Annotated in this window: 56 protein-coding genes (2 of these 56 cut by a window edge); 46 read left to right on the forward strand and 10 right to left on the reverse strand. The window is 48.9% G+C overall.

What is annotated here, in order from left to right; all coding sequences use genetic code 11:
* From DX130_RS06225 to DX130_RS06285, 13 genes are all read left to right on the forward strand, one after another.
* Nucleotides 1-1551, forward strand: partial view of a HelD family protein gene (locus DX130_RS06225; RefSeq protein ID WP_116043671.1) — the 3' portion only. Its footprint begins 567 nt before the window's first position; the window shows 1551 of its 2118 coding nt (coding positions 568-2118); the start codon falls outside the window, past its left edge; the stop codon is at nucleotides 1549-1551.
* Between the two features lie 356 nt (nucleotides 1552-1907).
* Nucleotides 1908-4310 carry a histidine kinase gene (locus DX130_RS06230; RefSeq protein ID WP_116043672.1) on the forward strand — a complete coding sequence of 801 codons (2403 nt, stop codon included), beginning with the start codon at nucleotides 1908-1910 and terminating at the stop codon, nucleotides 4308-4310.
* A 135-nt stretch (nucleotides 4311-4445) separates the two neighbouring features.
* Entirely contained in the window at nucleotides 4446-4892 is a 447-nt protein-coding gene (locus DX130_RS06235) for a hypothetical protein (protein ID WP_116043674.1), read from the forward strand.
* Between the two features lie 144 nt (nucleotides 4893-5036).
* The gene (locus tag DX130_RS06240) at nucleotides 5037-6164 is read left to right on the forward strand and encodes a response regulator (protein ID WP_116043675.1); all 1128 of its coding nucleotides are present in this window, start codon (nucleotides 5037-5039) and stop codon (nucleotides 6162-6164) included.
* Nucleotides 6165-6350: 186 nt separating this feature from the next.
* Entirely contained in the window at nucleotides 6351-7949 is a 1599-nt protein-coding gene (locus DX130_RS06245; protein WP_116043677.1) for a spore germination protein, read from the forward strand.
* A gap of 22 nt (nucleotides 7950-7971) precedes the next feature.
* Nucleotides 7972-9072: a GerAB/ArcD/ProY family transporter gene (locus tag DX130_RS06250; RefSeq protein ID WP_116043678.1), complete on the forward strand. Its 1101-nt coding sequence runs from the start codon at nucleotides 7972-7974 to the stop codon at nucleotides 9070-9072.
* Nucleotides 9073-9080: 8 nt separating this feature from the next.
* A complete protein-coding gene (locus DX130_RS06255) occupies nucleotides 9081-10229 on the forward strand; it encodes a Ger(x)C family spore germination protein (RefSeq protein ID WP_165861176.1) in 1149 nt (382 codons plus the stop codon).
* A 339-nt stretch (nucleotides 10230-10568) separates the two neighbouring features.
* Nucleotides 10569-10754: a sporulation histidine kinase inhibitor Sda gene (gene sda / locus DX130_RS06260; protein WP_116043681.1), complete on the forward strand. Its 186-nt coding sequence runs from the start codon at nucleotides 10569-10571 to the stop codon at nucleotides 10752-10754.
* Nucleotides 10741-11166: a chemotaxis protein CheW gene (locus DX130_RS06265; protein ID WP_116043683.1), complete on the forward strand. Its 426-nt coding sequence runs from the start codon at nucleotides 10741-10743 to the stop codon at nucleotides 11164-11166. The genes sda and DX130_RS06265 overlap by 14 nt, the downstream gene beginning before the upstream one ends.
* 78 nt (nucleotides 11167-11244) lie before the next feature.
* Nucleotides 11245-12846: a methyl-accepting chemotaxis protein gene (locus tag DX130_RS06270; RefSeq protein WP_116043684.1), complete on the forward strand. Its 1602-nt coding sequence runs from the start codon at nucleotides 11245-11247 to the stop codon at nucleotides 12844-12846.
* A 73-nt stretch (nucleotides 12847-12919) separates the two neighbouring features.
* The gene (locus tag DX130_RS06275; RefSeq protein WP_240644324.1) at nucleotides 12920-14071 is read left to right on the forward strand and encodes a DUF3900 domain-containing protein; all 1152 of its coding nucleotides are present in this window, start codon (nucleotides 12920-12922) and stop codon (nucleotides 14069-14071) included.
* A gap of 124 nt (nucleotides 14072-14195) precedes the next feature.
* Nucleotides 14196-15512 (forward strand): hemolysin family protein, encoded by a 1317-nt coding sequence (locus DX130_RS06280; protein WP_116043686.1) that lies wholly within the window; start codon nucleotides 14196-14198, stop codon nucleotides 15510-15512.
* Nucleotides 15513-15564: 52 nt separating this feature from the next.
* Entirely contained in the window at nucleotides 15565-16353 is a 789-nt protein-coding gene (locus DX130_RS06285; RefSeq protein WP_116043687.1) for an undecaprenyl-diphosphate phosphatase, read from the forward strand.
* A gap of 120 nt (nucleotides 16354-16473) precedes the next feature.
* Here DX130_RS06285 and DX130_RS06290 read toward each other — a convergent pair whose 3' ends face one another.
* The 4 genes from DX130_RS06290 to DX130_RS06305 form a co-directional block, all read right to left on the reverse strand.
* The gene (locus DX130_RS06290; protein ID WP_116043689.1) at nucleotides 16474-16983 is read right to left on the reverse strand and encodes a methylated-DNA--[protein]-cysteine S-methyltransferase; all 510 of its coding nucleotides are present in this window, start codon (nucleotides 16981-16983) and stop codon (nucleotides 16474-16476) included.
* Nucleotides 16980-17555, reverse strand: coding sequence for a bifunctional transcriptional activator/DNA repair enzyme AdaA (locus DX130_RS06295; RefSeq protein ID WP_116043690.1), 576 nt, complete (start codon nucleotides 17553-17555; stop codon nucleotides 16980-16982). The genes DX130_RS06290 and DX130_RS06295 overlap by 4 nt, the downstream gene beginning before the upstream one ends.
* Before the next feature lie 205 nt (nucleotides 17556-17760).
* Nucleotides 17761-18048 carry a DUF3817 domain-containing protein gene (locus DX130_RS06300; protein ID WP_116043692.1) on the reverse strand — a complete coding sequence of 96 codons (288 nt, stop codon included), beginning with the start codon at nucleotides 18046-18048 and terminating at the stop codon, nucleotides 17761-17763.
* 22 nt (nucleotides 18049-18070) lie between these two features.
* Nucleotides 18071-18700, reverse strand: coding sequence for a TetR/AcrR family transcriptional regulator (locus DX130_RS06305; RefSeq protein ID WP_165861177.1), 630 nt, complete (start codon nucleotides 18698-18700; stop codon nucleotides 18071-18073).
* Between the two features lie 131 nt (nucleotides 18701-18831).
* On the opposite strand from DX130_RS06305, the gene DX130_RS06310 reads away from it, so the two are divergent.
* On the forward strand, nucleotides 18832-21051 hold the full coding sequence (locus DX130_RS06310; RefSeq protein WP_116043695.1) for an MMPL family transporter: 2220 nt from the start codon (nucleotides 18832-18834) through the stop codon (nucleotides 21049-21051).
* Between the two features lie 196 nt (nucleotides 21052-21247).
* Nucleotides 21248-21829: a hypothetical protein gene (locus DX130_RS06315; RefSeq protein ID WP_116043697.1), complete on the forward strand. Its 582-nt coding sequence runs from the start codon at nucleotides 21248-21250 to the stop codon at nucleotides 21827-21829.
* 47 nt (nucleotides 21830-21876) lie between these two features.
* Here the strand turns inward: DX130_RS06315 and DX130_RS06320 are convergent, their stop codons facing one another.
* On the reverse strand, nucleotides 21877-23289 hold the full coding sequence (locus tag DX130_RS06320; RefSeq protein ID WP_116043698.1) for a hypothetical protein: 1413 nt from the start codon (nucleotides 23287-23289) through the stop codon (nucleotides 21877-21879).
* A gap of 199 nt (nucleotides 23290-23488) precedes the next feature.
* Between DX130_RS06320 and DX130_RS06325 the strand changes: the two genes are divergently transcribed.
* Nucleotides 23489-23761, forward strand: a complete 273-nt coding sequence (locus tag DX130_RS06325) for a hypothetical protein (RefSeq protein ID WP_206098766.1) — start codon at nucleotides 23489-23491, stop codon at nucleotides 23759-23761.
* Nucleotides 23762-23823: 62 nt separating this feature from the next.
* Here the strand turns inward: DX130_RS06325 and DX130_RS06330 are convergent, their stop codons facing one another.
* Nucleotides 23824-24444, reverse strand: a complete 621-nt coding sequence (locus DX130_RS06330) for a DedA family protein (RefSeq protein WP_116043700.1) — start codon at nucleotides 24442-24444, stop codon at nucleotides 23824-23826.
* Between the two features lie 204 nt (nucleotides 24445-24648).
* Here DX130_RS06330 and DX130_RS06335 point away from each other — a divergent pair, with 204 nt between their 5' ends.
* From DX130_RS06335 to DX130_RS06395, 13 genes are all read left to right on the forward strand, one after another.
* On the forward strand, nucleotides 24649-24909 hold the full coding sequence (locus DX130_RS06335; RefSeq protein WP_116043701.1) for a hypothetical protein: 261 nt from the start codon (nucleotides 24649-24651) through the stop codon (nucleotides 24907-24909).
* Nucleotides 24876-26348, forward strand: coding sequence for an MDR family MFS transporter (locus tag DX130_RS06340; RefSeq protein WP_240644325.1), 1473 nt, complete (start codon nucleotides 24876-24878; stop codon nucleotides 26346-26348). The genes DX130_RS06335 and DX130_RS06340 overlap by 34 nt, the downstream gene beginning before the upstream one ends.
* 6 nt (nucleotides 26349-26354) lie before the next feature.
* Nucleotides 26355-27308 (forward strand): serine hydrolase domain-containing protein, encoded by a 954-nt coding sequence (locus DX130_RS06345; protein WP_133297896.1) that lies wholly within the window; start codon nucleotides 26355-26357, stop codon nucleotides 27306-27308.
* 262 nt (nucleotides 27309-27570) lie between these two features.
* Nucleotides 27571-27882: a YobA family protein gene (locus DX130_RS06350; protein ID WP_116043704.1), complete on the forward strand. Its 312-nt coding sequence runs from the start codon at nucleotides 27571-27573 to the stop codon at nucleotides 27880-27882.
* Nucleotides 27883-28665: a hypothetical protein gene (locus tag DX130_RS06355; RefSeq protein ID WP_116043706.1), complete on the forward strand. Its 783-nt coding sequence runs from the start codon at nucleotides 27883-27885 to the stop codon at nucleotides 28663-28665.
* Nucleotides 28666-28743: 78 nt separating this feature from the next.
* Nucleotides 28744-29502, forward strand: a complete 759-nt coding sequence (gene hisA / locus DX130_RS06360; protein ID WP_116043707.1) for a phosphoribosylformimino-5-aminoimidazole carboxamide ribotide isomerase — start codon at nucleotides 28744-28746, stop codon at nucleotides 29500-29502.
* 80 nt (nucleotides 29503-29582) lie between these two features.
* Nucleotides 29583-30728, forward strand: coding sequence for a sensor histidine kinase (locus DX130_RS06365; RefSeq protein ID WP_116043708.1), 1146 nt, complete (start codon nucleotides 29583-29585; stop codon nucleotides 30726-30728).
* Nucleotides 30725-31360 (forward strand): response regulator, encoded by a 636-nt coding sequence (locus DX130_RS06370; protein WP_116043710.1) that lies wholly within the window; start codon nucleotides 30725-30727, stop codon nucleotides 31358-31360. Before DX130_RS06365 ends, DX130_RS06370 begins: the two co-directional genes overlap by 4 nt.
* 178 nt (nucleotides 31361-31538) lie before the next feature.
* Nucleotides 31539-32471 (forward strand): ABC transporter ATP-binding protein, encoded by a 933-nt coding sequence (locus DX130_RS06375; protein ID WP_116043711.1) that lies wholly within the window; start codon nucleotides 31539-31541, stop codon nucleotides 32469-32471.
* Nucleotides 32472-32481: 10 nt separating this feature from the next.
* A complete protein-coding gene (locus DX130_RS06380; protein WP_165861178.1) occupies nucleotides 32482-33765 on the forward strand; it encodes an ABC transporter permease in 1284 nt (427 codons plus the stop codon).
* Nucleotides 33762-34868 carry an ABC transporter permease gene (locus tag DX130_RS06385; RefSeq protein WP_165861179.1) on the forward strand — a complete coding sequence of 369 codons (1107 nt, stop codon included), beginning with the start codon at nucleotides 33762-33764 and terminating at the stop codon, nucleotides 34866-34868. Before DX130_RS06380 ends, DX130_RS06385 begins: the two co-directional genes overlap by 4 nt.
* Nucleotides 34869-35030: 162 nt before the next feature.
* On the forward strand, nucleotides 35031-35393 hold the full coding sequence (locus DX130_RS06390) for a glyoxalase superfamily protein (protein WP_116043716.1): 363 nt from the start codon (nucleotides 35031-35033) through the stop codon (nucleotides 35391-35393).
* Nucleotides 35394-35451: 58 nt separating this feature from the next.
* Nucleotides 35452-35970: an NUDIX hydrolase gene (locus DX130_RS06395; RefSeq protein WP_165861180.1), complete on the forward strand. Its 519-nt coding sequence runs from the start codon at nucleotides 35452-35454 to the stop codon at nucleotides 35968-35970.
* 157 nt (nucleotides 35971-36127) lie between these two features.
* Here the strand turns inward: DX130_RS06395 and DX130_RS26370 are convergent, their stop codons facing one another.
* The 3 genes from DX130_RS26370 to DX130_RS06405 all read right to left on the reverse strand — a co-directional run bounded on the left by DX130_RS26370 (nucleotide 36128) and on the right by DX130_RS06405 (nucleotide 37103).
* Nucleotides 36128-36268, reverse strand: a complete 141-nt coding sequence (locus tag DX130_RS26370) for a hypothetical protein (RefSeq protein WP_165861181.1) — start codon at nucleotides 36266-36268, stop codon at nucleotides 36128-36130.
* A 90-nt stretch (nucleotides 36269-36358) separates the two neighbouring features.
* Complete coding sequence (locus tag DX130_RS06400; protein ID WP_116043719.1) at nucleotides 36359-36868, reverse strand: GNAT family N-acetyltransferase; 510 nt, start codon at nucleotides 36866-36868, stop codon at nucleotides 36359-36361.
* Between the two features lie 46 nt (nucleotides 36869-36914).
* A complete protein-coding gene (locus tag DX130_RS06405) occupies nucleotides 36915-37103 on the reverse strand; it encodes a hypothetical protein (RefSeq protein ID WP_116043720.1) in 189 nt (62 codons plus the stop codon).
* 122 nt (nucleotides 37104-37225) lie between these two features.
* On the opposite strand from DX130_RS06405, the gene DX130_RS06410 reads away from it, so the two are divergent.
* The 10 genes from DX130_RS06410 (at nucleotide 37226) to DX130_RS06460 (ending at nucleotide 49114) form a co-directional block, all read left to right on the forward strand.
* Entirely contained in the window at nucleotides 37226-39016 is a 1791-nt protein-coding gene (locus DX130_RS06410) for an SgrR family transcriptional regulator (RefSeq protein WP_116043722.1), read from the forward strand.
* 367 nt (nucleotides 39017-39383) lie between these two features.
* On the forward strand, nucleotides 39384-40139 hold the full coding sequence (locus DX130_RS06420; RefSeq protein WP_116043725.1) for a DeoR/GlpR family DNA-binding transcription regulator: 756 nt from the start codon (nucleotides 39384-39386) through the stop codon (nucleotides 40137-40139).
* A 47-nt stretch (nucleotides 40140-40186) separates the two neighbouring features.
* Nucleotides 40187-41719 carry an FGGY-family carbohydrate kinase gene (locus tag DX130_RS06425; RefSeq protein WP_116043727.1) on the forward strand — a complete coding sequence of 511 codons (1533 nt, stop codon included), beginning with the start codon at nucleotides 40187-40189 and terminating at the stop codon, nucleotides 41717-41719.
* A gap of 62 nt (nucleotides 41720-41781) precedes the next feature.
* Nucleotides 41782-42882 carry a M42 family metallopeptidase gene (locus DX130_RS06430; RefSeq protein ID WP_116043728.1) on the forward strand — a complete coding sequence of 367 codons (1101 nt, stop codon included), beginning with the start codon at nucleotides 41782-41784 and terminating at the stop codon, nucleotides 42880-42882.
* A gap of 80 nt (nucleotides 42883-42962) precedes the next feature.
* Complete coding sequence (locus DX130_RS06435; protein ID WP_116043730.1) at nucleotides 42963-43772, forward strand: BtpA family protein; 810 nt, start codon at nucleotides 42963-42965, stop codon at nucleotides 43770-43772.
* Between the two features lie 57 nt (nucleotides 43773-43829).
* Complete coding sequence (locus tag DX130_RS06440) at nucleotides 43830-44885, forward strand: autoinducer 2 ABC transporter substrate-binding protein (protein WP_116043731.1); 1056 nt, start codon at nucleotides 43830-43832, stop codon at nucleotides 44883-44885.
* Between the two features lie 18 nt (nucleotides 44886-44903).
* Nucleotides 44904-46436 carry a sugar ABC transporter ATP-binding protein gene (locus tag DX130_RS06445; RefSeq protein ID WP_116043733.1) on the forward strand — a complete coding sequence of 511 codons (1533 nt, stop codon included), beginning with the start codon at nucleotides 44904-44906 and terminating at the stop codon, nucleotides 46434-46436.
* Entirely contained in the window at nucleotides 46433-47431 is a 999-nt protein-coding gene (locus tag DX130_RS06450) for an ABC transporter permease (protein ID WP_116043734.1), read from the forward strand. Before DX130_RS06445 ends, DX130_RS06450 begins: the two co-directional genes overlap by 4 nt.
* A gap of 23 nt (nucleotides 47432-47454) precedes the next feature.
* Entirely contained in the window at nucleotides 47455-48513 is a 1059-nt protein-coding gene (locus DX130_RS06455) for an ABC transporter permease (protein WP_116043736.1), read from the forward strand.
* 343 nt (nucleotides 48514-48856) lie between these two features.
* On the forward strand, nucleotides 48857-49114 hold the full coding sequence (locus tag DX130_RS06460; protein ID WP_165861182.1) for a hypothetical protein: 258 nt from the start codon (nucleotides 48857-48859) through the stop codon (nucleotides 49112-49114).
* A gap of 60 nt (nucleotides 49115-49174) precedes the next feature.
* On the opposite strand, the gene DX130_RS06465 is transcribed toward DX130_RS06460, so the two are convergent.
* Complete coding sequence (locus tag DX130_RS06465) at nucleotides 49175-49810, reverse strand: DedA family protein (RefSeq protein WP_116043739.1); 636 nt, start codon at nucleotides 49808-49810, stop codon at nucleotides 49175-49177.
* A gap of 299 nt (nucleotides 49811-50109) precedes the next feature.
* Between DX130_RS06465 and DX130_RS06470 the strand changes: the two genes are divergently transcribed.
* The 7 genes from DX130_RS06470 to DX130_RS06500 form a co-directional block, all read left to right on the forward strand.
* Nucleotides 50110-50751: a YqaA family protein gene (locus tag DX130_RS06470; RefSeq protein WP_116043741.1), complete on the forward strand. Its 642-nt coding sequence runs from the start codon at nucleotides 50110-50112 to the stop codon at nucleotides 50749-50751.
* Nucleotides 50752-50981: 230 nt separating this feature from the next.
* Complete coding sequence (locus DX130_RS06475) at nucleotides 50982-52121, forward strand: MGDG synthase family glycosyltransferase (protein WP_116043742.1); 1140 nt, start codon at nucleotides 50982-50984, stop codon at nucleotides 52119-52121.
* A gap of 182 nt (nucleotides 52122-52303) precedes the next feature.
* The gene (gene fabI, locus DX130_RS06480; RefSeq protein WP_116043744.1) at nucleotides 52304-53080 is read left to right on the forward strand and encodes an enoyl-ACP reductase FabI; all 777 of its coding nucleotides are present in this window, start codon (nucleotides 52304-52306) and stop codon (nucleotides 53078-53080) included.
* 341 nt (nucleotides 53081-53421) lie between these two features.
* Nucleotides 53422-53859, forward strand: coding sequence for an RrF2 family transcriptional regulator (locus DX130_RS06485; RefSeq protein ID WP_116043745.1), 438 nt, complete (start codon nucleotides 53422-53424; stop codon nucleotides 53857-53859).
* Nucleotides 53860-54101: 242 nt separating this feature from the next.
* Nucleotides 54102-54725 carry an FMN-dependent NADH-azoreductase gene (locus tag DX130_RS06490; RefSeq protein ID WP_116043747.1) on the forward strand — a complete coding sequence of 208 codons (624 nt, stop codon included), beginning with the start codon at nucleotides 54102-54104 and terminating at the stop codon, nucleotides 54723-54725.
* 542 nt (nucleotides 54726-55267) lie between these two features.
* A complete protein-coding gene (gene rsgA, locus DX130_RS06495; protein WP_116043748.1) occupies nucleotides 55268-56398 on the forward strand; it encodes a ribosome small subunit-dependent GTPase A in 1131 nt (376 codons plus the stop codon).
* 100 nt (nucleotides 56399-56498) lie between these two features.
* A protein-coding gene (locus DX130_RS06500; RefSeq protein ID WP_116043750.1) for a sigma-70 family RNA polymerase sigma factor crosses the window boundary here: on the forward strand, nucleotides 56499-57671 show its 5' portion. The gene runs 537 nt beyond the window's last position; the window shows 1173 of its 1710 coding nt (coding positions 1-1173); the start codon lies at nucleotides 56499-56501; its stop codon lies beyond the right edge, outside the window.

A 57671-nucleotide genomic window follows, 5' to 3' on the forward strand; every position in this document is an offset into this window, starting at 1 on the left:
ACCATACAAGGAGAGCAGGATCGCATCATTCGGGCAGAACGTGGCAAAGCCTTGTTTATTCAAGGGGTTGCAGGTAGTGGCAAGACGACCGTTGCGCTCCATCGGCTGGCGTTTCTGCTTTATCAATATGAAGGAAGAATTCGGGCGGAGCGGATGATGATCTTCGCGCCGAACCGAATGTTCCTCGATTATATTTCCGGTGTCCTGCCGGAGCTAGGCGTTGGGGACATCGGACAAACCACATTCAGCGATTGGGCTGTTGAGCTGCTTGATCATGGCATTAAGCTGGCCGATCCGTCGGAGACGATGGCCTATTGGTTCGAGGAGCCGCGCACCATGGAAGAGCTGGAGCATGCTTCAGGCCGCTGGAAGGGAAGCTTGCTCTTCAAGGAAGCCATTGACGAGCGGCTAGCTTCGCTGCAGGCAAGCATTGTACCGACTACGGAGTTCAGTCCGCTGGACGGCTTTCTGCTGACGCCGGAGATGATGCGGGAGTGGTACGATACGGATTATGGCGAAGAGACGATAATGGTCAAGCGGGACCGCCTTGCGAGCCGAATCAAGCGATGGCTGGAGTCGGAGCTCAAGCATCGCGGCGTGGCCGACAAGAAGAAACGGTCGACAGCGCTTGCCAAGGTGAACGCTTATGTGAAGCGTATTCCGTCCTTCACTGCCGTGCAGCTCTATGCTTCGTTGTTCAAAGGTAAAAACGCTTTGCCCAATGTGCCGAAATCGATCGCAAAATCGACAGCAGAGCGGCTTGGAGCCGGCGTTGCTGCGGCCGAGGATCTGGCGCCGCTGGCTTACATTCAGCTCAGACTGTATGGACTCAAGACCCCGTTTTTCGATCACATCGTCATTGACGAAGCGCAGGATTATTCACCTTTTCAATTGGAAGCGCTAAGGCTATGCCAGCAATCAACCTCCATGACGATACTTGGCGACCTTCAGCAGGGTATCCACGGCTATGCGGGCATTCCAAGCTGGAACGAGCTGATGAGCTTATTCTCCGAGGAGCATACCGGGTTCTTCGAGCTGAATCGAAGCTACCGCTCCACGATGGAAATTATCGATTTCGCCAACATCATTCTAAGCGGCATGACCGGCGGAGTGAAGCCGGCTGTACCCGTTTTTCGGAGCGGTGATCCCGTCGAGACAAAGGCTGTTGCAGATCAGCAATGGCTGCCGGAGCTGTATGCGACTGTGTTGGAGTGGAGAGACAAGGGGGAATACGATACGATATCCATTATTGGCAGGACGGCGCGAGAGTGTGAGGACATTCACCGATATTTCGCAGCTCAGGGCTTGGAGGCTTCTCTTGTGCAGAGCAAGCAGCCTACGTATGGAGGAGGCTTGACCGTCGTGCCGGTCTATCTGTCGAAAGGTCTGGAGTTCGACGCCGTACTAATTGCCGATGCTGGCAGCGCCAATTACAGTAAGATGGACGCGAAGCTGCTTTATGTGGGTTGTACAAGAGCGCTTCATAAGCTGAAGCTGCTGTACCGCGGGCAGAAATCATCGTTAATTGCTGATAGGCTGTCGCACAGTTAGCGGAGGATAAAGGATCTGTATGCCGATGTTAGGATAGGCCTATGCTTGGGGGCGATGTCCGTTGCGATTGGTTCCGCGTACGGATATGCCTCCAGAGCTAAGGGCCCAATGCTCATTATTCATGAACAAGTGAAGTGATAACTGCAGCGAAATCATATACACCATGACCCAGTTACGTCACGACTCTGTTTCTACTGACCCGTTATCTCTAGCCGAAAACCATCATTTTCGGCGTTTTTGCGATAATACCTTTTTAGAAGGACACTGTTTTTGCTCATTCGCGCGTCCCTTTCCGTTTCAGTATAATAAAGGAAATATGTCGAGATTGTCAGCCGAGAGTGAGAGATTCCTAGAGAATGGTAGTTCAACAGAAACGATCGATTGCTTGCAGCACTTATTGTTTGGTGATCTTGTTCGCCGTTGTGTTATTGGTCGCAGCTTCTGCTATGAAGGGCAGATTGAAGGAGTCTTCGCCTGTTCCGGTCGAAGGCGTATTGCAGTTGGGGGATTGGAACTTGCAGGAGGATGGCAGAGTATCGCTATCGGGAGAATGGACGTTCTACTGGAATAGGCTCTTGACCAGTGATGATTTCCTTACTGATGAATCGAAACCAGGTGCTGGATCGATCGTGCGTGTGCCGCAAGCATGGAGCCAATCCAAACTTGACGGGCTGAAACCCGGACGTAAAGGGTATGCAACGTACAGGCTGCAGATCCAACTGCAGACTGCCTCCGATGTGCTGGCTTTGAAAATACCGGTACTGCCAACTGCCTATGAGGTGATGGCTAACGGCAAGACTATTGCTGAGGCTGGCAATGTATCTGTTCGAGAAGAAAATGCGGTTGCCGCCTATCATCCCCAAACCGTCTTCTTCAAGCCACAATCGACTATGCTGGATCTGATCGTTCATATATCCAACTATACGGAGCGGGATGGAGGCATGGTGGAGGGGTTCGAGCTGGGCAGCTCGGACAATATGCGGATGCTTCGAGAGCAGGAATTAGCTGGAACGATGTTTTTTTTGGGTTCCGCGATAATGATATCCCTTTACTACTTTTATACATGGATCGTGTATGGATTCGTACCGGCAGCGTTGTATTACAGTCTCCTCTGTATGCTGGCTGCGGTCAGAATGCTGGTTATCGATCATATGTTTATTTTGCAGCTTGTTCCTGGTTTGTCTGTAGGCTGGCTCACGTTTTTGGATTCTCTATCTCTCTATGGCGGAATTGCCATTGCGATTCTCTTTATTCATCAGCTTTTTCCTAACGAATTTAATCGGTCCATAATGAAGGCTCTGACGTGGGTGGGGATGCTGTTTAATCTAACCTTAGTTGCGGGAGCGCTTCATCTCAATCCGGCGATTCGAATGGCGTTTTACGTGTATATTGGTGCGGCAGGCAGTTATATGCTGTTTATGCTCATGCATGCCATCCGAAGCGGCAGAGAGGGTGCAATGGCCAGGCTGACAGGATTGTTGATTTGTGTAATGGCGCTCACGCATGATTATTTGCTTAACTATCAGATGAACATTTTGTTCAACAAACCGATCATGTATTATGTTATTTTTTTATTAATTTTTATGGAAATGATCGATTTTTCAAAACGTTTTTTGAAACCGCGCTTGCCGCGGCGCATCCGGTCGCCAGACGAGCCCTCTAGTGCGAGAGAAACAGTCACCGAAGAAACGGCTGCCAAACCGAACAAAGAAGCGATGGAGCTTGCGGCAACGAAGAGCGAACAAGGGAGCAGCTCGGCGCTGCACATTCTCGCAGTGGACGAAGATAGTTGCTGGCTGAGGCTGATCCACGATACGCTGACGGATGAACGGTACAAGGTTGCATCAGTCATGAACGGAGCGGAAGCTCTTGCACACATTGACCATTCTCGCCGTTTGGATATCGTGCTTCTGAATGGCTCAGTATCGGGCATGTCCGGCATCGAGCTTGTGCGGCGTATTCGATCCCGCTATAGCCACGTTGAACTTCCGATTGTGATGATGAGCTTTAAAGAGGGTATGATGGACATTCGCGAAGGTTTTCAGGCCGGTGTCAACGATTTTTTGTTGAAACCGTTCCATGCTCAAGAGCTGCAGGCCCGCATCGATATGTATCTGGAAATGAAGCAGCTTGCGGAGTCGGCAGCTACTTCGGAGATCGCTATGCTGCAGGCGGAAATAAAACCCCATTTCCTGTACAATACGCTGAACACGGCACTATCGTTGACACTGGAGGAGCCCCAGAAGGCGCATGATTTGCTTCTGAAGCTTAGCTATTACTTAAGGAACAGCATCCAGATGAAGCATACGAGCAAGTTCATCGGGTTGAGTGAAGAGATCGAGCTGGTGAAATCGTATCTGTTCATCGAAAAGGCCAGGTTCGGTCATCGTCTGCACATCGAATACGATATCGATGATTCATTGGATATTACCGTACCTCCATTAATCATACAGCCCATTATGGAGAATGCGGTCAAACACGGTGTGACTCAAAAAATGGAAGGGGGAAAAGTTAAGCTGACGGCAAGAGCCGATAACGGATATCTGATCATTATCGTAGAGGATAACGGAGCGGGCATGGCTATCGAACGGGTGGAGACGTTGCTGCATTCGGACAATAAGAGTGGCGGGATGGCTCTGATAAATATACATCAAAGACTGCTGCTTATTTATGGGCAAGGCTTGTCCATATGGAGCGAGCTGGGGCAAGGGACGAAGGTAGAAATTCGCATTCCGGAGCCGGGTATGGATTGGACTTGAGGGGGGTATTGCAAGCTCTGTTTTCAGTTTTCTTTCAGTCAATGACCTTATAATGAAAATAGTGCTGTCGAACTATGGCGAACATCGTCAAAATGGGCAGTAGAGCGCATGCAATACGTTTAAAGGGGTAATCAGATGCAGCAACGTAGAGCAAGATTATCGGATCATGTCCCGAAAATAGCGGTTGGCACAGAAGATGAAGGAAGCTTCAAAATTGCACGATTCATGCTTTTGCTGGCTGGCCTTGTCGTAGACCAACTTAGATTCAATCGCCCAATCGATAATGGCAGTCAGATTGTCATGCCTCCTTTCGGCAAGACGTTGACGGATGAGCTGGGAGAGTGTATTCTCCATTTAATTCGCGAAGCAAGAACGCAAGGCGTGGAGCTTCCGCTGGTCGTTACGATGCTGAAGTCCGGCAAAAGACAGCCGATAACCGTCAGAGATGCATATGAGCCTGGATACTATTGGGTAGATATAAGCGACATGTCATCCTTAAAGCCGCTTATGTACTCTATATTTGTGAAAACGTATGTCCATTCGGGCGAAGCAAGCAGCCTTAGGACGGACCTGTGGCGATAATGACGAGGAGCTCGCTGCTTAGGCAAGGGCCAGAGAGGAGTGCTAAGCGCTGAATCGCATCGTGAGAGCATTCCGGGATGCTCGGCACGTCTACTAGATCGTTTATTCGGATTGGATGCGGCAGGGGGTTGTTGAGGTGAGAATATGAAGATCAGGGTAGGAATTGTAGATGACGAAGCTCCAGCCTTAAAGCGCATTTGCAAAGTGCTCTCCGGTTATGAGAACGTTTCGATTGAAGGGATGCATACTGATCCGGGGAAGCTGCTTGCGGAAGCGGAAGCCGGAAAGTTCGATCTGGTGCTGCTTGATATGGAGATGGCCGTCATGCACGGATTGGAGCTTGGCCGGCGAATTTACGCCATTCGACCAAAGGTGCAGATCGTATACATAACCGCCTTTCAGCAATACGCCCATCAAGCCTTCGATGTCGAAGCGCTGGATTATATTATGAAGCCGGTCACCACAGAAAGCATGGGGAGGGCCTTGAACCGGTTTGTAGCAAGGCAATCGCTTGCTATGCCGACCAGAACGATGAAAGCGGTTATTAAATGTTTTGGCTGGTTCAGAGTCGAGACGGAAAATGGAACCCTTGTCAAATTTCGAAACTCGAAATCCAGGGAGCTGCTGGCGCTTCTCTTTATTAATCGCGGCTCTCCAGTCAGCAAAAGCAAAATTATAGAAGCCCTATGGTCTGGAAAAGATGTTGAACGAGCGCAGGTTAATCTGCACTCGACCGTTTATCAGCTTCGCAAGGATTTGGAGACGCATGGATTATTTGACATCGTAGAGCAAGACAAAGGCGAAGGCGGCAGCTATCGACTCAAGCATCCGCCTCTTCTTGATGAATGGACCCAATTTGCCGATCTATGCTCATCATACAGAGCTGAACAACATATTCGATACGCGCGTGATGCCGTACAACTGTACCACGAGGGATTCCTGAAGGAGCATGACTGGGAATGGGCAGTTGCCGCGAAGCTGAAGGCGGAAGCTGAATGTCACGCCATGCTGGAAGCCGTCATCCGCTACGAGCTTGGCTGCGGGCATTACGCTGATGCGCTGCCGTATCTGTATCAGATGGTTGCTTCTAATCCGTATCACGAAGACTATCAGGCCCGAATTATTGCAGCTCATCTGCTGGAGCACGATCCTCTGGCGGCTGAAGCGCATTATGATAAAATATCCCGCTTATTCCAGGAAGATTTAGGCGATCCGCCTTCTTTTACACTTCGGCAAGTAGCTGTTAACCCGGAAAAATATATGTATACATAACGTGAGAGAGCTGTCCTGAAAGTATAGGGCAGTTCTTTTTTATTTAGGCTATGGTATCCATGCAACATAATGAACTCTCCCCATTGGGTGAAGAATGGAAATTCGCAAGCGGGTTATGCTAACACAGTGAATTATCGTTTATTTGTCAATAAGTCCATAACCTGCTGAACTAAGGGGGGCAGTCTCATGACTACTAGGTTTAAGCGGCTGCTAAAAAAGGCTGGCCATACCAAGGATGAAATCTTTCTTCAGGATGAAGGGTTGCCGGACCAAAAGTTGAATACGTCACTGCAACAAAACGTCTCGCTTTTAAAGGGGGTTTTTCAAAACTGTTCCGACGTCATCTTTCGTTCTCTCCCTGTTGATGGGGAGATTAAGCTGATGATCATCTATGTTAACGGCTTGATTGACGCAAATGGACTTGAAGAGATGCTCCTAAAACCCCTTATTATGGCAGGATATAATGCCCAGGTGGACAAATCTAGCTACTTTAAAGAGATTATTTCTAAGCAGGCCATCGCGATTCGAGATACGAAGTTGGTAGACCATACATCTAGAGTTGTAGAGGGTATTTTACACGGACAAATTGCGCTGCTCGCTGAAGGCGAATCAGAGGCTCTGCTCGGCAATATGTGCCAGTTTGAGAAACGGCCGATCGGGGAACCCGGGACGGAATCCGTCGTTCGAGGACCAAGAGAGGGATTCACGGAATCAATCACCACTAATATTGCTCTGATACGGCGCAGAATGCGCAGTCCGAAGTTGAAATTTGAACCGACCACCATAGGCAAGATGTCTCAAACCCAGCTATCCGTCGCGTACATAGAGGGTATTGTCAAACCTGAAATCTTAGAGGAAGTGCGCAAGAGACTGAAAAGCATTAATACCGATGCCATTCTGGATTCCGGGTATATTGAGGAATTTATCGAAGATTCTCCGCATTCACCCTTTCCATCGATCCAGAATACGGAACGGCCAGATGTTGTTCTATCGAGCTTGTTGGAAGGCAGAATCGCCATTATGGTCGACGGCACACCATTTGTACTCATCGTTCCTATGACACTCTGGTCGGCCATTCATGCAGCGGAGGATTACTATGAGCATTTTATCTATACCAGTGCGATTCGACTATTGCGTTTTTTACTTCTAAGCGTATCGTTTTTGCTTCCATCGATTTATGTAGCGACCACAACGTTTCACCCTCAACTCATTCCGGAATCGCTATTGTTGACCATTGCAGCCGCTCGAGAAAATGTTCCGTTTCCGACGGTTGTCGAGACGCTTTTAATGGAGGTTATTTTTGAAGCGCTCCGGGAAGCGGGCATTCGACTGCCCAAGCCAGTAGGTTCTGCAGTAAGCATGGTGGGCGGGCTAGTTCTTGGAGAATCTGCTGTACGTGCAGGTGTTGTGTCTGCTCCAACTGTCATAGTGGTAGCTTTTACTGGAATTGCTTCATTTTCTTTGCCTCGATACAATTTAGGGCTTGCTTTTCGGCTGCTGCGTTTCCCGCTCTTGCTTCTTGCTGGTAGCTTGGGTATTTACGGTGTTGGTTTTGGAGTAATCGCGCTCCTTATCCATTTAGTGAATCTTCGTTCGTTTGGGATTCCTTTCCTGGCACCTGTTGCACCCAACCTCTCAGGGACGATGAAGGATATCTTCATTCGAATGCCGCGTTGGAAGATGAATGAACGCCCTGCTTTTTTAGTTAGCGAAAATCAGACGCGTACTCCAAAGGGACAAGAGCCATATAAAAGCCAAGGGGCAGATAATGAAGATGTGAGGTAAGTTGCACTAAGGGGGATTGGAGATGCGGATTTCAGGCAGACAGTTGTTTTGGCTTGTATTCAGTATTGAAATTGTGTTGACGATGCTGTATTCGGTACCTGCTGCGGTAAAAGAGGCAAGTCAAGACGCTTGGATTTCCATGATAGTTGCCGGAATCATTGGACTTGGCTTTGTGCTGCTGGCTGTAAAGTTGAGCATGCGGTATCCACAGCAAACATTTGTGCAGTACAGCCAGACCATCCTGGGGAAATGGGCGGGCAGAATCATTATTGTCCCTTACTTTATCATGTGGATGTATTTGAACAGCATGGCCCTTCGCAATTCGGCTGATTTTGTCTATTTGACTTTGTTTACGAAAACACCGCTGTACGTCATTATGATTACGTTGATGATCCTGGTCGTCTATGTTGTTTTTACAGGAGGTCTGGTTGGCATCGCTCGATGCGGGGAGCTGATGGGACCGATTATTTTGGTTGTCATCATAGGTACCTGTTTGCTAAGTCTGAACCATCTGGATTGGCATCGCTTGACGCCAGTTTTTGCAGATAGCGGCTGGACGGGCATTATGAGAGGGACCATTCCTGCATTAGCCTTTTATGGCGATATCATTATATTTACGATGATTTATGCCTTTATGTCTAAGCCCAAACAGGCGCTCTCCAGAACGATGTGGGGAATGACGCTATCCGCCGTGTTTGTATTCATTGCAACCTTGATGGTCATTATGACATTCGGGCCCATTTTGCCAGGACGGATGTGGGCACCTTTTTTTGGGATGACGCGATTTATTTCCGTACTTGGCTTTATTCAGAATGTCGATATTCTGGTCGTGGTCATTTGGCTTTTTTCAGCTTTTATCAAATTGTCTCTCTTTCTGTTTGTAACCGTATATGGCACGGCTCAATGGCTTAACATTAAAAACTGGCGGAGATTAATTTGGGTGCTCGTACCGTTAATTCTCGTACTGGCTCTCCTGCCGCAAAACGCAACAGCACCCGTAAAAGAATATGTGGAGCAATTTTGGATACCGTATGTCATTCCGATCAATGTCATAGGCATTCCGCTGTTGCTAATGTTAATCTCCATCATTCGCAGCAAGATCATGCCCGCAAAGAGGAGTTGATTGGAAAGGTGAAGAGGCTGTGGTTGATCCTTATACTCCTTTTATTTCTTACTACTGGATGCTGGGATCGCAGGGAGCTGAACGATCAGGCACTTATTTTTGCGTGGGGGATGGACTTGAATGAGGATGGCAGCTATCATGCTACAGCGCAATTCGCTAATCCGCATAGTTTGGGGAGTAGTGAAGAGAGCACTGGAAAAGCTTCATTTTCGGTTTCAGGGGACGGGAATAGCGTGTATGAGGCGGCTAAGGATCTGCAGGCGAAAGTGTCTCGGGCTTGGTTCGCCGGCCACCGCCGAGTGATCCTGATCGGAGAAAAACTGGCAAAGGATGGACTTGCAAATATATTGGATGAGTACAGCCGCAATCCCATCGTTCGCCTTCGCACAGATATTCTTATTGTAAAGGGAAGTTCTGTTGAAGATATTCTTGAGGTGTCCTATCCTTTGGAACAATTGCCTGCCAATGCTTTCTTCAGAATTCATGAGGCTGCAGATATGAACCCTGATCTGACTTTGCTTCATTTTATTATGGCTAATGCAAGCGATGAGAACTGCCCGATCTTGCCGGTTGTCACCGTACACGCCAATCCGGATGTGGGATTGCAACTATGGGGGACAGCGATTTTCAATAAAGATACCAAGTTGGTTGACTATTTGCCGCTGAAAAAAGGCAATCTTGCGCAATGGATTAAAGGACAGCTTGGTTCTACGATTGGAACCGTCAAAATCCCATCGGAAGAGGGGGACATTGTGGTAGAAATCAATCATTTATCGGCCAACATTCAAACATTAATTGTGGAGAAGAACATCCAAGTACATGTCACTCTTGGAGGTAAAGGGATTCTAAGGGAGAGCAATACGCATCTTGATTTATCTCATTCCAGGAACGTAGTAATGGTTCAGGAGTATCTCAATGAGCAGACAGCAACAGAGGTGAAACGTGTCGTTAAGGAGATACAAAAGCTTGGCACCGATATACTAGGAGTTGGTCAATCCATACACCGTCAGCATCCCTACCAATGGAAAGGGCTGAAAGAGGAGTGGTCCCAGCATTTTCAACAGGCCAAAATTGAAATAGAAGTTAAAATTGATTTGGAAGAAACCGGGATGACAGGTCCGTCCCTGATACAAAAGAAGAGCGAGGTTAATTCCTGAAAACTGGAAAATATGAACGCAATAGACAGGAAGAAAGTGACGGTGCCAGGAATCATACCCTGAGCATCGTTTTTTTGTTTTAGTAATTTTTTTTTTGGATCAAAAGAACTATCTGTCATAGGTTTAAATGTGCTGTAGGACAGCTCCGATTGCCAAGTCGTATGAGCGTCACTGCTACAAGAAAAGGATGCTTTTGTGCGTAAAAGCGTTGTCTCTGGGAAGTGTTCCAGCATGTATAACGTCATTGCCGATTTCAGCGATCTTTCAGTCACTATCCCTATAATGAAAACAGAAATGTCGAATTATGGCGAAGATTTCTAAAAAACTAGGAAGAGAGACATGGTTATGGATTCGCGATACACCATTCACCAGACGAAGCTGCCGGATGACGAATTGATTCAATGTTATTGCGAGGCGGTAAGGTACGGCTGCGACCCTTACTTTATCCGCATATTGGCGGATTCTATTACGGATCGCGGGCTGGCCATGCCTTTGGAAGGAGAATGTGATCATGGCGGGATATGAGGAAGCGAAGCATATCCAGATTGGCATCGCCGATCGGAGATTTGCTATCCCGATAGCGGAAGTCGTTGAGGTTATCCGGATGCAGCCATTGACCGATATCCCTTCGGCCGATTCAGCCGTCATGGGCGTCTTGCAGGTACGAGACGACATTATAGCTGTCCTTAGTCTCAGGCATTTGATGTTCTTGCCGGAGTGTGAGCCTTCCAAGGCAACTAGAATCGTCTTGCTTAAAGGCAGGACGGAGACGATAGGACTTTGCGTGGATTGTGTATACAACGTGGTCGTTTTTACAGATATTCAGAAGGGATCGAAGCTGGAGGGAGAATGGTGTGAAACTCTGTTCAGAGGAATCGGTATCCATGATTCTGAGCTGGTGCCTATTCTGAAGACTGCCGAAAGACTGTATTCCTGACAAATGACAACCTGAGGTGGGAGCAATTAATCGAACGAGAGTGTGTGCCCTTACAAACATAACGGTGGAGGAATCAATATGAAATGGTATAAGAACCGCAAGATTGGTACAAAAATTACTTCAGTATTCATTCTATTAGCGCTTTTGCTTACAGGAGTAGGCGCATATGGATTAATTAATTTGAACGAATTAAATGTCAGTCAAAAAAACATGTACGCGAATAATTTGATTCCGATTAATGAGGCCCAGGAAGCGATGAGTGCGTTCACTCATTTGAGGGTATACATACGGGATTTGTACATGTCGGACAGTAAAGCCGAAGCGGACGCAGTGACGACGACGATTCATGAGACCAAAACCACTCTGATACAGCATATGGAACGATACCGCTCAACCGACTTAAGTGCTGAAGCACGCGAGACAATTGCACCATTCGACGCGACTTGGGAGAGTTATGTATCCCTGTACAACCGGGCTTTGGACTATTATGCGGATGGCAAGCTGGAGCAGGTGCGAGGGCTGATCGACGGCGATCTTAAGACACAGGGAGAGGCGCTTCGCATGCTATTGAACAACAATGTAGACGTGAACGTAGCGGCAGCCGAACAGGCGAACGAGCGAGGCCATGCCTTGTACAAATCCGCTCTTGGCATTACAGTGCCAGTCATTGCAGGAGCCTTTATCTTCTGCATGCTGATCGGATGGCTGCTCGCCAATCTGATCTCTAAGCCGCTCAAAAGTCTGGTGGAGCTGGCCAATAAAGTCGCAAGCGGTGACTTGACGGACAAGTCTAATCTAGCAACCAAAGATGAGACTGGCGTGCTTGCAGGTGCGTTTAATACGATGATCGACAAGTTGAAGGCTACGGTTGGCGGCATCGTGGAGTCATCGCATAGCGTTGCTTCCGCTGCGGAGCAGATCTCGGCAAGTACAGAAGAAATCGCCGGTAGCAGCTCGGAACAAGCAGGTGCAGCACAGACGATACATGCGCTCTTCGAGGAGTTGTCCACTGCCATACAAGCTGTAGCGAGCAGCTCGGAGCAAGCCGCAGAGCTGTCTGACAACGCTATTGTTATTGCGAGGGAAGGTGAGCAGATCATCAAATCCTCTATGGCGAGCATGGAGAGCATGCGTGAGCAAGTGTCGAAGCTGGAGCAGGACTCTACCCAAGTAGGAAGCATTATTGAAGTGATTGAAGATATTGCGGATCAGACGAATTTGCTGGCATTGAATGCGGCGATTGAAGCGGCTAGAGCAGGCGAACAAGGCAGAGGATTTGCGGTTGTTGCAGACGAAGTGAGGAAGCTTGCGGAACGGAGCGGCGAGGCGACGAAGGAAATTACAAAAATTATTACGGGCATGCAGCAAAATACGAATCGAAGCGCAAGTGCGGTTGAGACATGCGCGGAGCTGTCGGCTCAATCGAGCAGCGCCTTTGAACGGATAGCTGGAATTGTCAACCAAACAGGCCATCTGATTTCGGAGATTGCGGCAGCGAGCGAGGAACAGGCTGCACAATCGGAGGGCGTGCTGCGCTCGGTAGAAAATATTACGTCGAGCACCGAAGAGAGCGCTGCGGGCAGCCAGGAGACGGCGGCAATCGCACAGTCGCTCATGCAGCTGTCCTCCGAGCTGCAGCAGTCGGTAGCCGCATTCAAGACCGAATCCACTTTGGGATAAACGTGTATCCTCTACGCATTCAGATGTGCTAATCTATAACAATGACACTGGCAATCGTGGAGGATGAATAGACGTGGATTTTCGAATGCATTATTTATCGTTTTTCGTTATTCATACAGATGGAGAGCAATCGGCGGCTTCGTCGAGCAAGAGGTTCAAGCATTATCAGACGATGGATGGCGATGATTACGAACATAGTGAGCTTAAGAAGTTTCTGGATGATGAGTTCGTCAGAATTGTGAAACGGAAAGTGGAGCGTAATCCCAATACGGCAAATGCACCAACAAAAATCGGTCGATTCATGGTCGAGCCTGGATATGAGCTGGGAAGCAATCAGAACTATAATCTGTTCCAAAGATTAAGAGACGCCGATACGAAGGACCGCTTCCTCGGCATAGCCGATGAGCTGGTTCGCATCTATATGGATACGAGCGCTGTGCGAGGCGGGGCATTCATTATTGCGCTGTCAACGCTCAATACGTATTTCAATGAACCGTTTCTTTTCCTGCTGAAATGCGACTTTGAGCCAAAGATCGCCCGCATATCGGATGAGCGGAGCCTGATCTCCCAGGTCGATATGGCGATTAGCGCCCGCAGCATCAAGTCGATCCAGTACCCTCATATGCATGAAGAAGGCGCGCTAGAGCATTGGGAGCTCAAAATCCATCAGGCTTCCCATGCCCGTTACTTTGAGGACTTCTTGAAATATGTTACCTATGAGAAGCCGCTTCCGGAGGTTATCGGAGAGCAGGTTGTGGAGATGGTGCATCAATACATTGCCGACAAGTGGCAGGAAGAGACTAGTACGGAGCGCAGTGAAGAAGTAAACGCGGTAGAGGTATGGGCAGCCAGTGAAAAACGCGACCTGCAGGAGTGGTGGACGCAGGAGCAGGTGGAGCATGCTTCCGCTGCACTGGTTGAACAGAAGCCGGAATTGCCCTTTACCTTCAAGCTGGGCGGGGTTACGGTAAAAGGACTGCTGTCGGACTTCGGCGATAGCATTCACTTCGCTAAGCATAATGGGAAGTATGTCGTCGTCATCGAAGGCGATGGATTCCAGTTTGAGAAGGGAATGTCACCGGTGGAGCTGCTGCAGCCGCGTGACCTGTCGGACGTGCTCCCGATTATCGGGACGAGCCGGCCGTCACATGAGGATACCGCCGATACGGATAGCGGCGGCATCCGGGGCAACGGCGGGCAAGCAGACGATTCTCCGCCTTGGTAAAAGGAGTCCATAAGGGTTGACTCAGCCATGGAGTATGAGCGTTTCCAATACGGGCAAGGCTGTATAAGTGGAGTAGCCGGAAGGCTGCCCCAAGTATGAATGCCACCTTGAAGGGAGACGCTCCATGGCTATTAATCTTATTCTTTTTGCGCTGCTGCTTCTGTTCACCGCTTTTTTTGTTGCCACAGAATTTGCGATTATACGCATGAGAACAAGTCGAGTACAGCAAATGGTAGACGAGGGCATCAAAAATGCCAAGGCGATTCAGCAAGTAACCTCCCATCTGGATGGATACTTGTCTGCTTGCCAACTCGGCATTACCATTACGGCGCTCGGTCTTGGCTGGCTTGGAGAACCGACGATTGAGAAGCTGGTCCACCCTTTGTTCGAATGGGCGGGCATTCAGGGGCAGCTTGCGTCGGTTCTTTCCTTTGTCATCGCTTTTATGCTTGTGACCTATTTGCATGTAGTGCTGGGGGAGCTTGCACCGAAGACGGTCGCTATAATAAGATCAGAGAAGGTGAGCCAGTTCACGGCCCCCGCTATCATTCTGTTCTATAAAGCGATGTACCCATTCATCTGGCTGTTGAACGGCTCTGCGAATAAGCTCGTAAGACTGCTGGGCTTCCAACCCGCAAGCGAACACGATGCTCATTCCGAGGAAGAGATTCGGATGATTTTGTCGGATAGCTATGAAAGCGGGAAGATCAACAAAAACGAATACGGTTATGTGAATCGTATATTCGATTTTGATGAGAGGCTTGCACGAGAAATCATGGTGCCGCGCACCGACATGGTATGTCTGTACATCGAGAACAGCAAAGATGAAAATATCGATATTATCAAAAAGGAGCAATATACGAGATTCCCCGTCGCCAAAGGGGACAAGGACAATATTATCGGCATTCTCAATACTAAAAACTTATTTCTGCATGACTTCAAAGACAGTGAGGCATCGGTGTTGAAAAAGCTGCTTCAACCGCCGCTCTCCGTGCCGGATGCGATTCCAATCAATCAATTGCTGCGCATGATGCAGCTGGAGCGGGTTCATCTGGCTATCCTTCTCGACGAATATGGCGGAACGTCCGGATTAATAACGATTGAGGATATGATCGAGGAGATCGTGGGAGAAATTCGCGACGAATTCGACGAGGACGAGGAGCAGGAGATCGTAAGGTTGGAGCAAGAGCATTATTTGGTAGACGGAAAAGCGCTCCTCAGTGAAGTGAATGAAGCGGCGGGACTGCAATTGCCCAGCAACGAGGCGGATACGATAGGCGGCTGGCTATACATGCAGCAGCCTGATCTGCCGGAAGGCGGGCGCTGGAGCTACGGCAACGCGATCTTCGTCATTAAGGAACGGGACGAGCATCGCATTCGAAAGATTGAAATTTTTACCGATTCGGCCGAAAGTGAAATGAGTCAGTATGGACATGCATAGGCTTTAGGAGAGGCCGAACTGCCGTGGTTAATGATTGGGGAGAGTGAGCAAGATGGAAGAAATTATTAAAGCGATTATTTTGGGCATAGTGGAAGGATTAACGGAATTCCTGCCCGTATCATCGACCGGACACTTGATTTTGGCGGGAGAGCTGCTCAATTTCACAGGCGATCGAGCGAAAACATTCGAGGTTGTCATCCAGTTCGGGGCGGTACTCGCAGTGTTGGTCTTGTACAGGCAGCGATTCGCAAAGCTGCTTAATTTCAATCTGAAAAAAGGCAGCGGCTTGAACGCGATGCATGTTGCGCTGGCTATGCTGCCGGCTTGTGTGCTTGCTGTTGTGCTGCATGGTGTAATCAAGCAATATTTGTTCGGACCGCAGACCGTATTGATTGGCCTTGTTGCAGGAGGCATTCTTATGATTGTCGCGGATCGATCAAAGCGTCAGATCGTCTCGGAAGAGCTTGATCAGATTACGTACAAACAAGCATTCATCATTGGCTGCTTCCAGATCCTGTCGCTATGGCCAGGCTTCTCAAGATCCGGATCGACCATTTCGGGAGGGATACTGGCGGGTACCAGCCAGAAAGCGGCAGCCGAATTTACGTTTATCGTCTCCGTTCCGATTATGGCGGGCGCCAGCACAGTTGATCTGATCGGAAGCCGGGAGTTTCTGACGATGGCGGATTTGCCCTTGTTCCTGATCGGTTTAATCGCTGCTTTTGTCGTGGGCATGATAGCGGTCGTCACCTTCATCAACATGATGAAGAAGCTGCGTCTAAGCTACTTTGCGTATTACCGGTTTGCGCTGGCGGCATTATTTTATTTTATCATTCTGTAGATAACCCTCGATTTATTAGCGAAAGGACCTCCTTCTCCACCTGAAAGTGGAGAAGGAGGTCCTTTTTTTGTAGATCAAATTTCTGTTAATTGCAGAGCTGAAATCGTAGACAGACACGCGTCATCCGGATTCTCCATGGTTTCTAATCGAATGGGCTTGAGCTACGGATTGCTCATGTTGCAGAAGCCATTCCTTGCGCCATAAGCCGCCTGCATAGCCTGTCAACGTGCCGTTAGAGCCAATGATTCGATGACATGGAATGACGATGCTCAGCTTGTTCCTGCCGTTCGCGCTTCCAACCGCACGAACGGCTTTTTCATTCCCAATCGCTTGAGCGAGGTTCAGATAGGTACCGGTCCCAGCGAACGGAATGTCCTTCAGCGCATGCCATACTTGCGATTGAAAGGCAGTGCCTTCGTAGCTGTAAGGAAAGGAGAAGACGGTCCTCGTACCGTCGAAGTATTCGGTTAATTGCTGGGCGCATTGCTGCAGCGCGTCAGGTGTATCAGGCTGACAGGGATAGGCGGGCGTTTCCCGATCAGCAAATAAGATGGACACCACGGCATTTTCGGTTCCGATCATTTCGAGTACTCCGATAGGCGTGTCCATATCGAGCTTGTATATGGTCATTGCGTTTGATTCTCCTCTTTCGGTTGTATCGTCTTGCGGTAGTCGGAAGGCGTAAGCCCTTTGGCTTGCCGGAACACCTTATAGAAGTTGGAAGGGCTGTGAAATCCGGCTTCGTAACAAATGTCCAGATTAGATAAGCCGGTATGAAGCAGCAGATGCGCTGCGCGGTCGATCCGAACCTTCTCCAGAAATGCGCGAGGTGTGACGGTTGTATCTTGCTTGAATAGTCTCTCCAAATGGAAGGCGCTAAGTCCGACATGGACAGCTATATCTTTTAGTTCTACTTTTTGCTTATGATGCTGAACGAGAAATTCTTTCACTTGGCGTACGACAGCAACATTGGGAGAATGCTCGCTCTCCGGCCGACATCTCTTGCAGGCGCGGTAGCCGGCCTCCTCTGCATCGACCATGCGAGAATAGAAAGTTACATTTTCTTTTTTCGGTTTTCTGGATCGGCAGGAGGGACGGCAATAGATGCTGGTCGTTTTTACGGCGGTATAAAACAAACCGTCATACTTGCTGTCGCATTCGATAATGCGTTCCCACATTTCTTCAAAGGATAACTGTATCATGCCTTGACCTCCCTCCCTATTGCTTATGTCCGGGTTTTTGATACCTTTCGTCTCGCTAGATTACGATACCATCTTATCAGGGAAGAGGAGAGAGGTTCGTCCTCATTCTTGCTCTTATGGTCTCTAAAACGAGGGATATTAGACGAAAGGCATCCGCATCCCCTCGAATTAGAGGAGGTGCGAATGCCTTCGTGTTGGCGTAGCTCTAATCGCGCAGCAATTTGCGGTCCACAACGAATGGCCCGAAAGGCAATACCGATGCGACGCAGGCAGCGGCAAACTTCCAGAAGGACCAGCGATGCTTCAGTGTAACGTGAATAACAGCCAAAATGTAGAGAACAAATAAAAGTCCGTGCAAGCTGCCAACAATTTGAACCATTAGAGGTGAATCGGCCCAATATTTGAGCGGCATGGCAATGAAGAGCAGAATGAGAAAGGATAATCCTTCCAAAATACCAATTACACGTAGTCTGCCTTTTGCGGTTTTTAACATGTTGTACCTCCGGTTTGTCATATCATGAATGGAGATCCCGGCGAAGCGCGAGACCGTCCCATAGCAATTGTACGATTTCGGAGGCGGTTTGTTCCACAGTTTGCAAATCGTTCACAATCTCCTTGCGATTGCGTACGGTCATCATGGCGGTGAAGACATGGGATAGCAGTATTGGATTGGCATGCTCGATCTCACCTTTGTCCATCGCCTGCTGAAATACGGCTGACAGAAGTCTGTGAAGCGCTCCTTCTCCGTCGCGTATAGCTGTAACTTGCTCTTCCGTAAGTCCAGGAGCAGCTTCTCTCATCATCGTCTCGAAATCAATGTGCGCATTGCGCATATGCCTGCTTGCGACCACAAGCAGCCGTTCCTTGAGCGTACCGGAGCCATTGACGATCAGAGCGGTCTGATCATGGGCAATTTTAAGTACGAAGAGAAGCGATTCGGTGAAAAGGACAGCTTTATTGCTGAAATAATAATAGACGCTAGCTTTTGTAACGCCGCAAGCTTGCGCTACGCTCTCAAGCGATACTTTTTCGAAGCCTTGCTCCATGAACAATTGTGAAGCTGTACGCAAGATTTGTCCCATCGTTGGTGGGGTGCCGGTCGATTTCGGCCGGCCTGGTCTACGTTTGGGCGGGGTGGGTTGCAAATGCGTATCCTCCATTCAAAAAAAATACATATCTATAGGTTGATTAATTAACCTTCGGGTATATATAATTAATTCATCATATTACTTTATTATAACGTTTAGTTGGAAAGAACGAAACGGAGGAGTCGGGAATGATCAACAAGCTGGCATCATTTTTTGCGGGGAAATACACGAGATGGGTCACCCTATTCGTTTGGGTTGCAGTTGCGGTCCTATTGACAGTGGCATTGCCATCTGTGGGAGGAATGGAGAAGAACAATGCGCCCAATCTGCAGGCGAACAGTCCGTCTGTTCTGGCAGATGAGACTATCAAGCAGTACTTCCCCAGCGGAGCTGGCGTGCCTGCGCTTATTGTTTGGCATCGAGAGAGCGGCCTTACCGATGCAGATTACGCCTCGATTCAGGCGGTTACGAAGGAGTTGGCCGAGAATCCGTTGGAAGCGCAGAGGGAGCTTATACCGCTTCATCTGATGCCGTTGCCTGCTTTGCAGCAGTTCACGTCGGAGGACGGCACTACGCTTGCTCAGCCCGTTTCTTTCGAAGAGGCCACTGAGACGGAAGTGCTGAAGGAAAATATGGAGAAGGTTAAAGAGCTGGCAACGGCTGCCGTGGGGAACGATCCCTTCCTTGTACCCATTAAAGGGGCATCCGAGCTTAGCGCGCGCATTAGCGGTCCAGTCGGTATCTCAATCGACGCTACGGGGCTGTTCCAAAATGCCGACTTTGTCTTAATGTCGGCGACAGTGCTGCTTGTGCTGATATTGCTGCTGCTGATCTACCGCTCGCCTATTCTGGCCGTTATTCCGCTTGTTGGAGTCGGATTTGCTTATGCGGTCACAAGCCCGCTGCTTGGCTGGATGGCAGGCGAAGGCTGGATTACAGTAGATTCGCAGGCAATTGCGATTATGACGGTGCTATTGTTCGGAGCGGGTACGGATTATTGTCTGTTCTTTATCACTCGGTTCCGGCAAGAGCTAACCAAAGAGAGCAGCCGTTCAGCCGCACTCATTCATGCGTTTAAGGGAGCTTCCGGCGCTATCGCCATGAGCGGCTTTACAGTGGTACTTTCTCTTCTGGCGCTGCTGCTTGCGAAGTATGGCGCATATGACCGGTTCGCGGTTCCGTTCAGCTTGGCCATTCTGATTATGATGATTGCCAGTCTGACTCTTATTCCGGCGCTGATGTCCATCATTGGCCGGAAGTCCTTCTATCCGTTCATCCCGCGTACAGAGGAGATGGAGAAGGAACGTGCTGCCAAGAGGGGCAAAACCTATCGCGCCGAAGGAAAGCGTAGAACGATTAGCGACAAGGTCGGCAAGCTAGTTGTTGCTAAGCCATGGACCGTAACGATAGCCTGCATTGCGGTGCTTGGCGTGCTGGCAGCAGCCTCGACTGGCATCAAATATACGTACGATCTGATGTCTTCCTTCCCCGAAAATATGCCGTCGCGAGAAGGCTTTACCGTTATTCAGAATCATTATGCACCTGGTGAACTGGCTCCTGTTACGGTTGTCGTGCGGAATGGAGAAGGGGCCAATCTTGCAGGGGGGTTGACCGCGCTTAGAGAGGTTGATCATGTATCGGAGCCAAAGGCGAGCGAGATTGATGCCGTCTATTCGTCCCTCAGTGTCATCTTGAATGTTAATCCGTATTCCCAGAATGCCATGGACGCCATTCCGCAAATTAGAGATGCTGCAATTGAGGCTTTAAAGAACGCGGGCATTGTGGATGCCGAAAGACAAGTATGGGTCGGCGGGCAGACGGCCGCGCAATATGATACCAAGATGCTGACCGATCGGGACAACCGCGTCATTATGCCAGTTGTCATTGGGCTAATTGCGGTATTGCTGCTGTTGTACTTGAGATCCGTTACTGCGACGATCTATCTGATCGGAACTGTGCTGCTCTCCTATGTAGCAGCTTTGGGTCTCGGCTGGCTCATTCTTCATCATGTGATGGGCGTTGATGCGATTCAAGGGGCGATTCCGCTTTATGCTTTCGTATTCCTCATTGCTCTTGGCGAGGATTACAATATATTTATGATCTCAAGCATCTGGCAGAAGCGTAAAACGATGCCGCTGCTGCAAGCGATCCGTGAAGGCGTGAGCGAGACAGGCAGCGTAATTACTTCGGCTGGCTTGATTCTGGCGGCAACATTCGCCGTACTGGCAACCTTGCCAATCCAGGTACTTGTTCAGTTCGGTCTCATTACAGCTATCGGCGTATTAATGGATACGTTCATCGTACGACCTTTCCTTGTACCGGCAATTACGGCTATTCTGGGGAAATATGCTTTCTGGCCTAGCAAAGCTACATCTGTTGATGAATCGAAGCAAGTTCATTACGAATAAGGAAATACTTATTCTGCTCGGAATGACGTGGTTTGTATAGTCACAACATAACGGCTCGATGCGGCAAATCTGTCGTATCGAGCCGTTTTTTGTCATGGTGCAATTAGGTGCCGTTCATATTTTTTGAAACTTTTCCCTATCTTCGAACGTCTCTCTATTGAACCGTGAAGGAGAGAGAAAAGAGGAGGGTACAGAGATGAAAGCAGGCAAGTTTATTTGGGCAAGCTTGATTTTTGCAGTGTTGCTAGGCAGTTTTGCGATCGCACCCGAAGGGGCAAGCGCATGCAGCTGCGCTTTTCCGGGAAGTGTCAACGAAGCCAAGCTGAATAACGATGTCGTATTTGACGGTACGGTTACGGGCAAGAAGGAGCCCGTGCGATTATTCTCGAGATCATCGGCAACTCCGATAACTTGGACATTCGAGGTTCATGAGATATGGAAGGGGAAAGTATCGCCGGCGATTTCCGTTGTCTCTGTTCAAGCTAGTGAAAGCTGCGGCTATGAATTTAAGGAGGGGTCCAGGTATATTGTCTATGCCAGAAATTCAGGGAATTCGCTGGAAGTCAGCTTATGCAGCCGAACCGCCCTGCACAGCGCAGCTGGACAGGACTTGGCCGAGCTTGGCGTAGGCAGTGTGCCTCCACAGCCGCAAGCAGGACAACCCTCGGGATCATCGACCCTGTTAGGGTGGGTGCTGCCGATTGTTGGTTTAGGAGTCTTAATAGCCGTTTTCTTCATCCTGCGCCAGCGAACAAAAAGAAGGCCGACTAGCATGTAAAGCACACGCTGTCAGCCTACTCCTATAGCAGGGCAATTCTATTGAGATTAAATAAGGAACATAGCTACAATCGTCGTCACGACGAGTCCGATGACAACGGGTTTCAAATTGCGCCTTGCCAGCTCGAAAGGACTTACTCCACAGATAGCTGCCGCCGGAATAAGCGCCCAAGGCACCAATGTGCCGCCGCCAACCCAGATGGCTGCGACTTGACCAAGTGCGGTAAGAGTGGCGATGCCGGAGCCAATCGCATGACCGAATAGCTGTGCGATGGAGCCGGCAAGCGAAATGCCGGAGAAGCCCGAGCCGTCGAGTCCGGTCACCGCGCCAACCAGAGTTAGCGTGATGGAGCCGACAACGCTATTAACCGGCACTTCATGCGCAAGCGCAACGCCTAGATCGTTCACGATGCCGTTCGAAGCTTCAGGCAGTTTTTCGCCAAACATGGCGAAGAAGCCGGAATCGCCCAGGTAGAAGAAAGCGGCGATCGGAATAACAGGCCCAAATACGCGGAAGCCGAATAGAAACCCGTCAATCAAATACCCTGTCGCTTTTTCAAGTCCTTTGCCGCGATGCGTCATCATCGTAATGACTAGCATGATAATAATAGAGGTGCCGCCGATTAGTGCGGTGGCATCTCCGCCTTGCAGATTGAAGGCGAACATCGCTGCGACATTGAGCGCGTAAAGAATCGGAATGGCAACCGCCAGTATCCGTTTGGAGGCAAGGGACAATACCTCATTCCCCGTATCATTTTCTCCGGCAGATCCGACGCTTGTGTCATGAATGGGTTCAATTAATCCGTCATTCCATCGCCCGGTGCGCATATCGCGTTTCATTAACCAAAAGGCAGCAACAGTCGTCACCGCACCCATGACGATAACGAGAGGGATGCTGGCTTGCATCACCTCACTGACGGGTATTCCCGCAGCAGCGGCAGTCAGATTCGGCGCGCCTTGAATAATGTAATCGCCGGAGAGCGCGATACCATGGCCAAATAGGTTCATGGCAACGGCAGCCCCCAGTGCCGGCAGTCCAACACGCAGCGCAACGGGAAGCAGGACAGCTCCGATCAGCGCGACTGCGGGCGAAGGCCAGAAAAAAAGCGACGTGACCATCATAATTAGACCAATTCCCCAAAAAGCCAATGAAGGCGTTCTCATGAACGATGTGAACGGAGCGATCATGACTTCGTTAATGCCCGTTCGAATTAGAATTCGGCTCATGGCGACAATTATGGATATAATGAGAATAGTCCCAAGCAGTTCTTTTATGGCATAGATAAAGCTGTTGAAAATTCCGCTAACAGAACCTTCGATAGAAGTAGTAGCCAACAAGCCGATGCCCAGAATGCCTGCGACGCAGACAAGCGTGGTGTCTCTGCGCATAATCATAAAGCCTATGATCGCCACCACAAAAATGAGATAAACCCAGTGAACCGCAGCTAACTGAATAGCCATATGCGATCATCCTCCCAGCATGCAACGTAGCCGGAGCGCCGGCTATCGTACTGTAATGTATGCAGGGATGGACATAGGCGTTCAGCTCCATGGAGCTTGTCATGAAATCGGTTGCGCATGGGGGTAGGCTGTGCTATCCTACTAACAACATGGACAAGTTGTGTCTGGAACAGCGAGAACGGAAAGGATGACCATAGTAATGATAACGGTAAGCATCTTGGATGCGGCCATGACGTATTCGAAGGAAACCGGCTACGTTGGCAATGTGAAGTTCAACGTGGAAGGACATGCGCATGCGTATGAGATTGCGCTCCATAGCAAGCGCGGGACAGAGTGGGGCTACGGACTGTTTTTCTTGAATGAATCAGGCAAAGAAGAGCAGCTGGAAGAGCTGGAAGACGAGCTGGAGGAGAATGACGAGGTGTTCGATCAGCTGGTGCAGGCCGCAAAGGACAAGCTGGCTCCAAAATAAAGGAAAGCCCATGCCCGAGTGTTTATCTCGTGACATGGGCTTCTTCGTCGCGGGTGATGCCGCTAAGCGGAATGATCGATAAAGTCTTTCTTGTTCTTGCTCTTCATATAACGATAAGTAATATATCCTGCTGCGAGTACACATAGTACAACTAGAATCCATGTGCCATATGAGGAGATATCATTGGAGAGGTCTTGTACCTTATCTCCGACTAAAGTGCCTAAAATGAAATAAATTATCGTCCATACGAAAGCCGAAGGATACGCGAAGAGCATGAAGCGAATAAATCGCATTCGATTAAGTCCCATTACATAAGGGGTTACATGACGCAGGAACGGAAAGCATAGACTAATGCTGATCGCATATCCGCCATACTTTTCGCTAAGCTCTTCCGAGCGGTCGAAAAACTTGGCAATGTTTTTCTTCCGCCTGAACCAGTTCGACAGCTTGGCGCCTGAGAATCGACCGATGCTGTATCCGAAAGTCATGGCTGAGCATATGCCAAGAAAGGTCATCATATAAGTGGGAATCGTTGATAGAGCGCCTGCTGCAGACAACGCTCCGCCCGTCATGACGACAGCTTCGTTCGGAATCGGCAAGCCGATCAGACCCAGACACAATACAAGGAACAGGGCTGCATAACCAACTTGTTCGATGATGGACAATAATAAGTCATAAGCCATTTTGCCAGCACGCTTCCTATTCTCCAATAGTTTCGTGAGTGTGGGAATCTAATGTACAAGGTAACATAACTTGAACTCATTTCATAGTTCATACGCTCCCCGGATCTAAACGTTTCGAATTTAACCTTTTCGTAACTTTTTCCAGTCGAAGCAACGCTATAATTAGGGTTAGCTTACGTGTAAGATGAAGGAGCGAAGGGGAAAATGTTGAAATTTGGACAGAAAGTAGCTGTTCTTCGAAGCTGCGAATCCATTACATATACGATATGCTTATCGATGCTTGGCGATGAGGTTGCTGCATGTGAAGCAGCCAAGCGGGTTCTCACCGAATTATTCCAGGATCCGGAGTTTTGGAAAAGGGAGGAGCCGCAGCGTCAGGGCTACATCATGCGTCAATGTTTCGGCTTCTGTATGATAGTCGAGGGAGGCATGTGCTCGGAAGCGGCATCGACTTGCGTGTCGTAATCGAAAGGACCTACAAACGAATGAAAGAAGAAATATCCGATTCATCACGAACAAAAATTACGGTTGCCTTATTCGTAGCGACTTTTCTAGCAGCGATTGAAGGTACAATCGTCGGCACAGCTATGCCAAGCATAACCGGCGAGCTGGAAGGCGTACAGCTCTATAGCTGGATTATCTCTATCTATTTATTAGCAACGGTCATTACGACGCCTATCTATGGCAAACTGTCGGATTTGTACGGTCGTAAGAGAATGTTTATTATCGGCGCACTTATCTTTCTGGCGGGCTCTATGTTGTCGGGCATCGCTCAATCGATGACCGAGCTGATCTGGTACCGAGCGCTGCAAGGGCTTGGCGCAGGTGCGCTGACGACGATTCCGTATACGGTTATTGGCGATCTGTACTCATTCGAGAAGCGGGCGAAGGTACAAGGATGGATGTCCAGTATTTGGGGAATCGCAGGCATATCAGGACCGCTGCTTGGCGGGCTTCTTGTTGATTATGTATCTTGGAGAGCCATCTTCTATATGAATTTGCCTTTCGGCATTGTGGCTCTTATTATGCTGTCTCTCTCCATGAAGGAGAAGCTGGAGAAGCAAAAGAGGCATATCGATTTTCCAGGCATCATCGTGTTCAGCGTGGGCATGTTCTTTTTCCTCTATGCGATGTCGCTTCTGCGGGGCGAAGGCGGGAATGCTCCAAGCGGCTGGGGGACGGCGGTGCTATTTGGCTTGTCTGCTGCACTGCTCGCATTCTTCATCTGGATTGAGAAGCGCTCGCCGGAGCCAATCATACCCCTTCAGTTATTCCGCAGCCGGCTCATCTCGATGGCGAATATAATCAGCTTCCTCCTATGTGTCATTAACGTAGCTGTTATTTTTTATTTGCCGCTATGGTTTCAAGGAGTGTACGGCCAGTCGGCTACGTATTCCGGCATTTTAATGATTCCTTTATCCATCGCTTGGCCGCTCGGCTCCATTCTGGCAGGCAATCTGATCTCGAAGACGGGGCTGCGTACGATATGTATCATCTCGGCCTGCTTCCTGCTTGTCAGTAATGCGGGTTTTGCGTTGGTAGGTAGTTCTTCCTCAATCTGGCTGTTGGTGTTCTACACTTTCTTGTCCGGCATTAGCTTCGGATTGACGCTTACAGCACTGACGGTTGCAGTCACTTCGGCAGTTGGCAGAGAGCTTCGCGGCGCAGCCGTTGCGAGCAATAACTTCATCCGTACGCTGGGGCAGACGATTGGCATCACAGTGTTCGGTCTGATGCTTCATACCGGCACGGCAAATGACATTGATCCCGCTGCTCTGGAAGCGAGTTTGCACCACATTTTCGTTTGGGTTGCATGGCTTTCGGTCGCTGTCCTGCTTCTATCCTTTATTACGCCAAAACAGGCGCAGGAAGAACCGTTGCAAGCGGGCAATCAAGCATCATGACGCTTCGTGCAGAAAGGTAAGGACGATATGGCTTCTCTGATGAACGACGAAATTGAAGGGCTTGCAAAGGCATGGCGGATCCAATCGGCTATCGTCTACCGGAACGGGGAGCTGCTGGAAGACTGGCATGACACAGGCGGCGATTCACTGGGTCCGTTGTACTCCATTACCAAAAGCGTTCTCTCCGCTCTAATCGGAATTGCGTTGGATCGCGGTGAAATTCGCAGCATAGATCAGTCTATCGGCGATTATGTAGATGTATCGCTGCTGGATGATCAGTCTCGCGAGAAGATTACGATCAAGCATTTGCTCACGATGACGCCGGGTTTCGATTGGCCGGACTTCGACAAGCCTTACAAGGAGATGCGGGCATCGACCGATCCTGTCGCATATACGTTGGCGAAGCCAGTCATCCATGAGCCTGGTCATGCGTATACCTATAATTCCGGTGGGTCACACTTGTTGTCCGCTATTCTGACGGCAGCTACAGGAAAGTCGGCGCTCCTGTATGCGAAGGAACGATTGTTCCAGCCGTTAGGCTTCGAGGCGGCACGCTGGTCAGAGAAAAATGGAATCAGTGAAGGCGGCACAGGACTATCCCTGTACGGACATGATTTGGCCAAGATTGGCATGCTGTATCTACAACACGGAAGCTGGAACGGAACGGAGATTGTATCTCCATCATGGATCGAGCAATCCGTTGTACTTCATCACCGTGGTCTGCTGCATTATGAGCCGCCGATCTATGGGGGATACGGCTATCATTGGTGGGTTTCTCCGGAATCCTTCAACGGCTGTGCCGATTGCTACTTTGCGTTCGGCCACGGCGGCCAGCACTTAATGAATATCCCTTCATTAAATCTCACCTTCGTCATACGGAAAAAAATTACGAAACGCAATGACGCCAAATGGGCCAGAGAGCTGATCTTCCAGCATCTTGTTCCCATGGCAATGAAATAACTCTACATGCTGTACATAACATTGCTGTAGCGCCTGATTTTCACTCGATGCATACCCTCACATTACCAACTAACAGCTGCGCGCTTCTACCACTTTAGTCGTTCAAGGATGCTGTCCCATTGCAAGCGGACAGCTTCCTCCTTTCCTGCATAAGCTGACAAAATTCCATGAATGTCGAGTTGCTCTTAGTTGTTCTGTCCGCATGTTAATGCGGAACCACTGCGGGCGAAGTCTGTATCAACAGAAAGGCGGATGATGATTTATGAAAAAAATGCTCTGGTTCAGTTTATTTTTCTTATTCGTTCTGACAGGCTGTGCATTATCTTCACCTGATGGCGAGGGTGTCGTCTTCGAGGTAGATGACAAAAGGATTCTCATACTTGATTTTTCAGCGGAGCCTTATCTCGGCTCGTCCTGGAAAGATATTTTTCCTGATTATGAAGGTTCAGCGATCTGGTTAAATGCTCACTCCTCTCGATATAAAGTCGGAGATCGTGTTAAGTACTGGATCAATGGAGGGGTTAACGATTCTTATCCTAATCAGGGGGGAGCCCGAAAGGTGAAGAAAATCTGAATGGCTCCGTCACCTTCTCCGATTGCCCCTACGCCTGTGGCATCTTTTGAGGATTCATATGTGCCATTTCCAGAGACGTTTACTCTTGCTTACCGGACGCTTGATAGTCTGGAGTTGGAGGTGGGGGAGGCTGGCGCGGATTGGCATCAGGTTCACACTGCAACTTTCAATACATCGGATACGGAGAGAGCAGAGATTCATATCTACAATGCCCCGGCCCGTGCGGACGGAACTGCTGTCGTGCATGGTCTGCTCCAATGGAATGACAAGCAGTATCCGTTGCTTGATCTGCTGCCAGGTATGGACCTGGAGTCGCCCGATCGTTGTGTCGATATTTGTATCTTGGAACAGCCTATAGCGGGTAACGAGGAAGCAAAGATACTGGCCAGAATTCCGCTAATGGCGACAGGCCCTGGATTGTTTAAGTATCTCTTCTACGACGGGAGTGAGGAGAAACGAATGTACTCCTTCGATGTTTGGGGCAAGGTGCAAGGGATGGATCTTACTCGCGACAGTGTGGACGAGATGGTCGTTGTATTTGAAGGTATAGGTAATCACTCTCCTGATCTCTTTCTAATGCGCTGGTATGAAGGAAGTCTGGAAATCAGCGAGTCCTTCTTGGAGAGTCTGTCTGCTTTTCAAGGTTATCTGGCGGAACTGGTTCGATTGGAAGATGGGAGAGATGTTGTGCGCGTCTCAGATAGGAACGACGAAACGATTTATGCGGATTACCGAATGAAGGATGCAATTATGTGGGAGCGTGTAGAAAACACATTGCGGTGATGCGGTACTCTATGTCAGAATAGAGGGTACTAAGACAAGCTGTTGCTTACATCATACTAGTAGAATAGAGGAACGACGTTGAAATTCCGACCATGTATCGACCTTCACGCAGGGAAAGTGAAGCAGATCGTAGGCGAGACGCTTAACGACGCTATTATTGAAAATTTTGTATCCGCCCATGATTCCGGTTATTATGCTGACTTGTTCAAGAAGGATGCGCTGACGGGAGGACATGTCATTATGCTGGGTCCTGGTAATGAAGCGGCGGCAGAACAAGCGTTGGCCCGCTATCCCGGCGGCCTGCAGATCGGCGGCGGCATTACAGCCGACAATGCGGCGTCTTATCTGGAGAGAGGCGGATCGCATGTCATTGTGACCTCTTACATTTTCCGCGACGGACAATTGAATGAGGAGCATCTGCGCCGCATCGTTTCCGAAGTGGGCAAGGAGCGTTTGGTCATCGATTTAAGCTGCAAGGAAAAGGACGGCAAATGGTTTGTTGTTACGAATCAATGGAAGCAATTCAGCGATTTTGAAGTAAATGAAGCGAATATTCGGGAGCTGGAGAGCTATTGTGACGAATATTTGATTCACGCTGTGGATGTCGAGGGCAAGCAGAGCGGTATTCAGGAGTCGCTTGTTCGCGATCTGGCGGAATGGGTTAATATCCCGACGACGTATGCAGGCGGCGCCCGTTCCATTGCGGATATGAACCGTTTCCTGGAGCTTTCCGGTGGAAAGCTGGATTTGACGATCGGAAGTGCGCTTGATATATTTGGAGGAAAGTTGCCGTATGAGGAAGTTGTTGCATACAGCAGAGGTCTTCAGCAAACCTGATGCTTATAATGAAACAATACGACCGGCAGCCAGTATGTCGGTCGTTTCTTATTCTTATGTACACAGGGAGGTGAGTGCAGATGAGATCCTATTGGATATGGCTAGCCATGCTGCTTGCGGCATGGGGACTTGCTATGTTCGAACATGGTGAGCCGCAGCAGGGTATGTCATGGCGGTTGTTGGTCTGCGCGCTTGGCATGAGCGCTTACTTCCTCGTCCCCATTGCCCGCCGGATGCCTGCCGCCCAATTGCTGCTGCTCGCCTTGCTGGCGGTTGCGGCCACCGCGAGTCTATGGCCGGAGCCGGGAGGTGAGCCCAATCCGTATACACTGCTTCTCCTTGCCATTATTGCGGGAAAAGGTGCTTATCGGCTGCCGCTTGCGGGTGCCTCCGTCATCGGTATGATGACTTGGATAGGTGCGTTAATGCCGTCTTTCTATGGACTCCCAGGTTTTTCGGTCTATTATATCTCTCTATTTGGCCTAGCGGCTGGAGTTGCCTTCTGCGCCTTCCGTCTTACATACATGAATGAACAGCATGAGATTGCACGAGGCGAGGCGCTGCTTACGGAATACCGGAAGCTTAGGCGGCTGCTCGCAACGAACGAAAAAGCCGCAAGGGAGGAAGAGCGCGCACAAGTGGGACGTGATATTCATGATTCGGTAGGCCATAAGCTCACGGCGCTGCTTATGCAGCTGGAGGTGTTCCGTATGGGTGCGCGGGACTCTGAAACGGCAGAGAAGCTAAGTCATTTGAAGGAACTGGCGAAGGAGAGCCTGGACGATACGCGCAGCGCCGTAAAAGCGCTCAAAGATAGTGAAACAGGCGGTCTATCCGCTGTCATCAATCTCATCAGAAGGCTGGAAGTGGAGAGCTACCTTCGCGTCAACTTCAATCTGCGTCATGGCGCGCTTACGGTGCCGCTTACTCCGGCCCAATCCGTGGCGCTCTACAGGGCGGTACAGGAATCCCTGACGAATATGATGCGACATAGCGGTGCGAAGGAAGCGGACATTGTATTCGAGGCGCCGGGCGGAGGCGTGTTCCGGTTTGAAGTGCTGCATCCAATCCAGGAAGCCCGACCTTATCGGGAGGGGTTCGGCTTGCGCTCCATGAGAGAAAGAATGGAGGAAGCCGGTGGTAAGCTGGATATCATTCAGAACGAAAAAACGTTTATCGTAAGTGGAACACTGCCGCTTATGACGAAGGAAAGGGGGATGGCATGATTCGGATTTTATTGGCCGAGGACCAGGCGATGGTGCTGCAAGGGCTGAAGATGATGATGGAGACGGATGTCGAACTAAAGGTGACGGGCGAAGCCGGCAACGGCAAGGAAGCGGTCCAGCTTTGCGAAAGCGGTATCTTCGATATTGCGGTTCTAGACATCCGCATGCCTGTTATGGATGGTCTCGAAGCGGCCAGAATCATCCGGTCGAGATGGCCATCCATGAAGATTCTGATGCTGACGACCTTTAATGACGATGACTATGCAATGGAGGCGTTGAAGAGCGGAGCGAACGGATACATGCTGAAGGAGGCTGAGCCTGAAGCGCTTCTTCGCGCCATTAAGAGCTGTCTGGCAGGTGGATTGTCGTTGCAGGAGGATGTAGCAGCCAAAGTTATTCCACGGCTGCTGATGAAAGAGCGTCAGCTTCCCGATATTGATCCGGCGATCACGTCAAGGGAAAAGGATATTCTAAGGCTGGTAGGCGAAGGCCGCAGCAACGCGGAAATCGCAAGCGAGCTGTCCCTATCTCTCGGTACGGTCAAAAACCATATCAGCGTCGTGCTGGACAAGCTTGATCTGCGAGATCGTACCCAACTTGCGATTTATGCGATCCGTCATCATGTGGTCTGAGTGATTCCGAATGGCCATCCGCTGGATGGTCAGACTTTTTCCGAAACATGACGGAAGTCATACATAAGAGACTGCTTTATGACGGAAGACAGTGGGAACACTGTCTTTCTTGCTATACACTGATTGACAGAAGCTGCAGCATAATAGCTTACTCTATACCGGATGGGAGAATGGGAACATGCTGGAAGCAATGGAGTTGCGCAAAACATTCAAAGGCAAGACTGTTGTGGACAACATCAACCTGTACATTGAGCAGGGAGAGGCTGTTGGGCTGCTAGGGCCCAATGGAGCCGGCAAGTCGACTACGATATCGATGATATCTTCGCTGTTGTACCCGTCAAGCGGAGATGTTCGGCTGGATGGGCGCAGCGTGCTGAAGACGCCTGGTGATATTCGCCGCATCATTGGCGTTGTGCCGCAAGAGATTGCTTTGTATGAGAAGCTGTCCGCTTATGAAAATCTGCGATTTTTCGGAAGCATTTATAAGTTGAAGGGAAAACACCTCACGGATAGAATTGCAAACACCTTGGAGCTTGTAGGATTGACCGAACGGCAGCATGAACTGATCCGGACTTACTCGGGCGGGATGAAGAGACGCATCAATATTGCGGCTGCGCTGCTGCATGAACCGAAGCTGGTCATTATGGATGAGCCTACTGTCGGCATCGACCCTCAATCTCGCAATCATATTCTCGATACAGTACGCAAGCTGAACCGAGAGAAGGGCATGTCGGTGCTGTACACAAGCCATTATATGGAGGAAGTAGAGCAGCTCTGCAGCCGCGTATACATTATGGATCACGGCCGGTTGATTGCATCGGGAACGAAAGAAGAGTTGCTTCGCATTCTGTCCGGCGAAGAGACGATGATTGTCCAGCTTTCCAAGCCAAGTCCCGAGCTGCTCATGGAACTGAGAGGGCTGCCGTTCGTCCGATCCGCGGAGGAGACCGAGGATGGCGTCAAGCTGATCGTCACCAAACAAAGCGGCATTTTGACAGAGGTCGTGCAGGCAGCGGAACGCCATCACGTTCAAATTGTCCAAATTCAGGTTCATACGCCAAGTCTGGAAGATGTGTTCCTCCATCTTACTGGCCGCAAGCTGCGGGATTAGGAGGGGCGGCATGTTACCTTATTTGAAAAAAGATATGCTCGTTTTCTGGCGAGATCGAAACGAGCTTCTTGTGGTTCTGCTCGTACCGATTGTTCTTAGCGTCATATTGGGTTATGCGCTGTCCAGTTGGATTGAAGCAGGCCCAAGCGACAGATCGGCAAGCATCGCGCTTGTGATCGAAGATAATGAGGAAGAGGCTTTCGCCGAATTCAGAAACGTCATCATGGGATTTGATCGTGAGGATTCATGGAGAGCGAATGTGCTGGAGGACGCTGAAGTCTATCGAGTGATTGAAGGGCTTCGGATGACCTTCGCTAGCGATGAAGTAAAGGAATGGGTTGAAGTCGCCGAGACGACCGGGAATCAAGCGGTCACTATGCTGCAGGAGAAAGAAGTTACAGCCATTCTGACGATCCCCCGTGGGTTTACGCTTCAAGCATTGGAGCGAGCATGGCTGCAGGAAGGGAATGGCGGAACCATCATGATCTCTGCGCTAGAGCATTCTCTCAAGCTTGATTTGGTGACGGGTGTTGTGGATCGATATATGAGAGAAGCCAATGTCGGAATGGGACTTCGTTATGTGTTGCAAGACATGCCAGGTCAGCATCAGCTTGAAGAAGGAATGAAGTTACAGCCAAAGGGAGGTATGGAGCTTCTGGATAGCGTGAAGCCGATTACGAGCTTCCAATATTTCAGTCTGTCGATGGGTATGATTTTTACGGTGTTGATCTCGGCTACGATCGCTTTTCATGCTTCGGGGGAGAAACGGGAGCGTGTCATTGAACGAATCCGGTTAAGCGGCAATAATCCCTTCTATTACTTGGGCGGCAAGTTCGCTGCATCGTTCATGATTGCATTTTTGCAATTGACCAGCGTCCTTACGGCATGCCATTTCGCACTGGGATTATTTTATGGCAGGTCTGTTGCGTTCTGGGGCGGCCTGGCTATTATTGTGATTGTCTTTTCTTTTATGGTCGCAGGGTTGGCGGTTTTCTTCACTTCTGTCATGTTCCGTATGAAAAATATCGATGCGGCCAATGCGTTGTTCAATCTGCTATTAATTATCATCGGTGTCATTGGCGGGGGATTCGTGCCGCTCTATGTGCTGCCGGAATGGCTTCGCTCCATTGGAGAATGGACGCCCAACGGCCATGCTTTGACGATGGCGCTTCAATGGATTCAATATGAGGATGGCGGCCAACTTGCCTCGAAACTTCTATTGCTGATGGTCTATGCGATTCTCTTGGCAGCGCTTAGCGCATGGATCTATCCCAGAAGGGGGCGGGCGGTATGATAGCTGTATTCCTGGCGCAGTGGAGACATGATCGCCGTTCTCCTGCTCTTATTCTCATTTTTATGGCGATCAGCATAGCGGCGATGCTATTATTCAGCTCGAACATGAGCGGACAACTGGAATATGCAGCCTTTCCGGATCGGGGCGTGAGTCATGATGAGGCGAAGCAGCGAGTGGCGCGTATGAATGACTCAGGCCATTTGACATTCAAATTGACCAACGAGGAAAAGGCTCTACGGGACGTTAGGGAAGGTCAGACGCCGCTGGCCGTCCGGCTCATGCAGGATGAAGAATTCCGGATTGTTGCTACGAAAGAGGGCATCCATCAATCGATGGTGTCAGAGCACATGCACCGGATAGCATCCGAAGATGGAAGGCTGGCACATGCGGCGAGTCTAGTTGGCAGTGGAAATACTGTCCGAACCAACTTTGAGTCCTTTATGACAAGTCCTCCTGTACACAAGGTTGTACTTAGACCCGATGGCAGGGCAATGGCTGGCAATGAAATGAGTATTCAGCTGTTGCTGGGCTTTACCTTATTTCTGGCGATGTTCACAATTGGATATAAGATCAATGCCGTCATGAATGAGAAGGCGCTTGGCATCTGGAATCGGGTCATTCTATCGCCCGTGACCAAGACAGGGATGTATATGGGACATCTATGCTACAGTCTCATTATCGGCTTGATTCATATGATTACGGTCTTGTTCGTCTTTGTCTTCGCTTTTGGCTACGATCTGGGAAATCAGTATGGTCTTATGCTATTTATAATGGTGCTCTACTCTGCCGCTATTGTATCGCTTAGCATGCTGCTTGCAGGAATCGTACGTACGCCGGAGCAATTCCAAATGCTGCTGCCCGTCATTCTGCCTATCATGCCGCTTCTTGCGGGAATCTACTTCCCGCCGGGCTTGATGACGAATAAGCTGCTGCTCATTGCTGGTGAATTTCTCCCGATTACCCATGCCGTGAACGCACTGAAGCAATTGGCGCTATATGATGCGGGATGGAGCGATATCTTCATGCCTGTAGCAAAACTTGCCTTGATCGGTGTGATCTGTATGGGAATTGGCATTAATCTGGTTGAGCGAAGAAAAGCATAATCGGACTGTTTATAGTAGAAGAAGATCCTTTACAGCTTGTCGGCTGTGAAGGGTCTTTTTTGTGTTAGGCATGCATCTTTCCTCCTTGCTTAAGAAGATGTATAATCGTGGAAGTGCATAGGTTAAGTCCAGCTTGGTTTACTTATCAGAAGGGAGCCGCTTATGGAATTTAAAGGAGCTGTACCGATTCTTCGTATCTTTGATGAAGGCAAGGCGAAGGAGTTTTATGTATCCTTTCTGGAGTTTACTTGGGATTGGGAGCACCGGTATGAATCCCAGTTCCCGCTATATGCGCAGGTTTCCAAAGGCGGCTGTGTATTGCATCTATCTGAGCATCATGGCGATTGTACGCCAGGAGCGGCGGTGAGGATCGAAGTGGAGGATGCGAAGGCTTGGCAAGAGAAGTTAGTTGCCAAGCTATATGGTTACGCCAGACCTGGCTTCTCCGAGGAATGGAATTCGGTCCAGGTGACCGATCCGTTCGGCAATAAGCTGCATTTCTATTCAACGAACAATGAAAACTAAAAGGTAAAGCGTTAACCCCTAGATAAGCTAGATCATGGTCAGGAAGGAATTGGATGTCATGGAGCTGTTGCGGGAAATCTATGAACGTGAATTGGGTCTTAGCGGGCGGGACGGCAGCTCACGCAGACATGGCGGGAACTTCTGGATGCGCCGGACTGTTAGAGGCATTATCTTCAATGCCCGATATGAAGTGGCGCTGCTGCATATTAAGAATGGTAATTATTACAAACTGCCAGGTGGCGGCCTTAAAGGGTCGGAATCGCTGGAGATGGCTATGCAGAGGAAGGTCAGGGAGGAGCTTGATGCAAAGGTCGAGCTGACGGATCATATCGGCCTCGTCATTGAATATCGCGATGAGCGTGAGCTATTGCAATTCTCCTATGGCTATGTCGGCCAGATTCTGAATACTGAAAAGGAACCAGAACGTTCAGAAGAGGGAATAGAGCCGGGTTCTGTCTTGAGTTGGCATTCTTTGAAGGATGCTATTGGGCTTATGGAGGGGAAAAAGCCGACAACCTACGAAGGCCAATTCATTCAAGAGCGTGATCTTTGTTTCCTGAAGCAACTACATCGATAAGAAGGGATACGATCAGCACCGTTTCTACAATCGGGTTGCCCCGCAAGCGCTGAACGAATCGAGATGGATTCCGATGATGGTTTAGGAATGTACGGATATCGAGTGAAGAAGGAGTGCCGCGGGCCAACGCGGCACTCCTTTTTTTGTACAAGACTTCTTAATTCGCCGGTTTTTCGTTGGTGCGGACTTGTTTGGGCGATGCCTGCGTATCATCCGCGAGCTTGTCGCCAAATTGATCCAGCCTTGAAGGGTTGGCTGCAGGGCCGTCGTTGCGCGGCTTGTTATTTCTTCCGGACATGATCTTCACCTCCACCCCTTAGGATGAACGGGCGAAGAGGAGTTATGCATAGCAAGGGAATTCTTATGAGAATAGGAAGTGTTTACCCGATTAGAGGTTCAAATAATAGATGACTGTTGCGTCCAAGCCGCCCTCCGATGAACGGGCAAAGCCAGGAATACGTCCGGCTTCGATATAACCGAGCGAATGATAGAGCTTGTTGGAAGGATCGCCGGCTCGTGTATCCAGGATGAGCAAGCTTCTGTTCTCCACGGCAGCTTGCTCATGTGCGGTATTCATCAATGCGCGCGCAATGCCGTGCCGGCGTGCCGACGGATCGACCATGAGTTTAGCAATTTCCGCGCGGTGCGTGGCATTTCGCTTCATGGCGAGCTGCAGCTGGACCGTTCCGACAAGACTGCCATCCATATAGGCAGCCCATAGAAAGGCGCCTGGTTCCAATACGCTTTGCCAATATTGTTCAGCTTCCTCCAGCGACATCGGTGAGAGAAAGCCTATTGACGCACCGTCCTGTACTACATTCTGCAATAACTTGGACAGTTCGGTGGCTTGTGCGGGGGTAAGGTGTTGCAGCAGTTGAATGGATAAGGATGCAGACATGCGAGGCAGCTCCTTTATGAGATAGAATGTACGATCTCTTATGACTCTAGGACAGAAAGCCGATTTTACGCAAAAAAGGATTTCTCAGCTTTGGTTGTTGGCAATCCGGTGCATCCGCGTCCCATTGTGTCGTTTCGTTCGAGTTGGCGATATAACTTGCCTCTCTTATTCGCTCGGCTTCCCGATCCTTCCACAATTGGTGAGGAATAAAATCATGCATGAGCATTGCTACCATCTCCCGTACTCCTGTATTTTAACACCATTATGCGCTCGTAAAAGGGACATAAAAAGTGTATAATCTGAATTGATTATTTCCCCTTTTATAAAATACAGCCTCTCGCGGAGGAGGGTATCGTCATGAACAGTGAAGAAAGATATCTGATGATGTACAACAAAGTGGCAGATCCTATTGGATTCGGCAAGCCGATTGAAGTGTCTCTGGAGGGATTGGCAGAGGCATTGTATTGTACGCAGCGCAATGTCAAATTTATTGTCCGCAAGCTGGAGGAAGATGGGTTCATCGAATGGCAGGCTGGACGCGGGCGCGGCAACAGATCGCGGATTACGTTCCTTTATCCGAAGGAGAAGAAGCTGATGGAGCTTGCGCAGCAGTATGCTTCGAGGGGCGAATATAAATATGCATTTGAACTCATTGATCAATACGGGGAAGGCACGGGAGTAAGGCATCAATTTGTGGAATGGATGAACAGCCATTTCGGTTATAGGACGGAACTGATTGATGACTTGGAGGCGGATTTGCTTAGACTTCCCGTCTACCGCCCCATTCTGACGCTTGATCCTAAGGAGTTGTATTATGCCTTTAGTGTTCATATGGTCAGGCAGCTGTTCGATTGTTTGGTGAAGTATGACCGGGAAGCTGGCAAGATTGTGCCTTCTCTGGCGCATGCATGGGAGCATGATGAGGAAGGCAAGGAGTGGACGTTTCATCTGAGAAAAGGAATCCAATTCCACCATGGTCGTGATCTGGTTGCCGAGGACGTAATCTATTCTCTGGAACGATTGAGAGGCAGCGCTGCATCGGGATGGTTCGTGAGGACGATCGTTGACATTCAGAGAAGAGGTCCGCGTACCGTGACGCTTAAGCTGGATCGTCCAAACTGGCTGCTGCCTCGCTATATGTGCTCAACAGGTATGTCGATTGTTCCGCATGAACTGGTCGAGCAGGATGAACAATTTTGGGAGCATCCAGTGGGGACGGGGCCGTTCCGCTTTGGGGAATGGACGGCAGATCGCATTATTATGAAAGCCAATTCTCATTATTTCCTTGGCAGAGCGCATCTTGATGGCGTCATCATCGTCATCATGCCGGAGGATACGGCAGCTTTTGCGAAAAATTGGGATCAGCTGCTTATTGATCATGATGCGAAGGACTACCAGCCGGCGCAAGACTGGAAAAAGGTCGAATATGTTACCAACGGCTGTAGTCTGCTCACCTGGAATCGGGGAAAAAAGGGACCCCAGCAGTCGGCAGATTTCCGCAAAGCGATCGACTTGCTCGTGGATCGGAACCGTATGGTAGCCGAGCTTGGCGGGGATCGAATGTATCCAGCCAGCGGCTTCTATCCTGGAGAAGAATCCTATGACAGCGTTGCTTGCCCTGATGTGGAGCTGGCTTTAGAATTGTTGAAGCGATCACGTTATGGGGGAGAGCGATTGAAGATCGGGACCTACGGTATTCATGAGAAGGACGCCAGATGGCTGCAGAAGGAGCTTGCTTCCTATGGGATTGCCGTCGAGATACAGCTGGAGAACTGGAAGAGTATACGAGATGAGCAGGTTCGACAGGATGTAGATTGTCTATTGTACTGCGTCGTATTTGCGGAGGATGAGGTCTGTATGATCGAGCTGTTCGAGCAAACGGGAAATTTCATGCGAGATCATCTGGACCCGGGGCTTCTGCAGTGGGTGGAGAATAAAATTGATAAGGCACTTGCAAGCAGGGAGACGGACAAGCGATGGAAGGAACTTATGGATATCGAATATAAACTGCGGGATGAGACACATGTTCTTTTTCTATTGCATAAGAAGCTTCAAATGTTTCACACCCCTCATATTAAAGGCATCGGCATGAATTCTTTGGGATGGATCGATTTCAAAGATATATGGCTGGAGAAAACCACGGGTTGATACGCATAAAAGCTCAAGCTCAAGTGATCAATCAGATTGATCGAAAATGTTATGGAATGATCAAATTGATTATTGATTTGATCATTCTTTTTCATGTATGCAGGAATAATAAGCTCATTATGATTAAATTTAACTGTGTTCACCCTTGGGAATGTGCGAAATTCTATTTTTATAGCGATGGATAGGACATTAATGCTGCTCATTCATCATGATAAGACAAAAATAATGACGGGATACGCAATGAAAGGGTTTACAATTAGCGTTATGTTGGTTATGATCATTGTAAGATTTATATTGATCAATTTATGATAATTATTGATTTATATTTGATTGCTATGCTATTATACAAACAAGGAGATTGATTGGAATGTCAACTGAAAGAGAGAAGCAAATTGTAAGCTTATTGCATGAAAATTCGCCTTTAACCGTTGAAGAATTAGCCCAGCATCTTGACGTATCGGAAGTAACGGTACGGCGCGATCTGGTCGCGATGGAGAAGAAAGGCATCATTTCCAGACGGAGAGGCGGGGCTGCGCTACCTGATCAGGGAGCTGAGCCGTTGTTCGTCCAGCGAGAGAAGAAAAACCATGACCTGAAGCGCCAGATCGGACAATATGCTGCTGATCAAATACGAGAAGGCGAGGTTATCGCTCTGGATGTTGGCACGACGACGGCGGAGCTTGCGAAAGCACTCGTCAAGAGAAGAGGCATCACTGTATTTACTTCTTCCTTCCAAGTGGCATCCATCTTGTCCAAGAGCAATCTCCATGTTTATATGATAGGCGGCCTTATCCGTTTTAATGAAATGTCGATGGTAGGAAGCGTTGCCATAGAGACGATCAAAAAATTCAACTTCGATCGTTACTACTTAGGGCTTGCCGCAGTGAACAGAGAACGCGGCTTGACGGATTACAGCGTGGAGGAAGCCGAAGTCAAGCAAGCCTTCATCGCGCAATCCAAGGAAGTCATTGCGCTTGTAGACCGGTCCAAGGTGGGTGCGTCCTCTTTATTGAAAGTATGCGAATTCGACCAGTTAAGCGAGATTATTACGAACCGAAGCGACGATGACAGCGAACATCCGGCACTAGACTTAGGCTTCCAAGGGAAAATTACTCTCGTATAGCGTAGGCTGATGGGGAAATTCGTAAAGCTGACAGGGGAGGACATCACATGTCATATGTAATGGGTATTGACATAGGGACATACGAATCCAAAGGTGTGCTAGTTGATCGAAATGGCAAGATTGTTGCGCAAAGCGCCGTACCGCATCAGCTGGAAATCCCACATCGCGGGTGGGCAGAGCATGACGCAGAGTCGACATGGTGGCATGACTTCAAGCTATTGTCTCAATCGCTGCTTCATAAAGCGCAAATGGAGTACGGCATAACGAAAGACGAGATTGAGGCAGTCGGCGTCAGTTCGATCGCTCCGGCGGTACTTCCGATAGACAAGACCGGGGCTCCGCTTCGCAAGGCGATTTTGTATGGTGTCGACACTCGGGCAGAACGCGAGATTACAGCGTTGAACGAGTCGGCAGGAGAAGAGCAGATATTCGAGATTGCGGGCCAAGCACTAACTTCTCAGGCAGCAGGTCCGAAAATCAAATGGATCAAGGACCGGGAGCCGGAAGTGTACGAACAGACATCCAAATTTTTATGCGGCTCGGGTTATCTGGTCTACAAGCTGACTGGACAATACATCATGGACCGGTATACGGCGGTCAACTACGCTCCCTTGTTCGATATCCGCACGTTAGAATGGAATTCGGATATGGTAGCTTCCATTACAGATGCTGAAAAGCTGCCAGAGCTGACTTGGAGTACCGATATTGTAGGTGCGGTCACGGCGAGTGCGGCGGAAGAAACGGGCTTGGCGCCGGGGACGAAAGTAATCGCCGGTACAGCCGATGCCATGTCGGAGGCGATTAGCATCGGCGCCATTCATCAGGGCGACTTGATGATGATGTTCGGAAGCTCGACCTTCTTTATTCTAACAACGGACAAGATCATGAAGACGAAGCAGCTATGGCCGAATGTCCATGTTGTTCCTGGAGCGAATACGCTGACTGGAGGCACGGCAACGGCGGGCTCGTTGACTAGGTGGTTTGTCGATCAGTGTCTGGGCAGAAATGCGGGAAGCGGAGAAGCATCAGGCTGGTCGGTCGATCAGGCCTATACGTATATGACGGAACAGGCAGGACTCAGTCCGCCTGGTGCAAACGGATTGATCACGTTGCCTTTTTTCAGCGGAGAGCGTACACCCATCCATGATGCCTCGGCCAAAGGCATGATGTTCGGCTTATCCCTTAATCATACAACCGCGGATATGTACCGCTCGTTGCTGGAAGGCATCTCATTCTCCATACGGCATAACTTCGACGTCATGAAAAGCCTCGGTGCATCGGTTCAGCGAGTTGTATCGGTGGGCGGCGGCGTCAAAAATCAATTGTGGCTGCAAAGCGTAAGCGATATTTGTGGGGTACGCCAAGCGATACCTGAGGTGACCGTTGGCGCCGCATATGGAAACGCTTTCATTTGCGGGATGGCGTTAGGCTGGCACGATAAGCTGGAAGAAATCGATGCTTGGGTGAAGATTGTTCGTTACATCGAGCCGCAATCCGACCAACAGGAGCTGTACGAGCGTTACTACAAGATCTATCACCGCCTGTATGAGGGGACCAAGGAGCTTATGAAGGAGCTGTAGCAGCCAAAGAATAGAGAGGCTGTACATTAAGGGTAGGATTTATACGCATGGGAGGCTAGCGAATGGAACAGCGGATGGATTACATGAAGAAGAGACTGCAGGAATTGACCTCGCTTGCGGCAGTATCCGGTTATGAAGATTTGGTCATTCGATATGTGAAGGAACAGCTGCAAGGGGTTGGGGAAGAGATTCAGGTAGACGCGCTCGGCAACGTCACCGTACGCATGAATGAGATTAAAGGGCAGGAGCCCTATCGCGTTATGATCTTCGCCCATATGGATGAGCTTGGTCTTGTCGTCAATAAAATCGAAGATTCCGGATTTCTGCGTGTAGAGAGGCTTGGCGGCATTCCAGAGAAGAGTCTGGCTGGGCAATCGGTCATCGTCGAGGCGAACGGCCGTGTATGGAACGGCATCATCGGGACAAAGGCTCATCACGTAACGCCATCTGAAGAGAAGTATCGTGTGCTTCCGGTGAGCGAAGTGTTCGCCGACTTCGGCTTCAAGTCCAAGCAGGAAGCGCTGGACGCAGGATTCGATGTCGGCACGCCGGTCATGTATGCTCGGCAATACTTTGACAACGGAACTCGAGTATTCTCCAATGCGCTTGATAATCGTGTTGGCTGCCTCGCCTTGCTGGAACTGGCAGATCGGGTGAAGGATAGCGGGCTGCCTTGTGAGCTTTATATCGTATTCTCTGTTCAAGAGGAGTTCAACTTGCGCGGCGTTTTGCCGGCTGTACGCCGAATTGATCCGCATCTGGCTATTACGCTCGATATTACGATTGCGACAGATACGCCTGATCTGAAGACGAAAGGCGATATATCGCTTGGCGGCGGCCCAAGCATCGGGATGTATACGTTTCATGGCAGAGGTACGCTAGGCGGCCTTATTCCAAATCCGAAGCTGGTCAAGCATATTAAGGGAGTCGCCTCCGATCATCATATTCCACTGCAGCCTGCTGTATTTATGGGCATTCTGACAGATGCATCCTTTAGCCAATTGGAGAATGACGGACTGCCGATGGTTGATCTCGGCTATCCTGCACGCTATACGCACGCTCCTGTGGAATCGGTCGATCTCGATGATGTCAGCAAGCTGATTGATTTGCTAGAGCATCTGCTGTATACATTCGACGGCACTGTAGACTTTAGCCGAGGCTAATAGGTCCGCATGCATCAGGTTCATTCGCTAGACCAAAATCAACAAGATTAGATAGACACATTCTGGGGAGGATGACAGATATGACATGGTTAAAAGACGTACTTGGCACGGAGAAAGCGATTATTGCGATGTGTCACCTGATGGCTTTGCCTGGAGACCCTTATTTCGATAGTGAAAAGGGTATGGATTACGTGGTGGAGATGGCTCGAAAAGACTTGAAGGCGCTGCAGGATGGCGGAGTAGACGCGGTTATGTTCTCTAATGAATTCAGCTTGCCTTATTTGACGGAAGTGAAGACAGAAACGGTTGCAGCAATGGCCCGCATCGTCGGCGAATTGAAATCAGATATTGAAATTCCTTTTGGCGTAAACGTTCTCTGGGATGCGAAGAAGTCGCTTGACCTTGCTGCGGCGACCGGCGCGTTGTTCGTTCGTGAAATATTCACCGGTGTCTATGCCAGCGACTTCGGCCTCTGGAATACGAATGTAGGCGAGACGGTGCGTCATCAGCAACGGATCGGTGCAGGCCATGTTAAGCTGTTGTTCAACATTGTTCCGGAAGCAGCGAAGTATGTCGCTGACCGTGACATTGAGAGCGTAGCTAAATCAACTGTATTCAACAATCGTCCTGACGCGCTTTGTGTATCCGGTCTAACTGCGGGTGCGCAGACGGATTCGCAAATTCTAAAACGAGTCAAAGAATCGGTGCCAGAGACGGTCGTCCTTGCCAATACGGGCGTTCGCCGCGAGAATCTGGTTGAGCAATTGTCGATTGCTGACGGAGCTGTTGTCGGCACAGCCTTTAAAGTTGATGGGAAATTCGAAAACCATGTGGACCAAGCACGAGTGAAAGCTTTTATGGATGATGTGAAGGCGTTTAGGCAGCGGTAATACCGCTGCTGGACGGTTTGACATAAATTTAAAATCATCTTTAGGGGGAAGCAATCAATGGTCAAGAAAAGTTCAATGTCTGCAGTTGCTATGTTACTTATCTTTTGCATGGTGATCCTCACCGCTTGCGGCGGAAGCACTCCAGGAAACAACAAGGGAAGCGGTGGGACGAACAAAGGCGGCGATGACGGAAACAAAAAGTACAAAATTGCCACCGTTGTTAAATTGACCGGCGTAGCTTGGTTCGACCGAATGGAAGAGGGCGTAAAAGAATTCGGCAAAACAACCGGACATGACACGTTCATGCAAGGTCCCCAAAAGGCAGACGCAGCTCTGCAAGTGCAAATTATCGAAGATTTGATCGCTCAGAAGGTGGATGCGATTACAGTCGTTCCTTTCTCGGCAGAAGCGCTTGAGCCTGTGTTGAAAAAAGCCCGCGACAAAGGCATTGTTGTCATTACACATGAAGCGGATGGCATGGTGAATACAGACTTCAATATTGAAGCATTCGACAATTTGGAATACGGCGCATTCCTCATGGATAACCTGGCTAAGGCGATGGGCGAGGAAGGCGAATATATGACGACAGTAGGCAGCTTGACGACGAAATCCCACATGCAGTGGGAAGAGGGCGCTTATAATCGTCAACAGGAAAAATACCCGAATATGAAAGCGGTTGCTCGCAAGCTGGAGACGAATGACGATCAGAAGGTTGCCAGCGAGAAGCTGCGCGAGACGTTCAAGGCATTCCCTAATCTGAAAGGCTTCCAAGGCGCATCCGGCAACGATGCGGCTGGCGCGGCACTGGCGATCGAAGAGTCCGGTCTGATCGGCAAAGTGAATGTCGTGGGCACAAGCGTACCGTCTGTATCGCAGAAGTATTTGGAAAGCGGCGCGATGTCGATGATCGGCTTCTGGGATCCGGCTGAAGCGGCCAAAGCGATGAATACGATTGCGGTCAAGGTGCTTGAAGGCAAAGCGGGCGATATTAAAGAAGGCTTTGACCTTGGCGTTCCAGGCTACAACAAGCTGATTGTAAAAGACGGAAAATACCTGTACGGCGCTGCTTGGGTGGGTGTCACAAAAGAAAATGTAACCGATTACGATTTCTAAGGAGAGGGTGACCCGAACATGCCTAAAGCCCTGATCGAACTGAACCATATTAACAAATCATTCGCCGGTGTTCATGCGCTTAAGGATGTATCGCTGCGAATCGATTATGGCGAAGTCCATTGTTTGGCTGGGGAGAATGGCTGCGGGAAATCCACTCTGATCAAAGTCATGTCCGGCGTTCACGCGCCGGATCATGGCGAGATAAGAATCGATGGAGAACTGCGCAGTCAGCTGAACCCGATTGAAGCGATTAATTCAGGCGTTCAAGTCATTTATCAAGATTTCTCGATCTTCCCTAATCTTACGGTAGCCGAGAATATTGCGCTGAATGGCGAGCTCGCTCAAAGGAAGAAATGGATCAATTGGAGCAAGATGCGCCAAACGGCGAAGCAAGCTCTGGACAAAGTAGGCGTCGATCTGGATCTGAACGCGAAGGTTGAGCACTTGTCGGTTGCCGACAAGCAGCTTATCGCGATTTCGCGGGCACTTATGCATAGGGCTAAGCTTATCGTTATGGATGAACCGACTACCGCGCTTACTCAGAAGGAAGTACGCGCTTTATTTCGTGTCATTGAAGGACTGAAGCGAGACGGTATCTCGATTTTATTCGTTAGCCACAAGCTGGAAGAAGTGTTCGAGCTCTCGGAGCGGATTACGATTATGCGCAACGGAAAAAATGTTATCTCTGAACGCACGGATCAATTGAATCGCGAGAAGCTGGTTTATTATATGACCGGCCGTCAAATTGACGAAAGCTATTATGAGGTAGAGAAGAAAACAGGCACGCCGCTGCTCCGAACAGACAACTTGTCTCTAAAAGGCTGCTTTGAACATATATCGCTCAGCATACATCCCGGCGAAATTGTAGGTTTGACAGGTCTGCTCGGATCAGGCAGGACAGAGCTTGCCGAATCGTTGTTCGGTTTGACACCGGCAACTGGAGGCCTAATCTACCGTGATGGCCAAGCCGTGAACATCCAGTCGGTCCAGGATGCAGAGGGACATGGGATTGCCTATGTGCCGGAGGATCGGCTGACGGAAGGATTGTTTCTGGAGCAATCGATCGAGCGCAACATGGTAGTCAGTGTCATCGATGGACAGAAGGACAAATGGGGCATGATCGATGGGAAGAAAGTGAAATCGACGGTCCGCAGCTGGATTGAAAAGCTAGGCATTGTTGCACATTCACCGCTCTCTCCGGTGAAGACGCTATCAGGTGGCAATCAGCAGCGTGTCGTGCTCGCCAGATGGCTTGCAGCGAACCCTAAGGTACTCATTCTGAACGGGCCATCGGTCGGAGTCGATATCGGCTCGAAGGAAGATATACACCAGGTCATTCGCGATCTTGCCAGACAAGGGCTTGGCGTTCTTATGATCTCGGATGATCTGCCTGAGCTTCGGCAAAATTGCAACCGCGTACTCGTAATGAAGCGGGGAAGGATTATCGGCGAGTCCGAAGGGAAGTCCTTCACGCAGGAGGTATGGTCGCAATTGCATGACGGTCATGACGAAGAAGCGGGTCTAGCCGAAAACAGGGGGAGCACGGCATGAGGAAATGGACAAAAACTAGCGAATTTTACGTTGCAATCATCATTCTGGTGCTCTTTGTTGCGATCGGCAGCCAAAATGGAGCATTCTTCAGTTCAGCGAACATGTTTGACCTTATTCGCAGCAGTATTGTGCCTGGCATTTTTGTCATTTGTACGATGATGGTTATTATTTCGGGCGGCATCGATGTGTCATTCCCGGCTATTGCCACATTCAGCATGTTTTCGGCTACCAAAATTATTTTGATGCTTGATCTTGATCTGCCTGTCTTCGTGGCTTTCCTGCTGGCAGGAATTATCGGGCTTGGATTAGGATTGATTAACGGACTTCTTATTGCTTACTTCAAGCTCCCTACGTTAATCGTGACACTGGGCACGTCATCGATGTTCAGCGGTTTCCTGCTGACCTTTGTCGGTAGTCGTCAGATTAGCAACTTGCCTCCGGCGCTTGAGCAATTCGGCAAAACGCCGTTCATTAAATTTACGACGGATGCGGGCATTACGGTCGGTCTGCCGATGTCTGTCCTTATTACAGCAGCCGTCATTGTTATCGTAGCGATTATGATGAAGTACACGATGATCGGCCGCGGTATCTACGCGCTTGGCGGAGATCCGGTCTCTGCTGAACGGATTGGCTTCAACACCAAATTTCTGCAATGCTTCGTCTATGGGTTTGTCGGCTTCCTAGCGGGTATCGCCGGCATGATACAGACTACCATGATGAGAAGCTCCAATCCGGTCGATCTGCTCGGTACGGAGTTATTGATCATTGCAGCGGTTGTACTGGGCGGGGTTCGCATTACAGGCGGGCATGGCACCGTCATCGGCGCATTGCTTGGTCTGCTGCTTATCGTGACCATACAAAACAGTCTTATCCTTGTAGGCATTCCGTCGTACTGGCAGCGCTTCGTCATTGGTGCGCTTATTCTGGTCGGAACTGGCGTCGCAGCTTATCAAATCAAACGATCATCTTCCAAACGATCATCCATTCTAACTTGACAACAGTCTACTAGGAGGTACTTATGTCCAATCACGCATCGAAGCGCAGGGGGACGGATTCGTCCTATGACGATCTCTCTTTCTCTATAAAGCGTTGGCTGTCCTCGGACGGAAACCTGACCCGGCTGTTCGTCATCATGGTCTTGGTGTTCGTGACGATGGCGATTCTCAGCCCGCGCACGTTCCTATCGCTTGACAGCTTTAGCTCCATGGCATTTCAATTCCCCGTCCTTGGCATACTATCGCTAGCGATGATGCTGTCGATGATCTCGGGCGGCATTGATTTATCGATTGTAGGTATTGCGAATTTGACATCGATTTTGGCTGCAATGGTGATGGTTCGACTTATCCCGGAGGGCGCATCGGCCGGAACAAGCCTTCTGTATATTGCAGTCGGAATTGTATGCGCGATGATCGTCGGGATTCTATGCGGATTGCTGAATGGATTCGCAGTGGCCAAGATTGGCATTCCGCCTATTCTTGTTACACTAGGCAGCATGCAGATGTTCATGGGACTCGCCATCGTCATTACGAAAGGGCAGGCGATCGTGGGACTTCCGGAGCAATTCTCTGCGATAGGAAATGGGAGTGTGGTCGGCATTCCAATGCCGCTTATTATTTTCATACTCTGTATTGGAGCGGCTTATCTATTGCTCAATCGTCGTCCATTCGGCATGAAGCTGCAATTGCTTGGAAGCAACCCGACAGCGTCGCGTTACGGAGGCATCCGCAATACGACGGTACTGCTGAAAACCTATGCGCTTAGCGGCTTGCTAGCCTCTATTGCCGGACTGGTCATGATTGCGCTCACCAACTCGGCTAAGGCCGACTATGGCACATCGTACATCCTGCAAGCGATTCTTGTCGTTGTTCTTGGCGGGGTCAATCCAAATGGCGGATTCGGCAAAATCGCCGGTGTCGTCATGGCTGTGCTAACGCTGCAGTTTCTCTCCAGCGGCTTGAATGCACTCCATGTCGGTAACTTTTTCAAGGACTTCATCTGGGGCATCGTACTCATTCTCGTTATGGTGATTAATGTAGTCAGTCCGAGGATGAAGTGGAAGCGAAAGCCAGCGGGTTAGACAAGCTCATCTTCGTAACTGTAAATATGTACATGTAAAGGGCCAGACTCATTCAGCGATTGCTGTGCGGGGCTGGCTCTTTGTGTTGTAAAAAGCGTTGTTCCTTGCGACTAAATGCTTTTACGTTAAATTATCTTTTAAAGTAAGAAGATATATGGTTCGATAGAAGGAGAGAAAAACGTATAGTAAGGTGGTCTGTTCATGCCTGCATCTAATCGGATTGAACAAGAACTTGTGGCGTTTTGGGAAATGGTTCGACGTGGACAGGAGGCAGTATGAGGCTAAGGCTAATTTCCATACGAATGCCCAAGAGGAAATGGATTACCCGGGTTGGGATGATCTGATGAAATTAACCTTTGATGAGATAATGAGTGACGAACATCGAAATGAACAGGATACGCAACTGAATAGTATTTTGTCGGTTATGGGACTAGACCATGAGGTTGAACAGGTAAGGATGTATTGTGAGGATCATTTAGTTGCGTTGCGAATTCTTGCTGAAGCTGGCTCTTCTTATTTAAATGCTGGAAAGGATATGTTGAAAGACGACCCTGACCCACTCATTGTGAATGAGCTCAATCACATACCATCCAAGTCCTAGGTTAAGACCAGCCTCAATCAGCATTTGCTAAGTGGGGCTGGTTTTTTTGAGGAGAGGCTGCTAGCGATCCATAACTTTGCTTGTTATCACCTTTTGCTTGATGTGTTTGCGCCATTTTATGATTAGGAAGATACAGAGAACTGCGAATAAAGCGATCGTGATATAAAGTAAGGATTTCTCCACCCACACCAATATATGCTTCCACTGTTCGCCGAACAGAAAGCCGATGCTGGTAAATACGAAAACCCACAATGCTGCACCCGTATAAGCATACAGAGCAAAGATTCGAAAGGGTACGCGTATAATGCCAGTCGCATATCCGATAAACTGTCGGATACCCGGCATAAAAAGTGAAAATAGCAATAGCTTGTTGCCGTGCTTTTCATAAGCTTTTTTGGTTTTTTCCATATGTATGGGCTTTAATAATAGCCGTTTGCCATACCGGTCGAATAGAGGCTGACCGAATTTATATCCAATCCAATAGGTGATTGTCAGGCCAATAATAGCTCCCGCATAAGCCGATGCAATTGCAGGCAGCCAGTGCAGCACGCCTTTGTACGCTAAGTAGCCGGTATACGTTAACGTCGTATTTCCTGGAGGAATCGGGAGAGCGATGGCATCCAGAGGAAGACCGATCAATAAAACAAGGTAACCGTAATCTGCAAATAAACGTTCAACGATTTCGAGTAGATTCAACTGCCATAGCTCCTTTAACTTGTATCTTAAAGAGTTCCATAGCATTCAGTTGAAAGCCGGAACTGTTCGAATGATGTGGGTATGCGTATCAATTGTTTTTAGAATACCTGACATATTGTGGGTTTGAAAACCGACCTGGGCAGGGATTACAACTAGTCTTAAGTCGTGCTTTGAACTAGACCTCCACCAATTGTTAGATTGCCATAATACGTATAGGATTACAATAGGTCTAGTTGGAAAGAAAAACAAAATATCGAAAATGAAGTCATGAACTGACTGCAGAATAGGGGAACGGCTACTTGTTTAATAACATTATTGATTACGTATTGAATTACGGCGCTTGGGGCTTGTTTATCCATTCTTTTGCCGATGCGGTCATTTTTCCGATTCCAGCTTTATTTACACAGGTGTCATTGAACTTGCTCGATCCTTCGAATGCGTTGTGGCTCGCTACAATCGGGTTTGTCGGCTGTTTGCTTGGAACCCCCTTTGGCTATTGGATCGGGAGGGGGTTGGGACATTCGGTCATGAACAGGATGCTCAAAAAATCATGGGTTGATGCCGCCACTCGTATGATTCAGAAAAATGGGGAAGCTGCTATTCTAGTAGGTTCTTTTACACCGATTCCCTTCAAAGTGTTTACGATCTTGTCCGGATGCCTGAGCTTCCCTCTCTGGAGGCTGATGGCTTATGCGGCCATCGGCCGGGCTGTTAAGTTCTATCTCGTCGGCGTGTTGTTCTATCTATACGGGAGGTCAGCGGAGGGGATGGTTAAGCATGTGTCGCTCTATCTGTTCATCGCTGTGGTTCCGATTATCCTTGTTATTCTGTTCATTCGGAAGCGTCAAAAAAGAAAGGCCGAGCAGTTGGAACAGACGGAAGACGACCAAGTTCAACAGGATCAGCCTAGGCTGGAGCAGCACCAACAGATTCAGCAATAAGGAGATATTCTTTCATAAAAGAGACCTTATGGCGAAGGTTTACCCCGACTAAGGTCGTAGAGCAATACAATACCTCAGCCCGTTTGGATGCCATCTTGCATCCGTTATAATGGCTATATTGATAAAACAAAGGCTGTACACATACATTGAAATGAAATGAAGACGGCGCCCTGCTCCATGATGCGTCCACGTTGGCAGCGTCTCATCACACAATAGGAGGACGAGAGATCATGCAAGAAAAACTATTGGTACTGTCAGGCTCGCTGGGTGACGGACATATGCAAGCGGCAAAAGCCATCGTGGAGGCGTCGGAGATTTGCAAACCCGGAATGTCGGTGAAAGTCATTGATTTAATGGAGTGGATTCATCCCCGGATGCATGTCATTGAGCGCTATTGCTTCTTGCAGGGGGTTAAGCATCTTCCTTCGTTGTACGGATTTCTGTACCAAAAAACACGCGAAGACAGTCCGATAATGGCATTGTTGAAAAAATTCCGTCAATCCAGCCTGCATCGGCTTATGGAGCTTATTCATAGGGAGAAGCCAACAGTGCTGGTCAGTACATTTCCACCTGCATCGGCAGCTCTTTCTCTAATGAAGGAAAAAAGGATGACGTTGCTAACCACAGTGACGATTATTACGGATCATTCGGATCACAGCTATTGGATTCACCCCTACACGGATTTATATCTGGTCGGCTCGCAAGAGGTGGGTGAAGCCTTGTTGAAAAAAGAGGTACCGCTGCACAAAATCGTCGTAACCGGTATTCCGGTGCGTCCAGCTTACAGTCAGCCCAGCTGCAAAAAGCAGCTGCGAGAGAAGCTTGGTCTCGATCCCGCATCATTTGTCGTGCTGGTAATGGGTGGAGGCTGCGGGATGATCAAAGGGAACTTTGTCGAAGGGTTGAAATCCGATCAGTTCCCCGCCAATGTACAGTTCGTATTCGTCTGCGGGCGGAATGTGAAGCTGCTGCATCGGTTGAGTGAAACTTTTCAAGGCAGGAGCAATGTGTGGCTTAAGGGCTATATTGATGGCATCCAGGATTGGATGGCATGCGCGGATGTTCTTATTACGAAGCCAGGCGGTTTGACGACATCCGAAGCACAGGCGGTACAGCTCCCTATGATCCTGTTTGAATCCACACTGGGGCAAGAGCGGGATAATGCGAATTATTTGACACGCAAGGGCGTAGCCGTATGGTGTCAGGAGGATAATCTGCCGGCGCAGCTTAAGCACATGATGGAGAATCCGGAGCTGTTGCAAGCTATGCGTGAGAAGGCGGGAAGAAGTCGTCAGCAGCATGCGGCTGTTCAAGCCGTTAGACAAATTATGAATTTGTCTGGCCCTGCGGTGAAGTATGGGTATGTATAAAAATTTATAATGTGAAGCCGCAGCGGTACGCCGACTGCGGTTTGTATATTTTCTGGACGATATTAAATAGAAGACGGAGACTCATTGAACCATTTGACACTCCAGCAAAAAAGATTTACGATAAATTTAGTACTAGGTACTAAATTTATTCTGGTCATTGAAATGGTCAGAGGAGGTACAAGATGCAAGGACTAATGAATAATAAAACTGTCGTCATTATGGGCGTAGCCAATAACCGCAGCCTGGCTTGGGGCGTAGCAAAATCATTACATCAGCAAGGCGCCAACCTCATATTCACGTATAGGAAAGAGCGTTCTTATCTGAAGCTGCAAGAGCTATTGCAAGAGGACGGCATTAAGCCATTACTGTGCGTATCCTGTGATGCCAATGATGATGAAAGCATCGAAGGCGCTTTTCAGGAAATGAAAGAGAAGGTTGGCGTCATTCATGGGCTTGTCCATTCGATCGCTTTTGCAGACAAAGAGGATTTGAAGGGCGGCTACCTGGACACGACACGTGAGGGCTACATGCTGGCCCAGCATTCCAGTGCTTACTCGCTCGTTGCGATTGCAAGAGCAGCAAGTCCAATTATGACGGAAGGCGGAAGCATCGTTACCCAGTCGTATATCGGCGCTGAGCGGGTCGTCAAAAACTACAACGTAATGGGCGTTGCCAAAGCGGCGTTGGAAGCAAGCGTAAGGTATTTGGCTGAGGATCTGGGCAAATACGGCATTCGAGTCAATACGGTATCGGCAGGTCCGATCCGCACCTTGTCGGCCAAGGGTGTATCCGGCTTTAACGATATTATGTCGACCATCGAGGAGAAGGCGCCGCTTAGACGCAATGTCGATCAAGATGAAGTAGGGGACGCCACCATGTTCCTGCTCAGCAACCTCTCCCGAGGCATTACAGGCGAAGTGCTGCACGTCGATGCCGGTTATCATATTATGGGGATGTAGCGAAAGCTGCTTCCCTTTTTTATTTGCTCCGCAATATCCACTTAGAATTGCATAACATTATTTTGATACTTCCTGTGTTTCAATTCAAAGTTTAATATACAGGCTAATCAATTGATGGTTACGCGTTTTTGTACAGGCAAACTATCTTACAACAACGGAAAATCTAAAAATACCTCAGCAAAGATATGAAATTGATTTGAGTCAGGGCGAAGTTATTAAATGAGCTAAAGCTTGCGATTATAATTATTCCTATGATATATTTGTCATTCCATTATATAATAGGGATTAAAGAGTACACGGTACGCCACACGACGTTGAATGAGACAAAGGAGCGTATTGGAATGAGTATTACGAACCGCGGTATCCATATCGGACCGCCCCGATTCAAAATTGCCGTTCATGCGGTTATTTGGCTCTCCAAAAGCGATGGAGTGCTTTCCAGCGCCAAGATTGCGTGTCAAGTGAAATCGCATGCCACCTTTATGCGCAGAGTGCTGCAGTCGCTTGCCGCAGTTGGAATAGTGGAGTCAAAAGGCGGACGAGAGGGTGGTTATGCCCTTCTAAAGTGCCCGTCCGAGATTACGCTAGGCGATATTTATTATGCCGTCAATACGGAGCCGTCTGACTCTGAAATGGGGATGGAATGCGGCAATGCGGGAGAGCAATTGGATATTGAGCTTGAAAAAATCTTGTATGAAACAGAGCAGCATACGATCAGCTATCTACGACAGTTTACAATCGAGGATGTAGCCAGACGTATCGATCATTGCTCTTTTTAATAGGCAACCAAACTCCATAAGATTAGAAATAAGTGCGTTTGCCAGTAGGGCGGATGCTCTTTTTTTGTCATTAGCAGCGTGTTTAAATAGGTTTTTGCAGGAAACTTCGTTAATTATAAAAAAATAGATACTATTTTTTAATTAGTGTGCTTTTACCAGTTGCAATTTGATTTTTTCTGTCTTATAATGTGCTTTGGGTAGGCACAATAAAAATAGAGCAAATGACGAAGGAGCAGATAATCATGGCGAACGTTCTTTTTATTAAGGTCAACAATCGACCTAGCGAGCAAGCAGTAAGTGTACAAATGTACGACGCGTTTCTGAAAGCTTACAAGGAAGCGAATCCTTCGGATACGATTTCCGAGCTGGATTTATTCCAGGAGAATCTTCCTTACTACGGCAACGAGGCTATCACAGGAGCGTTCAAGCAAAACCAAGGTTTTGAATTGACACCTAGCGAGCAAGCGGCTGCTGAGACTGCAAATCGCTATCTGGAGCAATTCCTGGCTGCGGACAAAGTTGTGATCGCATTCCCGCTGTGGAACTATGTAGCTCCTGCACCATTGTCGACATACATGTCGTATATTGCACAAGCAGGCAAAACATTCAAGTATACGGCAGAAGGTCCGGTTGGACTAGTTGGCGACAAAAAAGTAGCACTGCTTAACGCACGAGGCGGCGTTTATTCTTCAGGCCCAATGGCAGAAGTAGAATCCGCTGTTAGACCGCTTCTAGGCGCTTTCGGATTGTTCGGTATTAAGCCCGAAGTTGTCGTAATTGAAGGTCACAACCAATTTCAGGACAAAAGTGCAGAAATTATTTCAAACGGATTGGCTGAGACAGCCAAAGCCGCTTCAACGTTCTAATCCTGTCGCATCTATTGAACTTTATTTATCTTATGATTACAATGAAAACCGCGTTGATCGCGGTTTTTTTGTGTTTCAAGACGTACTTGAAGATACGATAGTTGCGAGCAGAATGAGAATATGTCCGAGTTAAGGAAAACGAAACATTTATTTGCACCATATAAAAATGTGTACAGTCCATCCTATGCATACATCATTTCAAGACAGTTGGTAAAGATTAAATATAACCATTATGTTGTTAGACAACTGCAGTCTATAGACCCTATAATAAAACTCATCTGAACGAGAGGAGGTTGGACGTTATGAGAAGCTTTGCAATGATTCACATACAAACTCAAAATGCTTCGGCCTCTACGGAACTGCTCGCTCATAAGTGTAACAACACATTTCATACTTGAATAACAAGTTGAATGGAGCATGGCTTCAACGTTTACATGTAACCGCAGGAGAGCCGGGTATTGGCTTCTTGCGGTTTTTTTGATGCCGCAGGATATGTTCTGCGGTTTTTTGGTATTTAATTTTGTATAACGAGGAGAAATGAAATGACAGAACAACTTACAGATTTTTTGAAAGCTTTTGGCTGGGACGAACAATGGAACGATAAAAGAAACGCTGCTTCTGATAAGCTGAGAGATGCGTCGCCAGCGAGAGTTGTCGCCCAATATTCGCATGCCTATAAGATCATAACGATGGGAGGAGAACGGTTGGCGAATGTATCTGGGCGCTTCGAGTTCCAGGCTGAAAGCAAAGGAGATTTTCCCGCTGTAGGCGATTGGGTAATGGCCGATTTGCTTGACGAATCCCCGCCTAGAGCCGTCATTCAGGCTGTGCTGCCGAGACAATCCGCTATGGTGCGCAAGCTCGCCGGGTCAGTTCCGGATGAACAGATTATTGGGGCTAATATGGATTATTTGTTTATCACATTGGCTATGAATGGAGATTTTAACATTCGAAAGCTTGAGCGCTACTTGATTTCAGCTTGGGAGAGTGGTGCGATGCCTGTCGTCTTGCTTACTAAAGCTGATCTCTGCGATGATCATAGTCGCTATCTGGCCGAAGTAGAAGATGCCGCACCAGGCGTTCCCGTGCATATGGTTAGCGCATTGGAGAATCAAGGGAAAGAAGCTTTAATGGCTTACTTGAAGCCGGGAAAAACCGTGGCAGTAATAGGTTCGTCCGGCGTCGGCAAGTCAACACTGTTGAACTGGCTGGCGATGGATCATGTACAGTTGACTTCAGACATACGGGAGAGTGACGCTAGGGGCAGACATACAACGACACATCGCGAGTTGTTTTTGCTTCCTACAGGTGCGCTTTTGATGGATACGCCAGGTATGCGGGAACTGCAGCTCTGGGATTCCCAAGAGGGTTGGGAACAAGCCTTCTCCGATATCGAAGCGCTCGTTGCACAATGTCGATACCGGGATTGCAAGCATGAAGGAGAAGCTGGCTGCGCCGTTCGAGCAGCGCTTCAGAGTGGTGAGTTGGATACTGGAAGATATGGCAACTATAAAAAAACGGAACGCGAGCTGGCAAGACTGGCCAGGAAGGAAACGACTGCTATGCGACAACGGGACAAGAAACAGTCAACATTAAAAAATGCCCGTTCTCGGACGGCAAGTCGTAGATCTGTGGAGAATTGGGAGGATTTTGGGGAGAGTAAGCGAAAATAAGAAATAGTCATTGTAAATAGGATGCGGAATGTCCAAGTGGCTCCTTCTATGGCATCAATCAGATAGATAGACAAAATCATCGTGATGAGGAGCTGCGGTAATGAAGGAGATCATCATCGGACATTCATTTCACCAAGAAGAACGGGAGAGCGAGTTAATTGAGCGTGCGCAGAGTGGCGATCATGATGCATTCAGTGAGTTGGTTCGCCGTCATCGCGCCAAAGCACAAGGCTGGGCGAATGGATTAGCTCAAGATCCGTTTTTGGCGGAGGATATCGTTCAAGAAGCGCTGCTAAAGGCTTTTATCCATCTTGGCACGTTAGTGGATGTTACTCGTTTTCTTCCTTGGCTTCACCGTATCGTTCGGAATCAGGCTATGATGAAGTTGAGGCGCGGGGGACCATACCGTCACGAGCAGCCCTTCACAAGCTTGGCCAATCGATCGACTGGCGATCAGATTCAGGTGGATTGGGAAAATATCGAAAGCATCATGACCTATATGATGAGCGCCAAATTTCAAGAATCGAGCGCAGCTTCTAATCCGGAGGAGCATATCGTCCGTCAGGAAACGTTTGAGACGATCCTGAACCTGTTCTCCTGCCTGAAGCCCAGAGAGCGGGGGATCTTCGAAGCTTATTTCTTCCAGCAGCTCTCTCCGCAGGAAATAGCGACTCTGTTCGATATGACGATGAGCAGCGTCTATAAGTCGCTGGCCAGGACTCGGCAAAAGCTTCAGCATGAACGCATTCGCGTCTTTATTCAGGACCATTTGGTACAGCGCAGGGATAAAAACAGTTCATCGAAAAAAATACTTGAGCGGCCAAACATCTACATGCAGCGAATAGGCGACAGCCATTTCCTTGGAGCGAGGCCTTCCGTAACCTACTGTCTATGGGGCTTGTTGCAGTACACGGACAAGAAGCACTTATCATTAGCGGAAGTTAATGGGCTGACCGGACAGGCATTCAGCATAAATATTATGAAGGAAACAGTACATATTGGGGGACCATTTACACTTGCGGCAGAGCCATCATTTGAGAAACTGCTGGCTAATTTAGGCTTCGATTTTAAAGTATCCATGAATCTTCCTACTCAGCCGACTGCTGTGACGGACGTCCTTCGGACGGTTCATCAATCTATTGATCGTGGTGCTCCGGTCATCGTATGGGACCTATTTCATGCCGAATTTGGCTTAGTCTATGGCTATGACGACGACGAGCAGAGGCTCGCAGCACTAGATAAACTTCAGCTAGGGGATGTAGCCTATGAGCAA

Source organism: Paenibacillus paeoniae (genome assembly GCF_003388735.1).
GTDB classification, from domain to species: domain Bacteria; phylum Bacillota; class Bacilli; order Paenibacillales; family Paenibacillaceae; genus Pristimantibacillus; species Pristimantibacillus paeoniae.

What these genes read in the sequence shown, in the direction of transcription:
- fabI (WP_116043744.1), top strand. Translation starts at nt 52,304, where the DNA reads ATGCAAGGACTAATGAATAATAAAACTGTCGTCATTATGGGCGTAGCC.
- DX130_RS06405 (WP_116043720.1), bottom strand. Translation starts at nt 37,103, where the DNA reads ATGGTAGCAATGCTCATGCATGATTTTATTCCTCACCAATTGTGGAAG.
- DX130_RS06320 (WP_116043698.1), bottom strand. Translation starts at nt 23,289, where the DNA reads ATGGCTATTCAGTTAGCTGCGGTTCACTGGGTTTATCTCATTTTTGTG.
- DX130_RS06380 (WP_165861178.1), top strand. Translation starts at nt 32,482, where the DNA reads ATGTTACCTTATTTGAAAAAAGATATGCTCGTTTTCTGGCGAGATCGA.
- sda (WP_116043681.1), top strand. Translation starts at nt 10,569, where the DNA reads ATGGTTATGGATTCGCGATACACCATTCACCAGACGAAGCTGCCGGAT.
- DX130_RS06420 (WP_116043725.1), top strand. Translation starts at nt 39,384, where the DNA reads ATGTCAACTGAAAGAGAGAAGCAAATTGTAAGCTTATTGCATGAAAAT.
- DX130_RS06335 (WP_116043701.1), top strand. Translation starts at nt 24,649, where the DNA reads ATGTTGAAATTTGGACAGAAAGTAGCTGTTCTTCGAAGCTGCGAATCC.
- DX130_RS06410 (WP_116043722.1), top strand. Translation starts at nt 37,226, where the DNA reads ATGAACAGTGAAGAAAGATATCTGATGATGTACAACAAAGTGGCAGAT.
- DX130_RS06460 (WP_165861182.1), top strand. Translation starts at nt 48,857, where the DNA reads ATGAAATTAACCTTTGATGAGATAATGAGTGACGAACATCGAAATGAA.
- DX130_RS06330 (WP_116043700.1), bottom strand. Translation starts at nt 24,444, where the DNA reads ATGGCTTATGACTTATTATTGTCCATCATCGAACAAGTTGGTTATGCA.
- DX130_RS06270 (WP_116043684.1), top strand. Translation starts at nt 11,245, where the DNA reads ATGAAATGGTATAAGAACCGCAAGATTGGTACAAAAATTACTTCAGTA.
- DX130_RS06385 (WP_165861179.1), top strand. Translation starts at nt 33,762, where the DNA reads ATGATAGCTGTATTCCTGGCGCAGTGGAGACATGATCGCCGTTCTCCT.
- DX130_RS06235 (WP_116043674.1), top strand. Translation starts at nt 4,446, where the DNA reads ATGCAGCAACGTAGAGCAAGATTATCGGATCATGTCCCGAAAATAGCG.
- DX130_RS06355 (WP_116043706.1), top strand. Translation starts at nt 27,883, where the DNA reads ATGGCTCCGTCACCTTCTCCGATTGCCCCTACGCCTGTGGCATCTTTT.
- DX130_RS06350 (WP_116043704.1), top strand. Translation starts at nt 27,571, where the DNA reads ATGAAAAAAATGCTCTGGTTCAGTTTATTTTTCTTATTCGTTCTGACA.
- DX130_RS06295 (WP_116043690.1), bottom strand. Translation starts at nt 17,555, where the DNA reads ATGATACAGTTATCCTTTGAAGAAATGTGGGAACGCATTATCGAATGC.
- DX130_RS06325 (WP_206098766.1), top strand. Translation starts at nt 23,489, where the DNA reads ATGATAACGGTAAGCATCTTGGATGCGGCCATGACGTATTCGAAGGAA.
- DX130_RS06370 (WP_116043710.1), top strand. Translation starts at nt 30,725, where the DNA reads ATGATTCGGATTTTATTGGCCGAGGACCAGGCGATGGTGCTGCAAGGG.
- DX130_RS06300 (WP_116043692.1), bottom strand. Translation starts at nt 18,048, where the DNA reads ATGTTAAAAACCGCAAAAGGCAGACTACGTGTAATTGGTATTTTGGAA.
- DX130_RS06315 (WP_116043697.1), top strand. Translation starts at nt 21,248, where the DNA reads ATGAAAGCAGGCAAGTTTATTTGGGCAAGCTTGATTTTTGCAGTGTTG.
- DX130_RS06230 (WP_116043672.1), top strand. Translation starts at nt 1,908, where the DNA reads ATGGTAGTTCAACAGAAACGATCGATTGCTTGCAGCACTTATTGTTTG.
- DX130_RS06430 (WP_116043728.1), top strand. Translation starts at nt 41,782, where the DNA reads ATGGAACAGCGGATGGATTACATGAAGAAGAGACTGCAGGAATTGACC.
- DX130_RS06240 (WP_116043675.1), top strand. Translation starts at nt 5,037, where the DNA reads ATGAAGATCAGGGTAGGAATTGTAGATGACGAAGCTCCAGCCTTAAAG.
- DX130_RS06310 (WP_116043695.1), top strand. Translation starts at nt 18,832, where the DNA reads ATGATCAACAAGCTGGCATCATTTTTTGCGGGGAAATACACGAGATGG.
- DX130_RS06280 (WP_116043686.1), top strand. Translation starts at nt 14,196, where the DNA reads ATGGCTATTAATCTTATTCTTTTTGCGCTGCTGCTTCTGTTCACCGCT.
- DX130_RS06455 (WP_116043736.1), top strand. Translation starts at nt 47,455, where the DNA reads ATGTCCAATCACGCATCGAAGCGCAGGGGGACGGATTCGTCCTATGAC.
- DX130_RS06400 (WP_116043719.1), bottom strand. Translation starts at nt 36,868, where the DNA reads ATGTCTGCATCCTTATCCATTCAACTGCTGCAACACCTTACCCCCGCA.
- rsgA (WP_116043748.1), top strand. Translation starts at nt 55,268, where the DNA reads ATGACAGAACAACTTACAGATTTTTTGAAAGCTTTTGGCTGGGACGAA.
- DX130_RS06395 (WP_165861180.1), top strand. Translation starts at nt 35,452, where the DNA reads ATGGAGCTGTTGCGGGAAATCTATGAACGTGAATTGGGTCTTAGCGGG.
- DX130_RS06435 (WP_116043730.1), top strand. Translation starts at nt 42,963, where the DNA reads ATGACATGGTTAAAAGACGTACTTGGCACGGAGAAAGCGATTATTGCG.
- DX130_RS06250 (WP_116043678.1), top strand. Translation starts at nt 7,972, where the DNA reads ATGCGGATTTCAGGCAGACAGTTGTTTTGGCTTGTATTCAGTATTGAA.
- DX130_RS06290 (WP_116043689.1), bottom strand. Translation starts at nt 16,983, where the DNA reads ATGACCATATACAAGCTCGATATGGACACGCCTATCGGAGTACTCGAA.
- DX130_RS06490 (WP_116043747.1), top strand. Translation starts at nt 54,102, where the DNA reads ATGGCGAACGTTCTTTTTATTAAGGTCAACAATCGACCTAGCGAGCAA.
- DX130_RS06390 (WP_116043716.1), top strand. Translation starts at nt 35,031, where the DNA reads ATGGAATTTAAAGGAGCTGTACCGATTCTTCGTATCTTTGATGAAGGC.
- DX130_RS06245 (WP_116043677.1), top strand. Translation starts at nt 6,351, where the DNA reads ATGACTACTAGGTTTAAGCGGCTGCTAAAAAAGGCTGGCCATACCAAG.
- DX130_RS06440 (WP_116043731.1), top strand. Translation starts at nt 43,830, where the DNA reads ATGGTCAAGAAAAGTTCAATGTCTGCAGTTGCTATGTTACTTATCTTT.
- DX130_RS06485 (WP_116043745.1), top strand. Translation starts at nt 53,422, where the DNA reads ATGAGTATTACGAACCGCGGTATCCATATCGGACCGCCCCGATTCAAA.
- DX130_RS06445 (WP_116043733.1), top strand. Translation starts at nt 44,904, where the DNA reads ATGCCTAAAGCCCTGATCGAACTGAACCATATTAACAAATCATTCGCC.
- DX130_RS06285 (WP_116043687.1), top strand. Translation starts at nt 15,565, where the DNA reads ATGGAAGAAATTATTAAAGCGATTATTTTGGGCATAGTGGAAGGATTA.
- DX130_RS06375 (WP_116043711.1), top strand. Translation starts at nt 31,539, where the DNA reads ATGCTGGAAGCAATGGAGTTGCGCAAAACATTCAAAGGCAAGACTGTT.
- DX130_RS06425 (WP_116043727.1), top strand. Translation starts at nt 40,187, where the DNA reads ATGTCATATGTAATGGGTATTGACATAGGGACATACGAATCCAAAGGT.
- DX130_RS26370 (WP_165861181.1), bottom strand. Translation starts at nt 36,268, where the DNA reads ATGTCCGGAAGAAATAACAAGCCGCGCAACGACGGCCCTGCAGCCAAC.
- DX130_RS06265 (WP_116043683.1), top strand. Translation starts at nt 10,741, where the DNA reads ATGGCGGGATATGAGGAAGCGAAGCATATCCAGATTGGCATCGCCGAT.
- DX130_RS06365 (WP_116043708.1), top strand. Translation starts at nt 29,583, where the DNA reads ATGAGATCCTATTGGATATGGCTAGCCATGCTGCTTGCGGCATGGGGA.
- DX130_RS06450 (WP_116043734.1), top strand. Translation starts at nt 46,433, where the DNA reads ATGAGGAAATGGACAAAAACTAGCGAATTTTACGTTGCAATCATCATT.
- DX130_RS06475 (WP_116043742.1), top strand. Translation starts at nt 50,982, where the DNA reads ATGCAAGAAAAACTATTGGTACTGTCAGGCTCGCTGGGTGACGGACAT.